This window comes from Pauljensenia sp. C0170B4, from assembly GCF_056590235.1.
Genome location: NZ_JBWPVS010000002.1, coordinates 173,015 through 230,685, shown reverse-complemented (window position 1 = coordinate 230,685; position 57,671 = coordinate 173,015). Strand labels below are relative to the sequence as shown.

At 58.6% G+C, this 57,671-nt stretch carries 49 protein-coding genes and 1 tRNA gene (2 of these 50 running past the window's edge); 31 read left to right on the top strand and 19 right to left on the bottom strand.

Annotated features, from left to right (window positions below; all coding sequences use genetic code 11):
* Positions 1-180, top strand: partial view of an HAD-IC family P-type ATPase gene (locus tag AC1EJ1_RS03520; RefSeq protein ID WP_480295330.1) — the 3' end only. Its footprint begins 2,220 nt before the window's first position; 180 of the gene's 2,400 nt are visible here — the last part of the coding sequence; its start codon lies beyond the left edge, outside the window; the stop codon is at positions 178-180.
* A gap of 32 nt (positions 181-212) precedes the next feature.
* Entirely contained in the window at positions 213-998 is a 786-nt protein-coding gene (locus tag AC1EJ1_RS03515; protein WP_058236658.1) for an alpha/beta fold hydrolase, read from the top strand.
* Between the two features lie 13 nt (positions 999-1,011).
* Here the strand turns inward: AC1EJ1_RS03515 and AC1EJ1_RS03510 are convergent, their stop codons facing one another.
* Positions 1,012-1,329 (bottom strand): YciI family protein, encoded by a 318-nt coding sequence (locus tag AC1EJ1_RS03510; RefSeq protein WP_058236659.1) that lies wholly within the window; start codon positions 1,327-1,329, stop codon positions 1,012-1,014.
* A 116-nt stretch (positions 1,330-1,445) separates the two neighbouring features.
* On the opposite strand from AC1EJ1_RS03510, the gene uvrA reads away from it, so the two are divergent.
* Genes uvrA through AC1EJ1_RS03495 form a run of 3 tightly spaced genes read left to right on the top strand, consistent with a single transcriptional unit; the run spans position 1,446 to position 6,313 of the window.
* Positions 1,446-4,292, top strand: coding sequence for an excinuclease ABC subunit UvrA (gene uvrA / locus AC1EJ1_RS03505; RefSeq protein ID WP_480295329.1), 2,847 nt, complete (start codon positions 1,446-1,448; stop codon positions 4,290-4,292).
* A gap of 4 nt (positions 4,293-4,296) precedes the next feature.
* A complete protein-coding gene (locus tag AC1EJ1_RS03500) occupies positions 4,297-5,283 on the top strand; it encodes a Gfo/Idh/MocA family protein (RefSeq protein ID WP_480295328.1) in 987 nt (328 codons plus the stop codon).
* 1 nt (position 5,284) lies between these two features.
* Positions 5,285-6,313 (top strand): Gfo/Idh/MocA family protein, encoded by a 1,029-nt coding sequence (locus tag AC1EJ1_RS03495; RefSeq protein ID WP_480295327.1) that lies wholly within the window; start codon positions 5,285-5,287, stop codon positions 6,311-6,313.
* Here the strand turns inward: AC1EJ1_RS03495 and AC1EJ1_RS03490 are convergent.
* Both AC1EJ1_RS03490 and glnA read right to left on the bottom strand, forming a co-directional pair.
* Positions 6,310-8,154, bottom strand: a complete 1,845-nt coding sequence (locus AC1EJ1_RS03490; protein ID WP_480295379.1) for an AMP-dependent synthetase/ligase — start codon at positions 8,152-8,154, stop codon at positions 6,310-6,312. The genes AC1EJ1_RS03495 and AC1EJ1_RS03490 overlap by 4 nt on opposite strands.
* Before the next feature lie 151 nt (positions 8,155-8,305).
* A complete protein-coding gene (glnA, locus tag AC1EJ1_RS03485; protein WP_058236663.1) occupies positions 8,306-9,730 on the bottom strand; it encodes a type I glutamate--ammonia ligase in 1,425 nt (474 codons plus the stop codon).
* A gap of 146 nt (positions 9,731-9,876) precedes the next feature.
* Between glnA and uvrC the strand changes: the two genes are divergently transcribed.
* From uvrC to secG, 9 genes are all read left to right on the top strand, one after another.
* Positions 9,877-11,901: an excinuclease ABC subunit UvrC gene (gene uvrC, locus AC1EJ1_RS03480; protein ID WP_058236664.1), complete on the top strand. Its 2,025-nt coding sequence runs from the start codon at positions 9,877-9,879 to the stop codon at positions 11,899-11,901.
* On the top strand, positions 11,894-13,159 hold the full coding sequence (gene purT / locus AC1EJ1_RS03475) for a formate-dependent phosphoribosylglycinamide formyltransferase (RefSeq protein WP_285014107.1): 1,266 nt from the start codon (positions 11,894-11,896) through the stop codon (positions 13,157-13,159). The genes uvrC and purT overlap by 8 nt, the downstream gene beginning before the upstream one ends.
* Positions 13,156-14,121 (top strand): RNase adapter RapZ, encoded by a 966-nt coding sequence (gene rapZ, locus AC1EJ1_RS03470; protein ID WP_058236666.1) that lies wholly within the window; start codon positions 13,156-13,158, stop codon positions 14,119-14,121. Before purT ends, rapZ begins: the two co-directional genes overlap by 4 nt.
* Positions 14,122-14,123: 2 nt before the next feature.
* Positions 14,124-15,131, top strand: coding sequence for a gluconeogenesis factor YvcK family protein (locus AC1EJ1_RS03465; RefSeq protein ID WP_070727155.1), 1,008 nt, complete (start codon positions 14,124-14,126; stop codon positions 15,129-15,131).
* A 43-nt stretch (positions 15,132-15,174) separates the two neighbouring features.
* Positions 15,175-16,155, top strand: a complete 981-nt coding sequence (whiA, locus tag AC1EJ1_RS03460; RefSeq protein WP_058236668.1) for a DNA-binding protein WhiA — start codon at positions 15,175-15,177, stop codon at positions 16,153-16,155.
* 191 nt (positions 16,156-16,346) lie between these two features.
* Positions 16,347-17,354 (top strand): type I glyceraldehyde-3-phosphate dehydrogenase, encoded by a 1,008-nt coding sequence (gene gap, locus AC1EJ1_RS03455; protein ID WP_285014106.1) that lies wholly within the window; start codon positions 16,347-16,349, stop codon positions 17,352-17,354.
* A gap of 134 nt (positions 17,355-17,488) precedes the next feature.
* Positions 17,489-18,679 carry a phosphoglycerate kinase gene (locus AC1EJ1_RS03450; RefSeq protein WP_285014105.1) on the top strand — a complete coding sequence of 397 codons (1,191 nt, stop codon included), beginning with the start codon at positions 17,489-17,491 and terminating at the stop codon, positions 18,677-18,679.
* A gap of 3 nt (positions 18,680-18,682) precedes the next feature.
* Positions 18,683-19,462 (top strand): triose-phosphate isomerase, encoded by a 780-nt coding sequence (tpiA, locus tag AC1EJ1_RS03445; RefSeq protein WP_058236671.1) that lies wholly within the window; start codon positions 18,683-18,685, stop codon positions 19,460-19,462.
* 167 nt (positions 19,463-19,629) lie between these two features.
* Positions 19,630-19,881, top strand: a complete 252-nt coding sequence (gene secG, locus AC1EJ1_RS03440; RefSeq protein WP_058236672.1) for a preprotein translocase subunit SecG — start codon at positions 19,630-19,632, stop codon at positions 19,879-19,881.
* 110 nt (positions 19,882-19,991) lie between these two features.
* Here the strand turns inward: secG and pgl are convergent, their stop codons facing one another.
* The 4 genes from pgl to tkt form a co-directional block, all read right to left on the bottom strand.
* Positions 19,992-20,741 carry a 6-phosphogluconolactonase gene (pgl, locus tag AC1EJ1_RS03435; RefSeq protein ID WP_285014104.1) on the bottom strand — a complete coding sequence of 250 codons (750 nt, stop codon included), beginning with the start codon at positions 20,739-20,741 and terminating at the stop codon, positions 19,992-19,994.
* Positions 20,738-21,688, bottom strand: a complete 951-nt coding sequence (locus AC1EJ1_RS03430) for a glucose-6-phosphate dehydrogenase assembly protein OpcA (RefSeq protein ID WP_285014103.1) — start codon at positions 21,686-21,688, stop codon at positions 20,738-20,740. Before AC1EJ1_RS03430 ends, pgl begins: the two co-directional genes overlap by 4 nt.
* Positions 21,685-23,223: a glucose-6-phosphate dehydrogenase gene (gene zwf, locus AC1EJ1_RS03425; RefSeq protein ID WP_285014102.1), complete on the bottom strand. Its 1,539-nt coding sequence runs from the start codon at positions 23,221-23,223 to the stop codon at positions 21,685-21,687. The genes AC1EJ1_RS03430 and zwf overlap by 4 nt, the downstream gene beginning before the upstream one ends.
* 147 nt (positions 23,224-23,370) lie before the next feature.
* Positions 23,371-25,452, bottom strand: a complete 2,082-nt coding sequence (gene tkt / locus AC1EJ1_RS03420) for a transketolase (protein ID WP_480295326.1) — start codon at positions 25,450-25,452, stop codon at positions 23,371-23,373.
* A 150-nt stretch (positions 25,453-25,602) separates the two neighbouring features.
* On the opposite strand from tkt, the gene xerD reads away from it, so the two are divergent.
* From xerD to cmk, 7 genes are read left to right on the top strand one after another with little or no spacing between them, the layout of a single operon-like run.
* Complete coding sequence (gene xerD / locus AC1EJ1_RS03415) at positions 25,603-26,538, top strand: site-specific tyrosine recombinase XerD (RefSeq protein ID WP_285014100.1); 936 nt, start codon at positions 25,603-25,605, stop codon at positions 26,536-26,538.
* 27 nt (positions 26,539-26,565) lie between these two features.
* Complete coding sequence (locus AC1EJ1_RS03410; protein ID WP_193600039.1) at positions 26,566-27,438, top strand: ParA family protein; 873 nt, start codon at positions 26,566-26,568, stop codon at positions 27,436-27,438.
* Positions 27,422-28,243, top strand: a complete 822-nt coding sequence (locus AC1EJ1_RS03405) for a segregation and condensation protein A (RefSeq protein ID WP_257525459.1) — start codon at positions 27,422-27,424, stop codon at positions 28,241-28,243. Before AC1EJ1_RS03410 ends, AC1EJ1_RS03405 begins: the two co-directional genes overlap by 17 nt.
* Entirely contained in the window at positions 28,240-28,821 is a 582-nt protein-coding gene (scpB, locus tag AC1EJ1_RS03400; RefSeq protein ID WP_058236676.1) for an SMC-Scp complex subunit ScpB, read from the top strand. Before AC1EJ1_RS03405 ends, scpB begins: the two co-directional genes overlap by 4 nt.
* On the top strand, positions 28,818-29,567 hold the full coding sequence (locus tag AC1EJ1_RS03395) for a pseudouridine synthase (RefSeq protein WP_058236677.1): 750 nt from the start codon (positions 28,818-28,820) through the stop codon (positions 29,565-29,567). The genes scpB and AC1EJ1_RS03395 overlap by 4 nt, the downstream gene beginning before the upstream one ends.
* Positions 29,567-30,709 carry a prephenate dehydrogenase gene (locus AC1EJ1_RS03390; RefSeq protein ID WP_285014099.1) on the top strand — a complete coding sequence of 381 codons (1,143 nt, stop codon included), beginning with the start codon at positions 29,567-29,569 and terminating at the stop codon, positions 30,707-30,709. The genes AC1EJ1_RS03395 and AC1EJ1_RS03390 overlap by 1 nt, the downstream gene beginning before the upstream one ends.
* Before the next feature lie 10 nt (positions 30,710-30,719).
* On the top strand, positions 30,720-31,478 hold the full coding sequence (cmk, locus tag AC1EJ1_RS03385; protein ID WP_092648580.1) for a (d)CMP kinase: 759 nt from the start codon (positions 30,720-30,722) through the stop codon (positions 31,476-31,478).
* Here cmk and rarD read toward each other — a convergent pair.
* The gene (gene rarD / locus AC1EJ1_RS03380) at positions 31,430-32,416 is read right to left on the bottom strand and encodes an EamA family transporter RarD (protein WP_285014098.1); all 987 of its coding nucleotides are present in this window, start codon (positions 32,414-32,416) and stop codon (positions 31,430-31,432) included. The genes cmk and rarD overlap by 49 nt on opposite strands.
* A gap of 127 nt (positions 32,417-32,543) precedes the next feature.
* Entirely contained in the window at positions 32,544-33,152 is a 609-nt protein-coding gene (locus tag AC1EJ1_RS03375) for a sugar O-acetyltransferase (protein WP_285014097.1), read from the bottom strand.
* A 128-nt stretch (positions 33,153-33,280) separates the two neighbouring features.
* On the opposite strand from AC1EJ1_RS03375, the gene AC1EJ1_RS03370 reads away from it, so the two are divergent.
* Positions 33,281-33,354, top strand: a tRNA-Pro gene (locus AC1EJ1_RS03370).
* Positions 33,355-33,527: 173 nt separating this feature from the next.
* Here the strand turns inward: AC1EJ1_RS03370 and AC1EJ1_RS03365 are convergent.
* A complete protein-coding gene (locus AC1EJ1_RS03365; protein WP_285014096.1) occupies positions 33,528-34,565 on the bottom strand; it encodes a DUF2804 domain-containing protein in 1,038 nt (345 codons plus the stop codon).
* A 135-nt stretch (positions 34,566-34,700) separates the two neighbouring features.
* Here AC1EJ1_RS03365 and AC1EJ1_RS03360 point away from each other — a divergent pair, with 135 nt between their 5' ends.
* Positions 34,701-35,354, top strand: coding sequence for a TetR/AcrR family transcriptional regulator (locus AC1EJ1_RS03360; protein ID WP_285014095.1), 654 nt, complete (start codon positions 34,701-34,703; stop codon positions 35,352-35,354).
* Positions 35,338-38,634 carry an ABC transporter ATP-binding protein/permease gene (locus AC1EJ1_RS03355; protein WP_285014094.1) on the top strand — a complete coding sequence of 1,099 codons (3,297 nt, stop codon included), beginning with the start codon at positions 35,338-35,340 and terminating at the stop codon, positions 38,632-38,634. The genes AC1EJ1_RS03360 and AC1EJ1_RS03355 overlap by 17 nt, the downstream gene beginning before the upstream one ends.
* Here AC1EJ1_RS03355 and AC1EJ1_RS03350 read toward each other — a convergent pair.
* The 3 genes from AC1EJ1_RS03350 to AC1EJ1_RS03340 form a co-directional block, all read right to left on the bottom strand.
* Positions 38,621-39,478, bottom strand: coding sequence for a hypothetical protein (locus AC1EJ1_RS03350; RefSeq protein WP_480295325.1), 858 nt, complete (start codon positions 39,476-39,478; stop codon positions 38,621-38,623). The genes AC1EJ1_RS03355 and AC1EJ1_RS03350 overlap by 14 nt on opposite strands.
* Before the next feature lie 74 nt (positions 39,479-39,552).
* Positions 39,553-40,605 (bottom strand): D-2-hydroxyacid dehydrogenase, encoded by a 1,053-nt coding sequence (locus tag AC1EJ1_RS03345; protein ID WP_285014092.1) that lies wholly within the window; start codon positions 40,603-40,605, stop codon positions 39,553-39,555.
* Positions 40,606-40,620: 15 nt separating this feature from the next.
* Positions 40,621-41,580, bottom strand: a complete 960-nt coding sequence (locus AC1EJ1_RS03340; RefSeq protein WP_285014091.1) for an acyl-CoA thioesterase — start codon at positions 41,578-41,580, stop codon at positions 40,621-40,623.
* A 74-nt stretch (positions 41,581-41,654) separates the two neighbouring features.
* On the opposite strand from AC1EJ1_RS03340, the gene AC1EJ1_RS03335 reads away from it, so the two are divergent.
* The 3 genes from AC1EJ1_RS03335 to AC1EJ1_RS03325 all read left to right on the top strand — a co-directional run bounded on the left by AC1EJ1_RS03335 (position 41,655) and on the right by AC1EJ1_RS03325 (position 44,733).
* Positions 41,655-41,948: a PTS sugar transporter subunit IIB gene (locus AC1EJ1_RS03335; RefSeq protein ID WP_082628516.1), complete on the top strand. Its 294-nt coding sequence runs from the start codon at positions 41,655-41,657 to the stop codon at positions 41,946-41,948.
* A gap of 52 nt (positions 41,949-42,000) precedes the next feature.
* On the top strand, positions 42,001-44,175 hold the full coding sequence (malQ, locus tag AC1EJ1_RS03330) for a 4-alpha-glucanotransferase (protein WP_285014090.1): 2,175 nt from the start codon (positions 42,001-42,003) through the stop codon (positions 44,173-44,175).
* Between the two features lie 114 nt (positions 44,176-44,289).
* A complete protein-coding gene (locus AC1EJ1_RS03325) occupies positions 44,290-44,733 on the top strand; it encodes a Dps family protein (RefSeq protein WP_285014089.1) in 444 nt (147 codons plus the stop codon).
* A gap of 26 nt (positions 44,734-44,759) precedes the next feature.
* Here AC1EJ1_RS03325 and AC1EJ1_RS03320 read toward each other — a convergent pair whose 3' ends face one another.
* The 4 genes from AC1EJ1_RS03320 to AC1EJ1_RS03305 form a co-directional block, all read right to left on the bottom strand.
* The gene (locus AC1EJ1_RS03320; protein WP_058236690.1) at positions 44,760-45,230 is read right to left on the bottom strand and encodes a PTS sugar transporter subunit IIA; all 471 of its coding nucleotides are present in this window, start codon (positions 45,228-45,230) and stop codon (positions 44,760-44,762) included.
* Positions 45,227-45,457: a PTS sugar transporter subunit IIB gene (locus tag AC1EJ1_RS03315; RefSeq protein ID WP_058236691.1), complete on the bottom strand. Its 231-nt coding sequence runs from the start codon at positions 45,455-45,457 to the stop codon at positions 45,227-45,229. The genes AC1EJ1_RS03320 and AC1EJ1_RS03315 overlap by 4 nt, the downstream gene beginning before the upstream one ends.
* A gap of 163 nt (positions 45,458-45,620) precedes the next feature.
* Positions 45,621-48,203, bottom strand: coding sequence for an aminopeptidase N (gene pepN, locus AC1EJ1_RS03310; protein WP_480295324.1), 2,583 nt, complete (start codon positions 48,201-48,203; stop codon positions 45,621-45,623).
* A 143-nt stretch (positions 48,204-48,346) separates the two neighbouring features.
* A complete protein-coding gene (locus AC1EJ1_RS03305; RefSeq protein ID WP_480295323.1) occupies positions 48,347-50,359 on the bottom strand; it encodes a M13 family metallopeptidase in 2,013 nt (670 codons plus the stop codon).
* 149 nt (positions 50,360-50,508) lie between these two features.
* On the opposite strand from AC1EJ1_RS03305, the gene AC1EJ1_RS03300 reads away from it, so the two are divergent.
* Genes AC1EJ1_RS03300 through AC1EJ1_RS03285 form a run of 4 tightly spaced genes read left to right on the top strand, consistent with a single transcriptional unit; the run spans position 50,509 to position 55,051 of the window.
* Complete coding sequence (locus AC1EJ1_RS03300) at positions 50,509-51,831, top strand: glycoside hydrolase family 125 protein (protein ID WP_285014086.1); 1,323 nt, start codon at positions 50,509-50,511, stop codon at positions 51,829-51,831.
* Entirely contained in the window at positions 51,824-52,789 is a 966-nt protein-coding gene (locus AC1EJ1_RS03295; protein ID WP_285014085.1) for a carbohydrate ABC transporter permease, read from the top strand. The genes AC1EJ1_RS03300 and AC1EJ1_RS03295 overlap by 8 nt, the downstream gene beginning before the upstream one ends.
* Positions 52,776-53,693, top strand: coding sequence for a carbohydrate ABC transporter permease (locus AC1EJ1_RS03290; protein WP_285014084.1), 918 nt, complete (start codon positions 52,776-52,778; stop codon positions 53,691-53,693). Before AC1EJ1_RS03295 ends, AC1EJ1_RS03290 begins: the two co-directional genes overlap by 14 nt.
* Before the next feature lie 35 nt (positions 53,694-53,728).
* Positions 53,729-55,051 (top strand): ABC transporter substrate-binding protein, encoded by a 1,323-nt coding sequence (locus AC1EJ1_RS03285; protein ID WP_285014083.1) that lies wholly within the window; start codon positions 53,729-53,731, stop codon positions 55,049-55,051.
* Between the two features lie 79 nt (positions 55,052-55,130).
* Here the strand turns inward: AC1EJ1_RS03285 and AC1EJ1_RS03280 are convergent, their stop codons facing one another.
* Both AC1EJ1_RS03280 and AC1EJ1_RS03275 read right to left on the bottom strand, forming a co-directional pair.
* Positions 55,131-56,216: a GntR family transcriptional regulator gene (locus AC1EJ1_RS03280; RefSeq protein WP_285014082.1), complete on the bottom strand. Its 1,086-nt coding sequence runs from the start codon at positions 56,214-56,216 to the stop codon at positions 55,131-55,133.
* Between the two features lie 83 nt (positions 56,217-56,299).
* A protein-coding gene (locus AC1EJ1_RS03275; RefSeq protein WP_285014081.1) for a glycoside hydrolase family 76 protein crosses the window boundary here: on the bottom strand, positions 56,300-57,671 show its 3' portion. 167 nt of this gene lie beyond the right edge of the window; 1,372 of the gene's 1,539 nt are visible here — the last part of the coding sequence; the start codon falls outside the window, past its right edge — the gene reads right to left on this strand; its stop codon occupies positions 56,300-56,302.

The following is a 57,671-nucleotide window of genomic DNA, read 5'->3' as shown; positions in this document are numbered from 1 at the left end:
GCGGGAGTATTCATCCCATTCGTCCGCAATTTCTTTGCGCTGGAGTGGCCGGCAGCGCACGACGGATGGGTGATCCTCGCGTGCGGCCTCACCGCCTGTATCCTCATCGAAGCGGCGCATCGCGCATACTCATTGCGCCACCAGCGAAAGGCTGAAACGGACGGTGCGCCACTAGACTGACAGTGCGGAGATACCACGTGAAGGAGTTGAAGATGACTGCATGGAAGCTGCCGCTGACGATCCTGGGAAACGAGGATGCTCCGGCGTTGGTGCTGGGACATTCACTGGGATCAAGCCACGACATGTGGGAGAGCGTCATCCCCTTGATTCGCGACGATTTTTATATTGTCCTCTACGATCTGCCCGGGCACGGGGGAACACCGATTGCTCCGGTCGACCGTGAACTGAAGATGACCGACATTGTGGAAGCATTGCTTGGCGCGTTGGATGATCACGGCGTCGATACGTTTCATTGCGCCGGACTGTCACTGGGTGGCATGGTCGCCATGGCTACTGCAATCACACATCCTCAGCGGGTGCGCAGCCTCACCGTCATGAGTGCCGGGCCGATCAATGGTCAGCCTGATCAGTGGTACGACAAGGCTGGGGCTGTGCGTCGCGACGGCACAGCAAGCCTGGTGGACGCAACGTTCGAGCGCTGGTTCATGCCTGAATTTGCTTCGGGGGAGGGTGCTGACCGCGTTGAGGCGATTCGCAGGATCTTCGAAAACTGTGATGACGAGGGATACGCGCAGTGCTGCGAGGTCCTCGCCAGTACGGACATGCGTGGCGACGTTGCGAGCATCCACACTCCAACCCTCCTGATCAGCGCTGAAGAGGACGGTTCACTGAACTGGGCGGGCGCTGACGAACTGGCCCGCACCATCCGCAGTGGAGGGGCGACTGTGCAGGTGGCACGCATCCCTCAGGCGCGGCATATGAGCGCCGTTGAGAAGCCGGAGCTGGTGGCTCGGGCTCTCAAAGGGCTGGTCGACTAGAGGCAGCCGAAATCTACGAGTACGGGAACTTCGTGTCGAATTCTTCGGCCAGGCTGCCGATGGTCGGTTCCCACTGCATGATGCGCCGATCAATGATGAACCCCTGAACGTAGAACGGATCATCCTCGAGGATCTTCAGCGCCACATTGGCGGACTCTGCCTTCAAGATGATGAGGGCACCCTCATGCATCGCATCGCGGAGCCAACCTGAGGACAGCAGAACATCTTTCGCATACAGATCCCGCAGGAAACGGCGGTGCGCCGGGCGGAAATCCTGCGTCAGAGAATTCAACTTGGTGTCATACGTGTACTCAACGACATAGATACGCATAGGTCAATTATCCCAGCATTGCGATCGCGGCGCGCCTGAATGCATGAACAGATCCTGCGCACCCACCCACATGGAACAGATGTGCGAGAATCGCGCCGGAGCCGTAGGATCGAGGGGTGTCAGACCAGTTGATCGTGCGCGGAGCGCGCCAGCACAACCTCAAAAGCGTCAACCTCGAGTTACCTCGCGACGCGATGATCGTCTTTTCCGGCCTGTCCGGCTCCGGAAAGTCATCTCTCGCATTCGATACCATTTTTGCCGAGGGGCAGCGCCGCTACGTTGAATCCCTGTCGTCATATGCGCGCCAGTTCCTTGGTCAGATGGACAAACCTGACGTTGACTTCATCGAAGGCCTCTCTCCGGCAGTGTCCATCGATCAGAAATCCACCTCACGTAACCCGCGATCAACGGTGGGCACGATCACTGAAATCCACGACTACCTGCGTCTTTTGTTCGCACGGGCGGGCACTGCGCACTGTCCGGCGTGTGGCGCTGAAATCACCGCCCAGACCCCGCAGCAGATCGTGGACAGTGTGCGCTCGATGGAGGAGGGCACCCGCTTCCAGGTCCTCGCACCCGTTGTGCGTGGCCGCAAGGGTGAGTACCGCGAATTACTTGACGATCTGCGCGCTGCCGGCTATTCACGCGCATTGATTGACGGTGAAGTGGTGCGTTTGGAGAACGCGCCGACCCTTGAGAAGAAGCTGAAACACACCATCGAAGTCGTCATCGACCGACTGGTGGTGCGCGACGGTATGAAGCAGCGTCTGACTGACTCGGTAGAAACAGCGCTGGGGCTGTCGGAAGGCCTGGTCGTCATTGACGTCGTGGATCTGGACGCGGACGATCCGAACAGGCGGCGCCGCTACTCTGAAAAGCGCGCCTGCCCGAACGACCATCCACTTGCACTTGAAGAGATCGAGCCTCGCACATTCTCATTCAACGCTCCTTACGGTGCATGTCCTGAATGTATGGGAATCGGCTCGCGGCTGGAAGTCGACCCTGACCTCGTCGTTCCCGACGAAGAACTGTCCCTTGAGGATGGGGCTGTCGCACCGTGGAGCCGGAACGTTAAGTATCACGTACGCTTGCTGAAATCCCTCGGTAAGGAGCTCGGCTTTTCGACCAGGACTGCGTGGAAGGAGCTGCCCAGTGAGGCGCGCCAGGCGATCCTGTACGGCAAAGACTACGAAGTGAAAGTCAAGTTCCGTAACAGGTGGGGGCGCGAGCGTTCCTACACGACTGGCTTCGAAGGCGCTGTCAACTACATCGAACGCAAGCGTGAGGAAACTGAGTCGGATCGAACGTTGGAACGCCTGGAAGCGTACATGCGTGAGGTGCCATGCCCCGTGTGTCAGGGTGCCCGCCTGAAGCCGGAAGTGCTGGCTGTGCGCATCGGTGGCCTGAACATTGCCGAGGTGTCGAACCTGTCGATTGCTGATCTCGAGCGTTTCATGAGTGAGCTCGAGCTCGACCAGCGACAGCAGTTCATTGCGCGCCCCATTTTGCAGGAAATCATCGCCCGCTTGAAGTTTCTCAACGATGTGGGGCTGACGTACCTGACATTGTCGAGGGCGGCCGGAACCCTTTCCGGTGGTGAAGCTCAGCGTATCCGGCTGGCAACCCAGATCGGGTCGGGACTGGTCGGGGTTCTGTACGTCCTGGATGAGCCATCCATCGGCCTGCATCAACGCGACAACCAGCGCCTGATCGCCACTTTGAAGCGCCTTCGCGACCTCGGCAACACGCTGATCGTCGTCGAACATGACGAAGAAACGATTGAAGCGGCCGACTGGGTCGTGGACATCGGACCGGGTGCCGGAGAAAACGGCGGATGGGTCGTGTACTCCGGAAGCGTGGAGGAGTTGAAGAAGAATCGGAACTCGTTGACAGGGGAGTACCTGTCGGGGCGCCGGTCCATTGCCATTCCAACCGAACGCAGGCCGGTGGACCGCTCCCGCGTCATCACAGTGAAAGGCGCGCGTGAAAACAACCTCGATAACCTCACCGTGTCATTCCCTCTCGGAGTGTTCATCGCCGTGACGGGCGTGTCAGGATCGGGCAAATCCACTCTGGTTAACCAGATTCTGTATCGGTCCCTCGCATCCCGCCTCAATGGGGCGCGCATGGTTCCGGGACGCCACCGCGCGATCACCGGTCTGGATCACCTCGACAAGGTGATTCATGTGGACCAGTCACCCATTGGACGCACCCCGCGTTCGAACCCAGCTACCTACACCGGGGTGTGGGACCTGATTCGCCAGCTTTTCGCACAAACGCATGAAGCCAAGGTTCGCGGCTACATGCCGGGACGTTTCTCCTTCAATGTTAAGGGCGGCAGGTGCGAAGCCTGCAAGGGCGACGGCACGATTCGCATTGAAATGAACTTCCTGCCCGACGTGTATGTGCCGTGCGAGGTGTGTCACGGCAAGCGGTACAACAGGGAGACACTGGAAGTCCACTACAAGGGCAAGACAGTGGCAGATGTTCTGGATATGTCCATCTCGGAAGCGGCGGAGTTCTTCCAGTCGCTGCCGCGTATCGCTCGTCATCTCAACACGCTCGTCGAGGTTGGCCTGGGGTACGTGCGGCTGGGACAGGCCGCCACGACACTCTCCGGTGGCGAAGCTCAGCGTGTAAAACTGGCGTCCGAACTGCAGCGACGCTCCTCAGGACGATCAGTGTATGTTCTGGACGAGCCGACGACGGGTCTGCATAGCGAAGACATTCGCAAGCTCTTGATGGTGTTGCAGACACTGGTTGATAAAGGCAATACGGTCATCGTGATTGAGCACAACCTGGATGTCATCAAGTGCGCGGATTGGATCATTGACATGGGCCCTGAAGGGGGATCCGGCGGTGGCCAGGTCGTGGCTGAGGGCACACCTGAAGATGTTGCCGCCGTCGACGAATCATTCACTGGTCAGTATTTAAGAAAAATTCTCGACTTCAGCGTAGAGTAGATCTATGAGTGGTGACCGGCGCATAACAGTAGGTTTGGTCGGAGCTGGCGGCATTGCGCGATCCCACATGTCAGCGTGGCGGTCACTGGGCGTTGACATCCTCGTCTATTCGAAGGAAGACGCCAACGAGCTGTGCGCGGAGTTCTCCACCGGACGCGTCGTTGCCACGCTCGAGAACCTGGTCGCACAATCCCAGGTGATCGATGTCCTGACACCAACATACGCACACGAGGAAGCTGTGCGCGCCGGTCTGGACGCCGGGCGCCAGGTCATCTGTGAAAAACCGCTGGCACTGGACGCGCCGACAGCACAGCAGCTGCTTGAATTGTCACGCGCACGCGACAACGCACTGTACGTCGCGCATGTCGTGCGGTATTTCCCGGAATATGCCACCCTCCACGATGCCGTCTCCAGCGGATATATCGGCCGCCCGGCGGTAGCACGTCTGAACCGGACCGGCACGTTCCCGCAATGGGCCTCGTGGTTCGCTGACGAGGAAAAATCCGGTGGAATTGTCGATGATCTCATGATCCATGACCTTGATATTGCCCGATGGGTGCTGGGAGAGGTACGCAGCGTGTATGCAACACTGCGCCATGCCACTGCTCCCTATGGACGGCGCGTGAGCGTTGCTCAGGCGACATTGCGTCATGAGGACGAAGCGATCTCGAATGTGCGCGCGACGTGGGGGCCGGTGGGCACACCATTTCGCACTTCATTCCATGTTGCGGGAACCGACGGGTGTCTGGAGCACGATTCAACAGCTCACCCACCTCTGCAGGTCCGCAGCGACGCACCAACTGACGCATCAATGCTGCCGACCACATCAGGATCCCCGGCCGACCCCTACTACGCAGAACTGAGCGACTTCATGGAGTCCATGTCCACCGGCTCAACGCCGAGGGTGAGTGCAGAAGACGCGGTCGAAGCGCTGAAGCTGGCAGACGCGGTTCGCCTGTCAGCCCATCGCGATGCGGTAGTGGAGTTGTGAGATGAAAACCATTCGTATCGGACTGTTGTCGTTCGCACACATGCATGCCGAGGGATACGCCACAGCCCTCATGGGCATGGACGGCGTCGAATTGATGTGCACCGACCCGGATTCACACAGGGCAGGACGCCCCAGCCCTGCATGGCGCGGCAGAAAAGGAGCCCGCGCGCTCGGTGTGCCCTACGTCGACACGTGTGAGGAGTTAGAACAATGGGGGCCGGACGCAGTGATCGTCTGCTCCGAAAATACCGAACACAGGCGCATGGTCGAATGGGCGGCTGAGCGTGGATATCACGTCCTGTGTGAAAAACCGATCGCCACCAGTCATGACGATGCTGTCGCCATGTGGGATGCATGCCGTCAGGCAGGAGTCTTCCTGATGACCGCTTATCCGGTGCGTTTTTCAACAGCATGCCGAGAACTCAAGACGCGAGTTGATCACGGCCAGCTGGGCGATCTGGTGGGCTTCGCCGGCTCGAATAACGGGAAAATCCCCAGTGGTGGCCGCACCTGGTTCACTGATCCGGATCAGGCCGGTGGCGGTTCCCTCGTCGACCATGTCGTCCACATCGCTGACATTCTGGACATGCTGCTCGACGGTGAACAGGCATCATCCGTGTGGGCTGCCGATAACCGGATTCTGGGCGCAGATAATCCCGACGTTCACGTGGAGACCAGCGGACTCGTCACGGTGCGCTATCCGTCAGGTCTGGTCGGCACAATTGACTGTTCATGGAGCATGCCGGAAGCTGCGCCAACATGGGGTGGCCTTACCCTCGACATTATCGGCACAAGAGGTACCGCGCGATTCGCCCCCTTTGATGCGCGGGTGTCTGGTGCCGCCTGTGGGCAAGCCGCATGGCTGGGATACGGTGAAGATATGGATGGCGTCATGCTGCGCACGTTCACTGACGCTGTGCGCACTGGTCACACACCTCAGCCGGACGCAGCATCGGCTATCCGGTCACTGGACATCATGCTGGCAGCACAGCAATCGGCACGCAGGGGTGCGGTAGTCCACCTCAACTAGCGCCGCAGCCAGGACCGCAGTTTCCTGCTCACCGTGGACGCAGGTCTCGCGTGCGGCTGACGCGCACGTACAGTCGCATTACGCTCGGCCAGGCCTTCCTCGTACAGGGCATCCACTTCCCGCGCGTAATCCTTCAGCACTTTCGAGCGACGAAGTTTCAACGAGGGGGTCAGGTACCCGTCCTCAACGGTAAACACGGTGTCGACGAGGCGGAAGCGACGAATCGACTCGGCTCGCGAAACAGCGCGGTTGGCTCTGTCGATGGCCCGCTGCAAAGAATGCTGGACTTCCGGCATGCGCATTGCAACCGAGGGATCAACAACTGGCAGATTATGTGCGACCAGCCAGTTGGCGAGCATATCTGAATCGAGGGTGATGAGTGCACCAATGTAGGGCCGATTATCGCCCACTACGATCACATGTCCGATCAGCGGATGTGTCTGAAGCTGTTCTTCGAGTACCTCGGGCGACACGTTCTTGCCACCGGCCGTTACCAGGAGTTCCTTGCGGCGCCCCGTAATCGACAGGTGACCAGTGTGCGGGTCAATCGTTCCTAGATCGCCCGTGTGGAACCACCCATCCTCAAACGATTCAGCAGTCTCATCAGGCAAGTTGTGATAGCCGGTTGAAACAGATACGCCGCGCACCAGAATTTCACCGTGCTCGGAGATCTTGATTTCGTTTCCGGGAACAACACTGCCGACCGTGTTAAACGGCGTGTAATCGGCATGTTGCACGGCGATCGGGCCGGTTGTCTCGGTCAGCCCGTAGCCCTGAACCAACGTGAGATCGAGGCCGGAGAAGAACTCAGCAAGTTCCGGTGCCAGGGGCGCGCCACCGGAAATAATCAGCTCAATATTGGGACCCAATGCCGCCTGGATCTTGCGCAACGCCAAAGCCGTCGCGATCCCATGATTGACTCTCAGCGACAGGGGAGTGCTTGTTTCCGAGCGCTCTGCACGTGCATACAGGCGAGACTGTTTGGCCGACCACTGGAAGATACGCAGCTTTGTGCCCTTCGCCGCCTTTGCTGACGCCGCGCTGTAAACCTTTTCAAGGACGCGAGGCACCGCCAGAAGGATCGATGGTTTAAAGGCCTGAATGTCGGGAAGCAGGTTCTTGATGTTTGGTGAGAAAGCAAGTCGCCCTCGGCCGGCCACGAAGGCATGCATGACCAGGCGCGCCAGGACGTGCGCGACTGGGAGGAACAACAGGAGGCGTGAGTTCTCGTTGTACTGGTACTGCGGCAGGACTTGCCCCAGACCCAGCGTCGTGCCGACGAAGTTGTGATGCGTCAGCTCGACACCTTTCGGGGTGCCGGTCGTGCCCGACGTGTAGACCAGAGTGGCCAGAGAATCACCACGAACATCGCGGAAACGCTCCTCAACCTTGTCCGGCACGATGCGGCCCGCCGCACGCGCCAGGTTACGCATTGCTCCGCGATCGAGGGAATGGATCGACTCGACGCATTCGGGACGAACAGTTTCCACCAGATCCGCCTGCTGCACGGTTGCCGTGATGACGTGTCGGATGTGGGCGTCGGTGAGGATGCGCTCGATCTGTGCGGTTGAATCCGATTCGTAGATGGGCACAACTACGCCGCCCACAGTCATCACTGCCAGGTCAAGGACCAGCCAGTCAAAACTGGTGGGAGACAAAATCGCCACCCGTTCACCGGCCTCCAGACCCCACGCAAGAAAACCTCGTGCGATTACCTCGACGCGATCCAGCAAGTCAGACGCGGTGATGGGAAGCATTGCGCCCACCGAGGAGCGATCTTCAACCACGACATCAAAGGGGAACTCGTCGGCACGCTTGCGCAGCATTGCTGGAATCGTCATCAATGGATCCACCGGCTGGGTGAGGTCAGCTCGATATACGGTCTGATCTCGGTCAGGCATTGTGATTCCCTTTCACGTGGACAGTCATGATGGACGACGGGGCGGCCATCATCTATGTTTCAGACAAGCTTACCGCAGGTGGGCGAGCACCTTACACGTTGAAGTACATGTCGAACTCTGCCGGGTGCGGGTAGGCACGCATCGGCGCGATCTCGTTGGCGGTCTTGTACTCAATCCACGTGTCAATCAAATCCTGCGTAAAGACGTCGTTTTCTGTCAGGAAGTCTGAATCGGCACGCAGGTGATCCAACGCCGCTTCAAGAGAGTGAGGCAGCTTGGCGATATCGGTGTATTCCTGCGGAGGCAAGTCGTACAGATCCTTATCGATGGGGGCGGCAGGCTCCACGCGGTTGCGAATACCGTCCAGGCCGGCCATCAGGCACGCCGAGAAGGACAGGTACGGGTTCGCTGACGGGTCAGGTACGCGGTACTCGACGCGCTTGGCTTTCGGTGAGGTTCCTGACACCGGAATTCGGATACACGCCGACCTGTTGCGCGCCGAATAAACGAGGTTGACCGGCGCTTCGAAGCCCGGCATGAGTCGACGGTAGGAGTTAATCGACGGGTTCGTAAAGGCGAGCAGGGCGGGCGCGTGCTCCAACAGGCCTCCGATGAACCAGCGCGCCAGGTCGGACAGAGAACCATATCCTCGTTCGTCATAGAACAGCGGGTCGCCGTCTTTCCACAGGGACAGGTGGGTGTGCATGCCAGAGCCGTTGTCACCGAAGAGCGGCTTAGGCATGAACGTGGCGGTCTTGCCGCATTCCCACGCGGAGTTGCGCACAATGTACTTGAACTTCATCATGTCGTCGGCGGCCTGGCACAGAGGCGCAAAACGGTAGTTGATCTCATGCTGGCCGCCTGCACCGACCTCGTGGTGCGCGCGCTCAATGACGAGGCCCGCTTCAGCAAGATTGTGTGTCATGTGGTCACGAACATCAGCAAACATATCTATCGGGGAAACCGGCGCGTACCCGCCTTTCAGTGGCGTCTTGTAGCCCAGGTTCATGCCGTCCTCGTTGCGCGCGGTGTTCCAGTAGGCATCATCGCTGTCCAGTCGGAACATGCTGTGGTGAGGCTCGACTTTGTACTGCACGCTGTCAAACATGTAGAACTCGGCTTCAGCGCCGATGAAGCACGTATCGGCAATGCCGGTCGACTTCAGGTAGGCCTCAGCTTTTTGCGCCACCTGCCGCGGATCGCGGGAGAACGGTTCAGAGGTGAACGGATCAACGACCGAAAAGACGACGACCAGTGTCTTGGCAGCGCGGAAAGGGTCGACGTAGGCGGTGGTGATGTCGGGGACGAGCTTCATATCGGACTCGTGAATCGCGGAAAAGCCGCGCACAGATGAACCGTCGAACATCAGGCCGTCTGACAACGCGCCGTCGATGAACTCATTGGGAGGAACAATCATGTGTTGCTGAATGCCGAAAAGATCGCAGTAGCGTACATCGATGAATTCAATCTCTTCACGCGTGATGAAGTCGACTATTTCTTTCTCGCTGGTGAACATTCGTGTGCCCCTTCCGGGTCGATTCATGAGATCACGGCAGTCGCCATGTCTGAGTGTACTCATTTGAACGCCCGCACTCACATCGCGTCCGTCCTGCGTCGTGCCGTTCAATTGGCGCCGTCGCTGCCGGAAGCTAGGCTAAAGGAATGGCGAAGTTGGATCAGTGGCGCCCTCGGACGAGCGACATTCCCACGCAGCCGGGAGTGTACCGATTTCGTGACGACCAGGGCCGCGTCATCTATGTCGGTAAAGCGAAAAACCTTCGCAACCGGCTGACCAACTATTTTCAGGATCCTCAGGTTCTGCACCCGCGCACCCGCCACATGGTTGCAACAGCTGCCAGCGTGCAGTGGACAGTTGTGTCCAACGAGATCGAGGCGCTCTCCCTGGAATTCACGTGGATCAAGGAATTCGACCCGCGATTCAACGTGATGTATCGCGATGACAAGTCCTATCCGTACCTTGCGGTGACGATGTCAGAAAAGTTTCCGCGCGTCCATATCACGCGGCAGTCACGCAGAAAAGGCACACGCTATTTTGGCCCCTACACGCAAGTGTGGGCGATCCGCGAAACCATCGACATGCTGCTGCGAGTTTTCCCTGTCAGAACATGTTCACCTGGTGTCTTCAAACGCTACCAGGCGCAGTGCAGGCCGTGTCTGCTGGGCGATATTGGCAAATGCTCTGCGCCGTGTGCCGGGCGCATCAGTGCCGACGCTCATCGCGAACTTGCGCAGAACCTGTGCGAGTTCATGCAGGGCAAGGCTGCGCCAGTCATTCGCTCCCTTGAGGCGCAGATGAAGCAGGCTGCCGCCGAACTCGACTTTGAGAAAGCCGCCAGGCTGCGTGACGATTTGAAAGCCATAACGACGGTGCTGGAGCGTAACACGATGGTCCTCGAGGACGGAACCGACGCTGACGTATTCGCCCTGGCGTGTGATGAACTGGACGCTGCCGTGTATGTCTTCCACGTGAGGGGAGGTCGCGTACGAGGCACACGCGGGTGGGTAGTGGACCGCGTCGACGATGCGAGCGAGGCAGATCTGATGAGCGCTCTGCTCGAGCAAGTCTACGGAGACGTTCCTCGCGCCGAACAGCCTTTACGAGGGCGGCCGCGCGGCCAGGCTGAAGCTCGATCCGTGGACGATGTGGCACATACTCCGACATCAACGCTTCCCCGGGAAGTTCTGGTGTCAGTGGAGCCTGCGGATCGCGACGCCCTGGAGAAGTGGCTCACCACGTTGCGCGGTGCGCGTGTGCGTGTGCGTGTGCCTCAGCGCGGAACCGCGGCTTCCTTGATGAAAACGGTGCAGGAAAACGCGCAGCAGTCGCTGGTTCTTCACCGCACGAAACGTGCCAGTGACCTCACCCAGCGGTCCCGGGCGCTCGAAGAACTGGCTGAGAACCTCGGCCTGGAAGCAGCACCGCTGCGTATCGAGTGCTACGACATTTCCCACACAGCCGGCCAGCAGCAGGTTGCTTCGATGGTGGTATTTGAAGATGGTGCCCCGCGTAAGTCGGACTACCGCACGTTTAACATCCGACCGCGCTCCGACGGCACACCGCCTGACGATACGGCGGCAATGACGCAGGTATTGCAGCGGCGCTTCACCCGCCTGCTGGCGGAAGAGGCCGGCATCGAAGGTGAAGACGATGATGGTGTGGAGTTCGCTACTGGGCCGATCGATCCGCACACGGGACGCCCTCGTCGATTTTCCTACCGGCCGGATCTTGTGGTGGTTGACGGCGCACTGGCGCAGGTGAACGCGGCCGAAAAGGCTTTAACGGGGGTGGGGGTTGACCTGCCGGTTGTAGGACTGGCCAAACGTCTGGAGGAAGTGTGGGTGCCTGGTGATGAGTTTCCACTGATTTTGCCTCGCACCTCGGCTGCTCTGTATTTGCTGCAGTATTTGCGCGATGAATCTCACCGTTTTGCGATTACGCACCATCGGCGTCGACGCACGAAAGCGCAGACGCGGTCTGTCCTGGACGGAATTGAGGGACTGGGGCCCGTACGTCAAAAAGCGTTGCTGGCTCATTTCGGCTCGGTGAAGCGCCTGCGGGCTGCCAGCGCTGAGCAGATTGAACAAGTCCAGGGTATCGGACCAGCATTGGCCGCTACTATTGTGGAATCGCTTGGCACTGACCGTGAGGAGACTCGCAATGACTGAATCGACGTCGCCCCTTCCTACACCGCTTCCGGCGCGGGTATTGCTGCTGGGATCGGGGGAACTGGGGCGTGAACTGACGATTTCGCTCAAGCGCCTGGGCGCCCATGTGACTGCGGTCGATGCCTATGCGCATGCTCCCGCGATGCAGGTTGCGGATGACTATCGTGTGATCGACATGAGCGATCCGGACTCTTTGCGTGACGTGCTCAGCAGCGTGCACGTTGACCTGATTGTGCCCGAACTGGAAGCAATTGCCACGCACGTGCTGGCCGAATTTGAACAGGCTGGGAGCGCACGCGTCGTTCCGAACGCGTTCGCGGTGCAGGCAACGATGGATCGCGAACGCATACGGAGCGTGGCGAGTGCTGTTCCAGGGGTGCGCACATCGAAGTTTCGCTTCGCATCCAGTGTCGACGAGGTGCGCAGCGCGCTGGAATATACGGGCGTACCGGCCTTCATTAAACCCACGATGTCCTCGTCGGGACATGGACAGTCGCGAGTTGAATCGGTTGACGAGGCTGAATCGGCGTGGACATATGCCCAGGACGATGCGCGGGCCACCACAGGGCGCGTCATCGTTGAGGAGGGCGTGACATTCGACTGTGAAATCACTCTGCTCACCGTGCGGTGGTGGGACGACGAGGCAGGCGAGGTTCGAACCAGCGTGTGTGAACCGATCGGTCACCGGCAGGTCAGCGGTGACTACGTTGAATCGTGGCAAAGCGCCGACATTTCACCGCGTGCACGTGAGCGAGCCGAGGAGATGGCTGTTGCCGTCACCGGCGCTCTGGCAGAGCGCGGGGCGGAGCCATGTCTGGGACTGTTTGGAGTGGAGTTCTTCATTCAGGGCGACGACGTGTGGTTCTCCGAGTTGTCACCGCGCCCACATGACACCGGCATGGTGACCATGATGACGCAGGACCAATCTGAATTCGACATTCATGCTCGCGCGATCCTTGGCCTGCCCGTCGACACGACGATGCGCCGCACTGGAGCATCTGCAGTTGTGAAGGCGCCACGAGCGTTCTCCCTTGCCGGTTACGAGGGTGTCGCCCGCGCGCTACGTGACGGAGGAGATTTGAGAATCTTCTCGAAATCCGCCACGCGTGCCGGCCGCAGGCTGGCGGTGGCGCTGGCATGGGGCGACTCGGTGCCGGAAGCACGTGAACGTGCTCAGGCGATTGCGAGCGAAGTGACGGTAGTCGAACGTGATGACTCAGCACAAAATACCGATGAAGATGGCATCCTAGTTTCATGACGACAACGCACAACAGTGACGACGTGGATCCGCTGACAGTTCCTCAGGGCATTCCACTGCTAGATCGTGACACGCCTCCGCCGGAAGAAGCGGAGGAGGACACGAACGAAGTCCTCATTATCACCGGCCGTTCAGGTGCTGGCCGCTCTCAGGCTGCGCGTGCGTTAGAGGACCTCGACTGGTACGTGGTCGATAATCTGCCTCCCTCGATGCTGCCGGCACTGGTCGGCATGATGTCTCCACGCGGAGGTGCGGGCGTACACCGCCTGGCCGCCGTGGTAGATGTGCGCTCAGGCGCCTTTTTCGCTGACTTGACATCCACACTGGAAAAGATGCGCGACAGCGGAATCATGTACCGCCTCATTTTCCTGGAAGCCAACGAACCGACACTGGTGCGCCGATATGAGTCGAACAGGAGGCCGCACCCTCTTCAAGGGGACGGGACACTACTGGACGGCATCACACGTGAAATGGAGTTGTTGGCACCGCTGCGCGAACACGCGGATGAAGTGATCGATACGTCCGCTATGTCAGTGCATGACCTGTCGCGACACATCCGCGACGTCATTGCAGGGGAAGGAGAGCGTCCCCTGCAGCTCACAGTTGAATCTTTCGGATTCAAGTACGGACTGCCGCTGGATGCCGACCATGTCGTGGACGTCCGCTTCCTGAAGAACCCGTACTGGGTGGGGGAGCTGCGCCACTTGACGGGGCGCGACGAACCGGTCGCACAGTATGTGCTCGATCAGCCCGGAGCTCGCGAATTTGCTGAGAATTATGTTGACCTGCTGCTGCCCATCATGGAGGGCTATGTCAGTGAGCTGAAGCCTTTCGTGACGATTGCCGTCGGGTGCACAGGTGGTCGGCACCGGTCGGTCGCGATCGCAGAACTGATCGCTCAGCGTTTCCGTAGCCACCAATTGACGGTGCGAGTCCTTCACCGCGACATAGGCAGGGACTGATTATGGCGGGATATCTGGATGCAGAAGGATGGGCACAGCGCGGTGAATCCGGCTCACGTGTCGTTGCTTTGGGGGGTGGACACGGGCTGTCCGCAACCCTGCGGGCTCTGCGACACATCACGCATCAGCTCACAGCGATCGTCACAGTAGCCGACGATGGGGGATCTTCAGGACGTCTGCGTTCTGAAACAGATCTTCTACCTCCAGGAGATCTGCGAATGGCTCTGGCCAGTTTGTGCGAGGAAACCGAATGGGGACTGACCTGGCGCGATGTGATGCAGCTGCGTCTGCGTACCAACGGGCCATTGAATGGCCATGCCCTTGGGAACCTGCTTATCTCCGGCCTGTGGCAGCTTCTGGGCGACCCCGTTGAGGGTTTGGAATGGGTCGGCCGGCTCCTGGGCGCTCAGGGCCGGGTCCTGCCGATGGCATCAGTTCCACTGGACATTGAAGCCGATATGGAAAACGAAGGCGAGCTGTACACGGTACGGGGCCAGTCACGCGTCGCCGTCGCGCCCGGACGTGTGCGCCACGTGCGCCTTATCCCTGAGGATCCGCCCGTCCCAGAGGCTGCAATGCACGCCATCCAGGAAGCTGAATGGGTCGTGCTCGGTCCAGGGTCGTGGTACACCTCGTTAATTCCGCACCTGCTGGTTTCACAGTTGCACCGGGCACTGGTCACAACAGATGCCCACAGGGCACTGGTCCTGAATCTGGCCCGCCAGCGTGGTGAAACAGACACGATGAGCGCTGCCGATCACGTGCGCGTCCTACGCGACCATGCACCTGATCTCAAGCTGGACGTTGTCATTGCCGACCCGACTGCCACGGATGATATTGATACGCTCATTCAGGCAGCGCAGGACGTGGGCGCTCGAGTCATGTTGCGCCAGGTGCGAACGGGCGACGGGAAGCCCCATCATGATCCGTTGCGTCTGGCTGCGGCTCTGCGAGATGCATTCGATGGATTCATGGGAGAGGTGGGACGATCGGAACCGTGGTTAGCATGAGCAGTTGTCATCAAGGCGCTCTACACGACACGAGGAGGCGATCATGTCTTTAACGATGGACATGAAAGAGGAGCTTGCTCACCTGGTTCCTGCACGTCAATCGACAATGGCGGCCGAGGCTGCTGTGATGCTCCGATTTGCCGGAGGTCTGCACCTCGTGTCTGGTCGAATTATCATCGAGGCTGAACTGGATTCCCCACTTGTCGCTCGACGCCTGCGAGCCTTCCTCACCTCGCTGTACGGTACGGAATCATCTGTCGTTGTCGTGTCAGGTGGTGCGCTGCGTCGCGGTGACCGATACGTGGTGCGCGTCGTCAAGGAAGCAGACGCCCTGGCACGCGTGACAGGACTGGTCGATCAACTGGGACGCCCGGTCAGAGGCTTGGCGCCGCACCTGGTCAGCGCCGGAAAAGACGAAGCAGCAGCAGGATGGCGAGGAGCCTTTCTGGCACGAGGATCCTTGCTGGAACCGGGTCGATCAACGTCGATGGAAGTGACCTGTCCCGGCCCTGAAGCGGCAATGGCCCTTGTCGGGTGTGCACGACGACTGGGAGCGACGGGGAAGTCGCGCGAAATCCGCGGAGCTGATCGGGTTGTCATCCGGGAGGCGGACTCGATTTCCACGCTCATCAATGCGATGGGTGCCGTCAAGACGTTTGAGGTGTGGAAAGAACGCCGCGAACGTCGCGAAGCGCGAGGCAGCGCCAACCGCCTGGCCAACTTTGATGATGCGAACCTTCGGCGCTCGGCTCGTGCGGCAGTAGCCGCAGGTGCCAGGGTTCGACGTGCCTTTGAGATTCTGGGCGACTCCGTGCCGCCGCATCTGCGTGAGGCGGGCGAACTGCGCATCCAATACCGCCAGGCTTCATTGGAAGAACTGGGTAAGCACATTGATCCACCCTTGACTAAGGACGCCGTGGCGGGGCGCATCCGTAGACTGCTGGCAATGGCCGATAAGGCTGCACACGAGCAGGGGATACCCGACACTGAGTCTGCACTCACGCTCGAAATGTTCGATGATTAGAAGTGTCACGAACAGCCTGTTCGCTTGACGCAAACTTCTTGTAGGCCATTCGACCCTGACTAAATGGCCTATGGGGTGTACATTGAAGAGTGCTTGAACCGCAGAAGTCTGCGGGCTGGATTGTGGTACCGAGCCCTATCCGGTTGCACGAAATACGTGCCCCTATATGGGGTACAAGCAGGAGGACTATAGTGACCATCCGCGTTGGAATCAACGGCTTCGGCCGCATCGGCCGCAACTTCTTCCGTGCCGCTCGTCAGCAGGGTGCGGATTTTGAAATCGTGGCAGTAAACGATCTGACCGATAACAAGACCCTCGCTCACTTGCTCAAGTTTGACTCCATCACGGGTCGTCTTGACGCAGAGGTGACCTACGACGAGGAGTCAATCTCCGTCGATGGAAAGAAGATTGTTGCTCTTGAAGAGCGCGATCCGGCCAACCTGCCGTGGAAGGACCTCGGCGTAGATGTCGTCGTCGAGTCCACCGGATTCTTTACAGACGGTGAGAAGGCAAAGGCCCACATCGAAGCCGGTGCCAAGAAGGTAATCATCTCCGCGCCTGGCAAGAACGTTGACGCCACATTCGTCATGGGCGTGAACAGCGACGACTACGACAACGAGAAGCACAACATCGTGTCGAACGCCTCGTGCACCACCAACTGCCTTGCTCCTCTGGCCAAGGTTCTCGATGAGGCTTTCGGAATCGATAGCGGCCTCATGGTGACCGTGCACGCCTACACCGGCGATCAGCGCATCCACGACGCACCGCACAAGGATCTGCGTCGCGCCCGCGCAGCAGCTCTGAACATCGTCCCGACCTCGACCGGTGCAGCCCGCGCCGTGTCCCTGGTTCTTCCTCAGCTGAAGGGCCGTCTGGACGGCTACGCAATGCGCGTCCCGGTTCCGACCGGCTCCGTCGTCGACCTCACCTTCATCCCGAAGAAGGATGGCGTCACCGCCGAAGACGTGAACGCAGCATGCAAGGCAGCCTCGACCGGCGAATTTGCCGAAGCGTTCAAGTACTCCGAGGATGAACTGGTTTCGACCGACATCACCGGCGATCCCCACACCTCCATCTTCGACTCGAAGCTGACCAAGGTCATTGACAACCAGATCAAGGTTGTCTCCTGGTACGACAACGAATGGGGCTACTCCAACAGCCTCGTTCGCCTGACCTCGAAGGTCGCGGCCGCGCTCTGAGCACGACGTTAGAATGAGGAGAGGCGCCCGCATGCATATCTCTGCGTGCGGGCGCCTTTTCCATGGTGGCTTAACGAGCCGCCCCCATCGACGAATTTGACATACGCTGCACTGCACAATCTAAGGGAGGTTCAATGAGGACCATAGAAACATTGGGTGACCTGCGCGGCAAGCGCGTCCTCGTCCGCTCGGACTTCAATGTCCCGATCAAGGACGGCGAAATCACCGACGACGGACGTATCCGGGCAGCTCTACCGACACTGAACAAGCTTGTTGACGAAGGAGCACGCATCCTCGTCATGGCACACATGGGTCGTCCAAAAGGCGAAGTGAAGCCTGAATTCTCACTCAAGCCTGTTGCCGCACGTCTGGCAGAGCTGATCGATGCCCCCGTGAGCCTCGCAGAGGACACAACGGGCCCCTCGGCACACGAAGCGGCGGACAAGATCCAGGACGGCGAAATCGTCCTGCTGGAGAATGTTCGATTCGACCCCCGCGAAACCTCCAAGGACGACGCAGAGCGCGAAGCCTTCGCCAAGGAAATGGCTGAACTGGCCGACGCATTCGTCTCCGACGGATTCGGCGTAGTCCACCGCAAGCAGGCATCCGTGTACGACATCGCCAAACTCCTGCCCTCCGCAGCTGGCCTCCTGGTCGTCAAGGAAATTGAATCCCTGTCACGCGTGACTGGCGATCCTGAGCGTCCCTACGCCGTTGTGCTGGGAGGCTCGAAAGTCTCCGACAAGCTCGGCGTCATCGAGAATCTGCTGACCAAGGCCGATATGCTGCTCATCGGCGGTGGCATGTCGTTCACCTTCCTGGCCGCGAAAGGCTACGAGGTGGGCAAGTCCCTGCTCGAGGAAGATCAGATCGATACAGTCAAGGAATACATCGACGAGGCCGACAAGCGCGGCGTCAAGCTGGTTCTCCCAGTCGACGTCGTTGCGGCGCCCGAATTCAAGGCTGACGCGCCGGCAACGGTTGTTGACGCCGACAAGATGCCCGCCGACCAGATGGGTCTGGACATCGGACCGAAGTCCGGCGAATTGTTCGCACAGACACTGGCCGAGGCCAAGACTGTGGCGTGGAACGGCCCGATGGGCGTATTCGAGTTCGAGGCATTCGCAGGGGGCACCCGCGCCGTGGCGCAGGCACTGTCATCAGGCTCAATGTTCTCGGTGGTCGGTGGCGGCGACTCGGCAGCAGCCGTTCGTCAACTCGGATTCGACGAATCCACTTTCTCTCACATTTCCACAGGCGGTGGAGCGTCCCTCGAACTCCTCGAAGGCAAGACTCTGCCCGGTATCGCAGTTCTGGAGGACTGAAACATGGCACGTACACCTTTGATGGCCGGAAACTGGAAGATGAACCTCAACCACCTTGAGGCTGTTCATTTGGTCCAGGGCCTCGCAATGGCGTTGGATGACGCGAATTTCACCTATGACGACGTTGAAGTTGTGGTCATCCCACCGTTTACCGATATCCGCTCCGTTCAGACTGTCGTTGAGGGTGACAACCTCAAGATCAAGTACGGCGCGCAGGACATCTCAACGCACGAATCCGGCGCATACACCGGTGAAGTGTCAGCTGAAATGCTCGCCAAGCTGGGTGTCAGCTATGTTGTCGTCGGCCACTCCGAACGTCGCGAATACCACGGCGAAAGCGATGCATTGGTGGGCGAGAAGGCCCGCGTTGCACTGGCAGCCGGGATGACCCCGATCATCTGCTGCGGTGAGGGCCTCGAGGTCCGCAAGGAAGGCCGTCACGTCGAGCACGTCCTGGCTCAGATCGACGGTGCACTCGATGGGATGGACGCCGAGCAGGCTGCCAAGATCGTCATTGCCTACGAGCCCATCTGGGCGATCGGCACCGGCGAGGTTGCGACACCTGAAGATGCCCAGGAGGTGTGCGGTGCGATCCGCGCACGTCTGGCAGAGCTGTACACACCGGAACTGGCTGACAGCGTCCGCGTTCTGTACGGCGGCTCCGTGAAGTCGACGAACGTTGCTGACATTATGGCTCAGCCTGATGTTGACGGCGGACTGGTCGGCGGCGCCTCTCTGAAGGCGGAGGAGTTCTCGAAGATCGCTCTGTACAAGAATGCCTGATCGGCTCGCGCCGGTCTTCTGACAGTTCGCCTGGCGCGCCCTACTCAGGACGGCCAGGCGAACTGCGGCAGAGATGTGAGGTAACGCGCCGCGCGCCCAACTGGTGTTGGACGGCCTTATACCACTACACTGCTTACTGTTGTCCCCAGCATGTGAATGGAAAACCAGTGACTGCTCTGAAAATAATCCTTGTCGTACTGACCGTTTTGGCCAGCATCCTGCTTGTATTGACAGTGCTGATGCACAAAGGGCGCGGCGGCGGCCTGTCAGATATGTTCGGCGGCGGCATTTCCACCACTGCGGGATCATCAGGCGTGGCAGAACGTAACCTGAATCGCATTACCTTGGCAATTCTGATCGTGTGGGTGGTGTGCATCGTAGCCTACGCGCTCCTGACCAAGATCACGGTCGCCAGCTAAGATACGACCTTACGCTCAAACTTTCAGTAATCGCACGTGAGACGTGAACGTCCCACGTGCGATTACTCTATTGACTGGGTGCGCGGGGACTGAGGCCACGACCCGGTGATTCAGCGAATTTCCAGGCCGCGCGCCGAATCCGTATCAAGCCAGAACGTGCTTCGATCGCGTGGAAGACCGGCAATCGGTCGATCCTGCTCATGCGCGCCCAACACCAGTGCCTCCGCCAGGGCGTCAGCCTTCGAATCACCGGGCGCGACAACCCAGATATCACGGGCACTGGCAATAGTCGACATCGGCAGCGACAGCCTCAGCGGCGGCATTTTCGGTGAATCGCGCACGACCAGAACAGGCGCGCCATCAGCTTCGTGCGTGCGGCCCGGGAAGAGGGAGGCAATGTGCCCATCCGGTCCCATCCCGATCAGCGCAAAGTCAAGCACCCCGTCACCGATATCTGAGCGCCACAGTTCTGCATAGTCCTCAGCCGCCTGATCGAGTCCCTGACCGCGGTCGGAGGGCATGGGACGCAGCTGAATACCGGGCAGTTGCGCGAACAGCGCGGATACGGCCTGCTGGTCATTACGCTCGGAGTGGGTGGCCTGAACGAAGCGTTCATCGACCCACCACACTCGAATATGCGACCAGTCGGCATCGAGGTCCTCCTCGTCAGCGATGATCGAGGCGAGATCGGCGAGAACGTCGTGCACGACGCCGCCTGCGATAGCCCACTCGAAGGGACGGTCAGCGCTGTGTTCACGCGCGTCCTGCACGAGGATTGGCAACAATTCGCGCGCAACAGCGCTGGCCAGATTCTTACGGTCAGAAGCGGTGACGATACGGGGCAGGGGAGAAGAAGTCATGACTGGTCCTTGCAATCGCGACGAACGTCGTGCAGGAAATTGCCGATCACGTGCTGATACATGAGGTCAGGATCCAAGCGTCTGAGTTCTTCCATCACGCAGTCCTGAATACTGCGCCGCGGAAGATTAACCGCAACAGGATCAAGACCCGAACGCTTGACATGCGCGACAGACGAGCCGGCAGGGCGCGTTAACGAGGCTTCCTCGGCATCATCAAACGTGAAGTGCACACCCGTAATGGTTTGAGCTGTCGGATCGGTGTCGACGCGTGCAGGAATACCCATCACATCGGCAAGCCACGCTGCCACTAGATACGACGACGGATGAGTGTGGTGGCCGCGAACGGTCACAGCGGTGGGTACCGACTTGAACCCCTCGACCATTGTGGCGATCAGTGCGCGCCACAACGTGACGCCGGACCACGCCAAGTCAGTGTCCCCAGGGGTGTACACCTCGGACAGGCGCAACAGTGTATCGATGGGCGTATCGGTCTCCCGTGAATCCGAAATGCGACGCACGGCCAGTCGCCCCAGCGGATGCTCGGCAGGATTTTCAGGCGGTATGCTGGGCCAGAACGTCACCACCGGCGTATCGGCCAGTAACAGCGGCATAACCAGGGTATCCAGATCCTGACCAGCGTCGCCGCGAGGCTCCAGGACGATGACTTCAGACGGCCCCTCGTCCTTGCCCATGCGAATCTGTGCATTGACCCGCGGGGAGCTGGAGCGTTCTGCCTGCACCGGCTCCACCACCACGATGACGCGGCAGGGATGCTCGTGAGAAGCAGCCTGCGAAATTTCAATCGCATGGTCAACGTCGATCCGGTCGTCAACCACGACGATCAGCGTCAACACGCGGCCCAGCGCCGAAGCCCCCTGTTCCTGACGAATCTGCAGAAGCTGCGAGGCGATATCGAGGGCTGATGTGTCGTTGAGGGTGATAATCACGGCAACCTCCAAGCGCGGCTGGAGCGGGCCAGCATCTGGTGAGCTGATTCAGGTCCCCATGTTCCGGGACGATACTGGTCGGGAGGGCCCTGCTGTGCCCAGAAATCCAGCACCGGATCGAGGATTTTCCACGAGGCCTCAACCTCATCCTGATCGGGGAACAGTGGCGCGGAGCCGACCAGCGCATCAAGGATGAGGCGCTCGTAGGCTTCCGGGGAATCCTCAGTGAACGCATGGCCGTAGCCAAAATCCATCGTCACGTCGCGCACTTGCATCTCTGTTGCGGGAACCTTCGCACCGAAACGAATCGTCATTCCCTCATCGGGCTGGATACGGATGACGAGGACGTTGTGCCCGGTTTCTCCCATCTCAAAGTGCTGGAACGGGACGTGCGAGGCACGTTTGAAGACAACTGCAATCTCCGTGACACGTTTGCCCAGGCGCTTGCCCGTACGCAGATAGAACGGAACACCAGCCCACCGGCGTGTATCGACGTGCAATGTCAATGCGGCATATGTTTCGGTGTGCGAATCGGCGGGAATATTGTCCTCGTCGAGATACCCCTTGACAAATTGACCGGCTTGCCAACCTGACTGGTATTGACCGCGTGCTGTTGAGGTCGCCAGATCCTCGGGCAGACGAATAGCGGACAGGACCTTCAGCTTTTCGGCCCTGAGCACCTCAGGCGACAAGTTGATGGGCTCCTCCATCGCGGTGAGCGCCACGAGCTGAAGCAGATGGTTCTGGATGACGTCCCTGGCCGCGCCAATACCGTCGTAATAGCCGGCGCGAGTACCGATGCCGATATCCTCCGCCATCGTGATCTGCACGTGATCCACATAATGCGCATTCCACAGTGGTTCGAACATCGTGTTGGCGAAACGCATCGCCAGAATGTTCTGAACGGTTTCCTTGCCCAAATAGTGGTCGATACGGAACACGTCCTGCTCATCGAAGACGCGCGAGACTGCGTCCGACAGTTCGCGGGCAGATTCGAGGTCGTGACCGAATGGCTTTTCGATGATCACCCGGCGCCACTCACTATCCTGACGCTCGTTCAGACCAGTGTTCGCTAGGTGCTGACAGACAACCGGGAACCACTTGGGGGGAATGGACAAGTAGAAGGCGTGATTACCGCCGGTGCCGCGGGATTCATCAAGTTCACGCACCGTCCGCGCCAGTTCCTCGTATGCGTCAGTGTCGTCGAATGAGCCGGACACGAAGCGCAAGCCGGATGCAAAATGCTTCCATGTTCCCTCGTCGAGCCTTGTTCGAGAGTGCTGCTCAATAGAGGTGCGCGCGAAGTCTTCAAAATCCTCACGATCCCACTCACGTCTGCCGAATCCGGTCAGCGCGAACGCAGGGTTGAGGAGGCCGCGGTGTGCCAGGTCGTAGATAGCGGGCAGCAACTTCGTGCGCGCCAGATCACCGGTAATGCCGAAAACGACTAGGCCGCAAGGAGGCGCAATTCGGGGCAGCCTCCGATCCATGGAGCTTCGTATCTGCATCGTCGCGTCATCCGATGAAGGGTCCATGCACACTCCTCAATCGATCATGTGTCAGGTCACCATCGTATCGAGATCGCCGTGATTCAGCTTGTCATGCCCACGACATGATCGACGCGGGGCTTCGGCCATGTGCCGTCACCCCGCGCCGATACCTCATGTCAGCAGAAAGCAGTGTTACTTCGCTGCAGCATCCAGTGATTCGTGAGCAGCGCTCACCACTGCCTCAGCAGTGAAGCCGAACTCCTCGAACAGGCGGGCGCCATCAGCGGACTCACCGAAGTGCTCGATGCACACGGCTCGGCCTGCGTCACCGATCCAGCGGTGCCACGGCATCGCAATGCCAGCCTCGACGGAGACGCGGGCACGCACACTGCTGGGTAGGACCGATTCCTTGTAATCCTCGTCCTGCTCGTCGAACCATTCCATACAGGGAACCGACACGACGCGCACGCTGCGACCTTCTTCGCGCAACGTGGCAGCAGCGTCAAGGGCGATTGACACCTCAGAACCCGATGCCAGGAGGATGACATCCGGATCGCCGTCACAGCTCAGCACATAGGCGCCGCGATCCAGGCCCTCCGCAGCGGCCAGGCCGGCCTCGTCGCCGCGGGCAGGGTTTGGCAGACCCTGACGCGACAAGATCAGCGCGGCGGGGTGCTGACGTTCCAGGATCGACTTCCATGCCTGAGCCGTTTCTGCAGCATCCGCCGGACGCACAACCGCGAGGTTCGGGATCGCGCGGCAGGCTGCCAGATGCTCGATGGGCTGGTGCGTCGGGCCGTCTTCGCCCACACCGATCGAATCGTGGGTCCACACGTAGGTCACGGGCAGATCCATGATGGACGCCAGGCGCACCGCACCGCGCATGAAATCCGAAAAGACGAAGAATGTCGCACCGTACACGCGGGTGAGGTGATCGGCGGCAATACCGTTCATCACGGCACCCATGCCGAACTCGCGTACACCGAAGTGCAGGTTACGGCCAAACGGGTTGCCCGGGAACTTCTCAGAGGAGCGATCCTCGGGAAGGAATGACGGGTAGCCGTCCATGTAGGTGTTGTTCGATCCTGCCAGATCAGCGGAACCGCCCCACAGTTCAGGCAAAACGTCCTTGATGGCGTTGAGTACCTGACCGGAGGCTGCACGAGTGGCCAGTGCTTTGCCTTCTTCGAACACGGGCAGGACTGATTCCCACCCATCCGGAAGGGCGCCCGCCAGGACACGGTCCAGCATCGCTGCGCGTTCAGGCTGGGCCTCACGCCACGCGTTGAAACGTTCATCCCACTGCTCACGTGCCTCACGTGCGCGCTTCGCGGTGGCTTCCCGCACTGCCTTGACGGCTTCTTCATCGGCGGCAAACATCGCCTCTGGATCAAAGCCGAGCGCTTCCTTCAGGCCGCGCAGCGCTTCATCCCCCAGCTTGGATCCGTGGATCCCGCCGGTGTTCTGCTTCTTCGGAGTCGGCCAGCCGATGATGGTGCGCAGCGCAATGATGGAGGGACGGTCGGTGACCTTCTCAGCTTCATTCAGTGCATGATCCAGGGCCTGGATGTCTTCGACGTAGGAGCCATCATCCTTGAGCCAGTCAACGCGCTGGACATGCCAGCCGTAGGATTCGTAGCGCGCCAGAACGTCCTCGTTGAACGCGATATTCGTGTCGTCTTCAATTGAGATGTGGTTGTCGTCGTAAATAACCGTCAGGTTGCCCAGACGCTGCGTTCCGGCCAATGAGGCGGCCTCAGACTGGACGCCTTCCTGCATGCAACCGTCACCTGCAATGACGTACACGTTGTGATCGAAGACGGATTCACCCATCGGTGTTTCCGGATCATACAGGCCGTGGCTGCGGCGAGCCGACATGGCGAAACCGACGGCCGCACCGATGCCGGTGCCCAGCGGTCCAGTGGTCACTTCCACGCCCTTGGTGTGCTTGAATTCGGGGTGACCGGGCGTCTTCGATTTAAACGTGCGCAGTGACTTCAGATCCTCCAGTTCCAAGTCCATGCCAGCCAGATACAGCTGCACGTACTGTGTCAGCGACGAATGGCCTGCTGACAGGACGAAACGGTCGCGGCCCAGCCAATGCTCATCAGTTGGGTCAAACTTCATATGGCGCTGGTAGAGCAGATACGCGGCAGGTGCCAGCGAAATAGCGGTGCCTGGGTGGCCATTGCCCACTTTCTCCACGGCATCGGCTGCTAGCACGCGGGCAGTCGCAATTGCTCGATCATCGATTGAGTCCCACTTCAATGTCACAACATCCTCCAGAATTTCTGCGCCCCAACGTTGAGCGACGCAGGTCAGAACAACACTGATATTGGCTGCAGGATTAGTCTACGTGAATACTGCGATCCCTGACGAGGACTTTCAGCCGCGCACCTGGGCCTGATCGTCTAGCATTCACACGTGGACGCTTTGGACAGTATTGCCGAGGAGTGGCTGAGCTACCTGCAGGTGGAAAAAGGCGCATCGGTGCACACGGTGACGAATTATCGCCGGGACATCGAGGGCTATATTCAGGCCTTGCATCAACGTGGGGTCACGGATCTGAAGGCGGTCACCCCCGACAACGTCGCAGATTATCTGTCCACCCTGTCCCATCCTCACGGTAAAACGGCACCGAAGGCTCCCTCGTCAATTGCGCGCGCACTGGCAGCGATTCGAGGGTTTCATCGTTTCGCGATCCGTGAAAAATACGGTACGGTCGACCCGACGCAGGATGTGCACTCACCGAAAATGGGGGAGCGCCTGCCCAAAGCCCTCAGTATTGACGAGGTGACACGCCTGCTGGATATGGCGGCGCGCGACGACTCGGCGCGCGGCATTCGAGACCATGCGCTGCTCGAAGTCCTCTACGCCACCGGGGCACGCGTGTCAGAGGCTTTGGCAATGGCTGTCGATGACATCGACCTGGATGAGGAACTACCGATCGTGCGTCTGTTCGGCAAGGGACGCAAGGAACGCCTGGTACCGGTGGGACACGCTGCACGTCAGGCAGTGGGCAATTATCTGGTGCGTGCTCGCCCGGAGCTTGCCTCCCGAGGACGAGGCGATTCGCATTTGTTCCTGAATTTACGAGGGCGACCCATGTCGCGCCAATCGGCGTGGGAATCGATTCAACGGGTCGCTCGTGAGGCCGGCCTGGAATCGAAAGTATCGCCCCACACTCTGCGTCATTCCTTTGCCACGCATCTGCTGGAGGGCGGAGCGAGCGTGCGTGACGTGCAGGAACTGCTCGGACATGCCAGCGTTCAGACCACGCAGATCTATACCCGGTTGACGGCGACGACGCTGCGTGAAGTGTACCGATCCGCTCATCCACGTGCCCAGCTGCGCAACTGACGCGGCACAATGAACTAGGCTAAGAGCGTGACTCATGATGATCAACCTGCATTGGTAACGGATTTGGGTGGCACCACCAACGAGGAAGAAGATTTCCCTGTTCCTGAGCCGCTCAAAGGGCACGGCCCTGCACGCATTATTGCCATGTGCAACCAGAAGGGTGGCGTCGGCAAGACCACGACGACCATCAACCTGGGTGCCGCGCTTGCTGAATACGGCAGGCGTGTGCTGATCGTCGACTTTGATCCGCAAGGTGCCGCATCGGTGGGTCTGGGCATCAATGCCCTGGAACTGGACCAGACGATTTACACGCTGCTGATGGCGTCCAAACCGGATGCGCATACGGCGATCGTGCCCACGGCGGTGGACAATCTTGACGTCCTGCCGGCGAATATCGACCTGTCTGCTGCGGAAGTCCAACTGGTCAACGAAGTGGCGCGCGAATCCGCTCTTGCACGTGTGCTGCGTTCGGTGGCTGATGAATACGACGTCATCCTCATTGACTGCCAGCCGTCACTGGGCCTGCTGACCGTGAACGCGTTGAGCGCTTCCCACGGCGTGATCGTGCCGGTAGAGGCTGAGTTTTTTGCCCTGCGAGGTGTGGCGCTACTGGTCGAGACCATTGAGACGGTGCGTGACCGGATCAACCCGCGGCTGAACATTGACGGAATCGTGGCCACGATGGTCGATACTCGCACGCTGCACACGCGTGAGGTTCTGGAGCGGCTCAGTGAAGCATTCGGTGACCTGGTGTTTTCGACCAGGATCCGTCGCACGGTGAAATTCCCTGACGCGTCGGTGGCGACTGAACCGATCACCACGTATGCACCAACGCATCCTGGAGCGCAAGCGTACCGCCGCCTGGCTCGAGAAGTGGTTGCTCGTGGTGGCGTCGCCTGAGATCATTGACGAAGGGACCATCGATCAATTTCGAGTCACACTGGACGTATTCGAAGGTCCCTTTGATCTGCTGCTGCAGCTGATTTCACGCAAGCGCCTCGACATTACCGAGGTCGCCTTGGCAGAAGTGACCGACGAGTTCATCGCTCACATGAGCGCATTCCCGGACCTGTCACGCACCACGGAATTCCTCGTCGTGGCGGCCACGCTGCTTAACATGAAGGCGGCACACCTTCTCCCGCGTGACGTCGATGAAACAGATGTCGACCTGGAAGATCTGGAAGCACGCGACCTGCTGTTTTCGCGCCTGCTGCAATACCGGGCATTCAAAATGGCCGCCGGTAGCATCGCTTCACGACTGGGAAATTTCGACGGGTCATATGCCCGGGACGTCGCACTGGAACCGCATTTCGCTGCACTGCTGCCTGAACTGGTGTGGACCATTAGTGCCGAAGATCTTGCGCGCCTAGCGGCCGATGCGCTCAGCAACCGCCCACCTGCTGTGCAGATCGCCCACCTGCACGACCCGGTGATCCCGGTCGCCACGCAGGTTCCGATCCTCATGAATAAACTGCGCGCCCAGCCGGTGATGACGTTCCACGCGCTCATCGCAGATGCTGAGAGCACAGCTGTCGTGGTGTCGCGGTTTCTGGCGGTCCTGGAACTTTTCCGCCGCACTATTATTGAGTTTGATCAGGCCGAAGCACTGGGCGAACTGACGGTGAAATGGAACGGAACCACATTGGACGAGGTGCCGATCGATGACTACGAGGGGGAGACGCCCTCGTCAATGGAGGAACAATGAGTGAGCCGTCCGACGCGCTGTACTGCGCACTGGAAGCGATCTTGATGGTCGCCGACGCACCCGTCAGTGCCGCTCAACTCGCTGATGCGTTAGACACTGATGAAGATGATGTGACCACCGCGCTGGAACACCTCGCCCACGAGTATGCGGGCCGAATCCCCGGCACGAGGGCGCGTGGATTCGAACTGCGCCACGCCGCTGGAGGGTGGCGCATCTATTCCTCATCTCAGTGGGCATCCATGGTGGGCCGCTTCATCGTCGGCTCCGAATCATCCAAACTCAGTCAGGCCGCATTGGAAACACTGGCGGTGGTGGCATACCGCCAGCCGGTGACGCGGGCGCGAATCTCACACATTCGAGGCGTGAATGTTGACTCGGTTGTGCGTACGCTGGTGGCACGCGGGTTGATTGAAGAAGTGGGACTGGCGCCGTCAGGTGCCCGAATGTACGGGACAACTGACATGTTCCTGGAGCGCATGGGGATGAACTCTCTGGACGAGCTGGTGCCCTTGGCACCCTACCTGCCCGAAAGCGACGAGCTTGACGAATTGGCTCATGACATGGAGGAGACACTGTGAGAAACGATCCACACGTACAAGGTGGAATTCGGCTGCAAAAGGTCTTGTCTCAAGCAGGAATCGCCTCGCGGCGCGCTGCCGAAGAGCTGATCCGCGAGGGACGCGTGAGCGTGGACGGCCATGTAGTAACTGCGATGGGCACGCGTGTCGACCCCGGCCATCAGGTTATCCACGTAGACGGCGATCTGGTGATCACAGACGAGTCGAAACACATCGTCATGGCGCTGAACAAGCCGGTCGGCATGGTCTCAACGATGGATGACCCTGAGGGGCGTCCCTGTCTGACCGACATCATTGGAGACTACCCGGAGCGCCTCTATCACGTCGGACGCCTGGACATTGATACGTCAGGACTGTTGCTGTTGACCAATGACGGTGAGTTGGCCAACCGTTTGACACATCCGAGCTATGAGGTGCCCAAGACATACGTGGCGCGCGTCCACGGTGAGGTCAAGCCTCAAGTGCGCAAGCAGCTGCTCAAGGGAATTGAACTCGAAGACGGTCCGATTGCCGTTGACGGTTTCAGGGTTGTTGAAACCTTCGGCGACATCACGGCTGTTGAGATCCGCGTGCACGAGGGGCGCAACCGTCTGGTGCGTCGACTCATGGATGCGGTCGGCTTCCCAGTGCGCGAACTGGTACGCACCGAGTTCGGCCCTATTCGCCTCGAGCGCCTGCAACCAGGCACGACGCGCCGCGTGAAGGGGAACATGCTCGTCGGCCTGTACTCCTGCGTAGGCCTGTAATGGCAGGCGCAGTCGGGACGCATGGCCCAGTTCTGATTATTGGATCTGGTCTGTTGGGCGCCTCCCTCGGCCTGGCGTTGAGCAGGGGAGGGATCGACGTATTTCTCAGCGATGCATCTCCCACCGCTGAGCAGCTTGCCGTTGACATGGGAGCGGGCCGAGCCCTGCAGACGGTGAGGACCGCCGAGCCGCGCCTTGTCGTCGTTGCCACCCCACCTGACGTGGCAGGGGAGTGCGTGGTGCGCGCTTTGCAGGACTACCCTGAAGCCGTTGTCACGGACGTGGCGTCCGTTAAGAGCGCCGTGCAGCAGGAGGTCCTGGAGCTGGCCACATCCACAGGTGATGCCACGTTGGCAGCGCGATACGTTGGTTCGCACCCGATGGCAGGTCGTGAACGCTCCGGCGCGGGGGCGGCAGATCCCGACCTGTTTATCGGCAGGCCCTGGGTGGTGGTCGCGCACGAGGCCTCATCGAACAAGGCGATCGTCGCGGTCCGCACGTTGGCGACAGATGTTGGGGCGGTTGTTGTGCAGCTGGATGCTTCCACCCATGATCATGCAGTTGCTCTGGTGTCTCATGTGCCGCAATTGGTGTCCTCGCTGCTTGCCGCGCGCTTGGCGGACGCACCCAGTGAAGCATTGTCCCTGGCTGGCCAGGGATTGCGTGATACGACCAGGATTGCAGCGTCGGACCCTCGGTTGTGGACCGTCATCCTGGCTGGCAACGCTGGTCCAATCACGCAGGTTTTGGATGCACTCAGTGGCGATTTAAACGCCCTTCGCGAGCATCTGCATCGCGCCGCCCAAGACGGTCCGTTGACGGGTGGATCGGTCGGTGCGGTAAACCGCGTCATGGAAGCAGGCAACCGTGGAGTCGAACGTATTCCGGGCAAGCACGGTGGCGTTCCTGTCCATTTCGCCGAGGTTGAGGTTCTGGTGCCAGATGAGCCTGGCGAGCTTGGGCACCTGTTTACGGAACTGGGGTCGATCGGCGTGAACATTGAAGACTTCACGGTTGACCATGCTGCCCGCCAGCGGGTTGGTGTGGCTCGCATCATGGTGGATCCGACGCGTGCGCGTGAGGCGGAGGTCGAGTTGGTTAAACGCGGATGGCGCATTATTGCGCATGCGAGTACAGAGTAGGAGCAGTGTGATGGGCGACCAGGACGCACCAGTTGTTACAGATTTCGATGCAGCGTTGCGTGAGGGAATTGAACGTGTCGGCGTCACGGTTGCCATCGACGGCAGCGCAGGGTCTGGAAAATCAACTGTCTCCAGACGCGTGGCGTCGCGCGTGGGCATCGGATACCTCGACACGGGTGCGATGTATCGTGCGCTCACGTGGTTCGCCCTGGAATCTGGGGTGGACCTGGCTGACCATCACGCAGTCACGGCTGCAGCAGACCAAATGCCGCTTCGTATGGACTCTGATCCACAGGATCCCCACTTCTTCATGGGGGAACGGGAGATTACCCTCGATATCCGCACGCCCCGGATCTCTGGCGTGGTGTCCCAGGTGGCAACCAATATGGAAGTGCGTCACTGGATGGCGCGTGAGCAGCGCCGCCGCATGATGGAAGCACGCGCAAACGGTCACGGTATGGTCGCTGAAGGCCGTGACATCACAACGGTGGTGTGCCCGGATGCCGATGTCAGGGTGCTGCTGAGTGCCGACCCCGAAGCACGGCTGCGCAGGCGGACACTGGAACTGTATGGTCGTGTGGATGCGGAGGCTTTGGAAGCAACGCGTGCACAGGTCCAGGGGCGCGACGCCGCGGATTCAACAGTGTCGGAGTTCATGACACCGGCGGCCGGTGTGACGCCGATCGACACCTCTGATCTGACAATTGATCAAGTGGTCGATCAGTTGGTGGAGTTGATCGACCGGGATGTGCGATCGCGCCTGAAGTGACGGGAACGCGGCGACTTTCTGCGGCGACGTTTGATCCATGGACGAGCTGGGAAGGCACGCCAGCGTTCACGGTGCACAATTGCCAACAGGCCGTCCACACCCAACAGGCCAACAGCGGTGTAGATTCCGATATACAAGATGATTTCGCCAGGACTGATGCGCTCTCCAGCTGCCATAGCGAGCAGGGAGACCAGGACGGGTTCGACGTAGGTCATCAACCCGAACACACTGTACGGCAGCATCCGCGCAGACAATGCGTACACGATCATGGCGACCACTGAGACAGCGCCGATCAGCAGAATGATCCAGATCAGTCGGGGATTTTCTCGTGGGACATTGACGCCACCGCGTGCCAGTGCGAACCATAGTGCCAGTGGAGAGGCGAGGATCATTTCCCACGTGAGCGCGGAGACACCCTCGGTATGGAAATACTTATGAACCATGAAGTACAGGGGGTATCCCAGAGCGACGATGAGAGCGACCCACCCGAGCTGCCCTGTCGAGACGACCTGATAGATGACGGCGCATCCGGCCAGTACAGCCGCAAGAGCCGAGAGGGGACTCATGCGTTCCTTGTACACGAAACGCCCCGCCAACACCATAACGACCGGCATGAGGAAGTACCCCAGTGCCAGTTCAAGCGTCCTGCCCATTTGTGGTGCCCACCCAAAAAGCAGCATTTGCACTGCCAGCATGGGCGCGCAAAAGGCGTAGCTGAGCAGTCGAGATGGGTTCTCCCGTACGATCTGTATTTCACGCACGAGGGAGCGTCCGCGACCGGTCACGATGAAAGTGAGGATGATTCCGGGTACCGTCAGCATGATGCGCCAGCCCCACAACTGTGTGCCGCTCAATGGCGGCGTAAATTTGGCAATATACGTGAAAGCGGCGAACGTGACGGATGCCAATAAGGACACACCGATGCCAACCTTGTTCATGCCAGTGGACTCCTCAAGCCAAGACGCGCGACCATTCCCGCTATGGAGTCTAGGGGCAACAGCGGCGAATTGGCAGGGCGCGCGTCGACATGTGATGTACAGATCGTTTGTGCTGGAAATATGGGGTCTATTCCAGGCGGGTATCCTCCGGATCGAGCTCTTTCACTACGCGTGCAGGTGTCCCCACTGCGACGACATTCGCCGGCAGATCTCGCGTCACGACCGAACCGGCACCAACAACTGTGTTATCGCCAATTGTCACTCCTGGACACACGATGACACCGCCTCCGAGCCAGACATTGTTGCCCAGTCGGATGGAGCGCGCGGCCTCTAGTTTGTCGCGCCGAGGAATGGGTGCCAGTGGGTGAATGGGCGTCAGGAGTTGGACGTTCGGGCCAATCTGACAGTCATCACCGATGTAGATGGCGGCAACGTCGAGGGCAACCAGATTCATATTGATGAATGTGCGGTCACCGACATGCAGGTTTTCGCCATAGTCGACGCTCAGAGGTGGCTTAATGTAGGAATCTGCACCAAACGAGCCGAGTAATTCGCACAAAATCTCACGTGCCTGCGCGTTGCCCGCAATGATCGCGAGGCGATACTGCTCAGATAGCTCAATGGCTTTCTGGGCGATTCGAGCGTTCTCCGGATCGTCGCCAATATAGAAGTCTTCATCAAGCATACGTTGGCGGTTCGTACGCGAATCGTTGGCAAAGTAATCTGGCGATGACATGAGTGGAGCCTATCGAACGGTGCGGGGCTGAACAAGACACCGCGCGATGTGATCGGCATCAAGTCGGTCAACTTGGAAAGGACTGCTTTCGTGAGCTAGAGTAGTCAGGTCGCCGTGACGGCGAACTTCGGGCTGTGGCGCAGCTTGGTAGCGCACTTGACTGGGGGTCAAGGGGTCGTGGGTTCAAATCCCGCCAGCCCGACGATTTTTCCCGGAAATTGCAGGTTTCCGGGTTTTTTCTTGTCGTGGATTGTGCTCATACGTGCGTCAATGGGCTCCGAGCCACTAACGTGGAATAAGAGCCGCTTGGTGCGCGAATGCTTTTGATCAGTAAGGATCGGTGAACTGACCGACTGGCCTAGATCGCCGAACGTGTCAGTAGCGGTTGTGGACGTCCTCGGCAAAACACACGATATCGCGCAGTTCGAGGTCTGTGCCATCGTCGAGTACGACGTGTCCGCTCATGCGCCCGAAAACCTGGTGCTGCTCGGTGGCGACAGGGCCAACCGACATGCTCGCGCTGCGATCGATGATCGGCTCAAAGACTGTTTCGAAGCGGTGGTCGCTAGACGTGAATTGCCACGGATCGGTGTAGGAATGAGGTATCTGGAATAACACGTCATCAAGTTTGTGCGCGACGCCATCATAAAACATGACGTTTTCGCTGGCGGCCGAGGTATCGCCGAAACCATAACCGATGTTGAATCCGAAGGGAACGCCGTCGATGCGTGCATTCCCTGAACCCCAGTACCAGCGATTGTCGTAGGTCCACACCCCGCGCCCCCAGTCAAGGGTGCAAAAATCCGTTGCCGCATCGAAGTCGACGCGGCGCGAACCCCATGTTGCGCTTCCACGAACCGGCATACAGTTGACCTTCTGGTTGTAGTAGAAGGCACGGGGATCTTCAGCCCAGGGCGTGGCAATCACCAGTGAATCCATGCCCGGTTGCTCCATGGTCAGCACGCACTTGAAGTCCTCACTCTCGCTGAAGTTCTTCATGTGGCAGCGAATCTTTCGACCTGTAGAAGTCGTCTCGAAGCGTATCCGGACGCGAGAATTGACAAACTGGCTTACCCCTGCAGTGGAGGAGCGGGGAAGTTTGAGCCGTCCCATGGGCAGAGGTATCAGAACGGTTTCAGTGTGTTCACTTGGAGCAGTCAGATCCACCCACGACACCGACACCATGCCGAAGTAGCCGCCGTCGCACACAGTGAAGGCAAGGGCGGTGGTATCTGTGAGCGCAATGTAGTAGTCCCATTCCTTGATGCGCCACCGTGGAGCAGCGATTGCCTGCCGGTCGTAGTCCAGCAGAGGGGAGCGTGCCCAGCCAGGTTCTCGCACCGTACCGTCAGACGTAAGCAGCGGTCCTGAAGCGGTGATTTCATGATTGCGCGTATCGACAGGGGGAGTCATTCGTTCAGTCTATGCAGTGCGCGTCGCGCGTGCGGATAAACGAGCCTGCAAGGAGAGGCTGCCCACATTCGGAACGCTCACTATGCGTGGAGCGCACTGCACTCATAACATGAACCTAGATTCACCTTCACCGACATGATCACGACATGGAAGAGAAACGACATCATGCACACGGAAGCGTCAACTATTGACGAGGGCGGCCCGACCCGTTCGGACGCGCGCCTGAATCTGCAGCGCATCTTGTCAACGGCCGGTGAACAGATCAAGAAACACGGTCCAGGTGTTTCCATGAAACAGATCGCGAGGGAAGCCGGAGTGGCAGTTGGAACGCTTTACCGGCATTTCCCGACAAAAGAGGCGCTTGTCCGCGCCGTTGCAGTGCAGGCTCTGACCCATCTATGTGATCTCTTCACTGAGACTGCCAAGCGTGTCGCAGATGGCCAGGTCCGTGGGGGAGACGCCCTGTCCCATCTGCTCTCTGTGATTGTGACTGAGGCGGCCGGCAACGGCGCCAACCGGCAGGCAGTTGCCGAATATCTCGAATCTTTTTCAGATCTACGCGATCGGGAAATCGCCCACACACGTGAAAGAATTGTTCACAACCTCACTGAAATCATTGACGCCGGGCGCCGCGACCACTCGCTGCGTACCGACTTCATGGTCAAGGATTTCGGCATCCTGCTGTGCAGCGCCCCCATCGCTTTCGACCACTCCACCCGCTCGCGCTGGCTCGAATTGGTCAGCACCGGCCTGATGCCCCAGGAGGCAGACAATGCTTCAGCTCAATAACGTCACCAAGTCCTACACGACAGGCGACTTGACGCAACAGGCGCTCGACGATGTCTCAATTGAGTTCCGCGACAACGAATTCGTCGCTATCCTAGGTCCGTCGGGTTCAGGCAAGACGACGCTACTCAACATTGTCGGCGGCCTGGATCATTACGACAGTGGCTCCATCATCGTTGACGATGTTGACACATCCACCTATTCCGACCACGACTGGGACACGTACCGCAATAACCGGATCGGCTTCGTTTTTCAAAGCTACAACCTCATCACACACCAGAGCGTGCTCGCTAACGTGGAGTTGGCGTTGACCCTGTCCGGTGTCTCCCGTTCCGAGCGGCATCAACGCGCTTTGACAGCACTTCGCGATGTCGGCCTCGAGGAACACGCACACAAGCGCCCCAACCAGCTGTCAGGCGGGCAGATGCAGCGCGTGGCCATTGCCCGTGCATTGGTCAACGACCCGGAGATCGTTCTGGCTGACGAGCCGACAGGCGCCCTGGACTCGGTGACGAGCGAACAAATCATGCATCTGCTCACCGGCATTGCACAAGACCGCCTGGTGATTATGGTGACGCACAATCCCGACCTTGCTGACCGATACGCAACCCGCATCGTGACACTCAAGGACGGCACAGTATCGGACGACTCCAACCCGATTGAGGAGCATACTCACAGTCAGATCACTCAAAGTAGCGAGAATGCGAAGACCTCGATGGGGTTCCTCACCGCTCTGGGACTGTCCTTCAACAACTTGATGACCAAGAAGGGCCGTACCCTGATGACATCCTTCGCCGGCAGTATCGGCATCATTGGGATTGCATTGATTTTGGCTCTTGCCAACGGCGTGAACAGTTATATCAAGAACGTCGAGGAAGACACGCTCTCCGTCTATCCTCTCCAAATCTTCAACCAGGGACTGAACATGTCGTCCATGCTCGAGGTGTCCGCGGAAATGCCGGAGAAATCAGACAGCGCGGACAGTGTGCAGAGTGGACACGTGGGCGAAATGCCGATGGTGACCAACATGTTCAAAACGGTTGACTCAAATGATCTGACCGCGCTCAAGAGATACCTGGATTCCGATCCAGACAACCTCGATCAGTACGCACGCTCCATCGAGTATCGCTACAACGTCAGGCCTCAGATTTTTGCGGACGATATGGAATCGGGGCCACGCCAGGTCAACCCGGACACAACTTTCGCTTCCCTCGGCATCGGCGCAGGCACCACCTCGAATGCCTTCATGAACCAGGCGATGAACACTGACGTATTCAACGAACTGGGCGACGACCTCTCCCTCATCCAGCAACAGTACGACATGGTTGCCGGTCACTGGCCAACGGAATCGAACGAGGCGCTGGCCGTCCTCACACCCTCAGGAAAGATCAGCGACTTCGCGCTGTACGCGCTCGGACTGCGCGATCCGGAAGAACTCAAGACAATGGTGGCACAATTCGCCAACCAAGAAGACATTGATGCCCCTGATGACCCAATCGACGTCAGCTACGACGACATCATGGGTGTCGCGTTCAAGGTTGTGAATGCTGCCGACTACTACGTCTATGACGAGACGCACAAGGTGTGGACCGATAAGCGCAAGGATCAGGATTTTGTGTCCGGTCTGGTCGACAAGGGGAAGGATCTGCGAGTTGTCGGCATCGTGCAGCCCGCTGAATCAGTCACGGCCACAGCCCTGCAACCCGGCATCTACTACACGTCGAGCCTGGTCAGGGACCTGATGGACGAGGCGGCCGACTCCGACGTGGTCGCCGCACAACTGGACCAGCAGTCAGTCAATATTCTCACGGGGCGTACCTTTGCCGATGAACAGAACAATCCGCGCAACAGCGGGGTGGATTTCAAGTCATTGATCAGCGTGGACCAGGACGCCCTGGCCGAGGCGTTCACATTTGACGAATCGCAGCTGGCAATCGATCCGTCGGCACTGAACGTGAACCTGAATATGCCCGGACTGACTATTGACCCGTCTATGCTGCCGACTCTCAGTATCGAGGACATGCTTGGATCCGTGGACATGAGCTCGCTGATGGACGGTATTGACATTGAGCGCGCGATGGCCAGCGTGGACTGGCAGAGCCTGGGCATGGATGCGGCTAGTGCGATCGATCCTGAACGCTTGAACTCACTGGTCGAGCAGATGATGACAGGCTACTTCCAGTACTGCATGGTGCATGGGCTCGACGCCAGCGACGTGGCAACGAACTTCGCCGTCTTCCTCGACTCGGAGGAGGGAAAGGCATTGCTCGCCCAGAACGAGGACAACCTGAACGGAACACAGGCTGATCTGAGCGGCGTGGCGGACTCGGCCATTAGGCAGATCAGCGAATCGATCGGGCAACAGATGGACGAACAGATGGCAGCTCAAGGCCCCGCCCTCGCTGAGCAGATGAATGCCGCCATGAGTGCCTACATGAACGACGCCATGACGGCTGTGTCGGACCAGATTTCAGCGCAGGTGGGCTCCATCCTCGAAAATTCAATTGGCACTGCCCTCTCCAACCAGATGAGCCAGCTCAGTCAGAACATGTCGGCAGCGATGGGAATTGACGAGGACGCTCTGGCTCGCGCCTTTAACTTCACCATGGATGAGAAGGAACTGAGCGAGCTGATCGCTCAAATGATGATGACCGAGCCAACCTCATACGACGCGAATCTGTCGAAGATGGGGTATGCCGATCCGGCCAGTCCCTCACGTATCGACATTTTCCCGGCGGATTTTGAATCCAAGGGTGAAATCATCACCATTCTGGATAGCTACAACGAGCAGCAACGAGCCGACGGGCATGAGGAAAAGGTCATCCACTACAGTGACCTAGTTGGCACGCTCATGTCATCGGTGACCACCATCATCAACGTGGTGAGTTACGTGCTGATCGCATTTGTGGCGATTTCACTGATTGTCTCGTCTATCATGATCGGCGTGATCACCTATATTTCGGTGCTCGAACGCGAGAAAGAGATCGGCATTCTGCGCGCCATCGGCGCATCCAAGCGGGATATTCGTCGCGTGTTCAATGCGGAAACCCTGATCGTGGGTCTGGTTGCGGGCCTGCTGGGTATCGGCATCTCCGCGCTGCTGACCATACCGGCCAACCTCATTGTGGCAGCGAACTTCGGGATCTATAATGTGGCGATCCTGCCGGTGGGTGCGGCAGCGATACTGGTGGCGATCTCCATGTTCCTGACCTTCATTGCAGGCTTGATCCCGTCCTCAGCAGCCTCACGTAAGGACCCGGTGGAAGCACTCAGGAGTGAATAGCGGTCAGGACTTCGATGCACTGATCGCACTGGTCAGGCGTCATCACCAGCGGTAGGCACAGCAGATCGCTCGGCCACTCGAGCCGGCTGCTGGCGGGGCGATCCCAATGAATTGGTCCGACAATGCCGCGCGAATACAGTGCGTCGGCCGCCTTGCCGGCGTGATTGGTGCGCACAACGAGGGGAGCGCACACGCCCTCGTTGACTACTGTGCACCCCGGTGGCAGACCCACTTCCACTCGTGTGCGCGTGCGGCGCACATCTGCACGGAGCCCGGCCATATCAATCGCTTCCAGCGCCGTCATAGCGTCCTGAGACGGCGACACCGGCGTCCACAGCTCATCTGCCAGATCCTCAACGGCTTCAAACGTTGCAACCGACGGAGTGGAAAGAAACTGTTGGCGAGCTCGCGTCAGCGCATTGTCAGCCTCGCTTCGTCGAGAGGGCTGGTCGACCTTGCCATCGACCCACGCGATCTCCGGAATCGACAGGAGCTTGCGGGCAGAAACAAGTTCCATGTCAGCGGCGCACACCGAATCGCACAGCATACTGTGGGTTCTGTCTGCAACAACTCGGACACCGCGCCCGCGTGTTTCACCGAGTACATCGCTGAGCGCGCGCGAGGGCTGACAGCCGAAAGTCTCGCAGTAGAACACCACTGTTTCGTCAGCTGAGCACCTGGCAAGGGCTCGTTCAAGATCTGCGGGATCCATCATCACCGGATCGCACGCCACCTGTTCGATGCGCATGCCTTCCAATTGCCACGGCACGATCATCGTCAGGCAGGCATAGGTCGGAACAATGACAGTACGGCGCCCCTCGCGCACCATCTGGCGTGCTATCAAAGCGATGGCCTGACGGCCCAGAGCTGTGAAAGTCCGGGGCCTACGTGGTGGAGGGGCGTGCATGGGTCGGGGTGCTAGTAAAACTCGATGGTGTTGACAACATTGCGGAGCGGACGACCATTCAGGAAGCGCGCCGCAATGTCCATGAAGAGTTCAACGATACGCTCTCCTTCATGCGTTGAGAGCGCAGCCGTGTGAGGACTGATCAGGACACGGGGATGATCCCACAGGGCAGAGTCATCCTGAAGAGGTTCGGTCTCCGTTACGTCAAGTGCAGCAAAAGCTACGCGCTGCCCATTCAGGGCATCGACGAGGGCGTCCTCGTCAATCACCGTTCCTCGACCCACATTGACCAGGATCATCCCCGGTTTCATTGACGCGAACGCGGCGGCGTCAATCATATGGCGGGTGGCTGATGTGCCAGGCAGAGTGATCACCAGGCCATCGCACTGACCCAGAGCATCGTGCAGGTCATCCATCGCGATGAGCCGTTCCACGCCCTCGACCGGTGTGCCCGAACGCGAGGTTGCCCATACGGTCGCACCGAGAGCGTGAAGGCGGTGCGCGACAACGCGGCCGATGCCACCTGTGCCCATGATCAGAACGGTCATTTCAGATAAGTGGCGCATCGGGTAGCGGTCAGGCCAGTGGTGCGCGCGTTGATCAGAGTGCAGCCGGGGCAGATCTTTCGCGCCGGCGAGAAGGCCAAACAGTGCGAACTCAGCGAGCGTCGTGCCGTGGACACCCGCGCTGGTGGTGAAGGTGACGCGCTGGAGGTCATCTTCCGACAGGCCGGCAGACTTGACTTGTGCGCCGCCTCCGGCAGCCATTGTGTGCACCCAGCGAAGTCTCGGGTTGTGTTCGACGACCTCGCGCAGCAGGCGAGCGGAGGAATCAGGAATACCCAGAAGAATGTCAGCGTGGGTGAGCATCTGGACGTACTCGGCGTGCTCTTGGTCGGTGCGGGTGACGCTCGTGTCGCCACCCCAGTCACCGACCCAGCGCTGAGGCAGCAGCAAATGGGGGCGGTAATCCACCAGCAGGCGCGGATCGCACTGCATGAGTGGTTCAACCAGGTCAGAGGGCAGCGGCGTGGCGACCGCAATGGTCAGGGCAGAGATGCTCATATTGGACTCCATTTCTTAAGCAGGTGCGACCGTGGCCGTGTCGCCATCCATGAACTCCCATCGGCCTGAGCCATGCACACCGCCGCGTGGCACACGCATCATGCCCTGCTGGTTGGCATCGGCAACGAGCCTGCCGTTGGAGGAGAAAATCTGCATATGGGTCAGGACTCTACCGTTATTGACACTGGTGCACGTGCCGTCAAAAAGCAGCCAGTCGTTGATATCAACATCGTGATGGAACCACATGGCGTGGTCCAGGGAAGCGGCCGACAAACCTGGAGTCATCCAGCACAATGAGGTGGCGCGCATGGCTGGTTCCAACATGACTTGGTCGACGACGTATGCCAGAAGCGCGCGGTGAATGAGCTGACTGACCTGGGAGGGGATCGGAGAGCGCGGACGCATCCAAAGCTGCTGGCGATTCGTGGGGTGAGGGTCGGGTTTGACATACAAACTGTCCTGGACATGACGAACATCGAATGCAGCAGTCTTGCCGAGGAATCGGCCCACTGGGTGATTCATCATGCGGAAGAGTTCCAATGCTGAGTCGCAGGAATCGGGGCCGGGCACATCCGGCGCTTCAATCTCGTATGTCAGACTGGATTCAGGGCTTTGGAAGGATGCGGCGAGTGTGAGAATTTCGCGTTCAGACTGCCTGCATGTCACGGAACGCGACGAAAAGGAACGGCCATTGCGCAAACGGTTGACGTGCAGTGTAAATGGAGCTTGCGGGTCGCCGCCGCGCAGAAAGTAGGCATGGAAGGAGTGGGGAAGCCGATCGTCCTGGTCAATGGTGGCCATTGACGCCAGCAACGACTGTGCGATGACCTGTCCTCCGTATACGCGCCTCACCTGCGGCAGGGAGTGAGCAGTGAAGGTGTCCTCGTGCTCGGCATCTTCGGTCAATCGCAGAATACGCAGGACAGATGCTACGGGCTCATCGGTGGTCAACGGTACGTCGATCGGTGTCGTCATAATTCTATTGTCCGTTCATGCGGCATTTTGTGCACAGCAGGTGCGCATCGTGGGCAATCTTCTACGATGGACACATGGTGCACAAAAATCGTCAGGCAGGCGTGGATCGCGAATGGACAGCTGAGCCATCCTTGCCGCAACGATGCCGGGAAATACTTCAGGGGCTGGGCGGATGCGACAACGTTGTCGATCTTGAACCGTGTGCATTGAGAATCCGCGTGCAGGTCCGCGACCAAGATAGCATCGATGAACACCTACTGAGACAACCGCCGGTTATCGCGGTGGTGCGCTCAGGCGATGTCGTGCAGCTGGTCACTGGAATAGATGCGGAACGTGTGATGGGCGAACTGCGTCAACTGTGTTCATGACGTGTACGATCGGTAGCAGTACCGCTGTGGATGAGATGAGTCGGAGACCTTCATGGATCTAGCTGCACCAGCACACACCGAGATTGACCTGCTGCGCTCGGTGGCCGAAGCCAATGGAGTGGCGACGCACTTTTGGGATTGGTATGGAAACCTTGTTGACGTCGAAGCCACATCTTTGCTGAAGGTTCTACACGCACTGGGATTGCCTCTCGATGAGGATTCCACCGTCCAGGACCTTCAACGCGCTGTTGAATTCACTGAGGATCAACACTGGTCCACGATCCTGCCTGACTGCACCGTTGTGCGCGAGCATTGCACCCGGGACGTACCCGTTCACGTGCCGCACGGCCGCAGGGTGACAGTCAGCTACGAACTCGAAAGTGGCGAGGGGGGACAGTGCCCCCAGCTCGACCGATGGGTGCCGCCACGTCAGATTGGCGATCAGCTGGTGGGACGTGCAACGTTCGAAATCCCAGCCTCACTGCCATTGGGATGGCACCGCCTTGTCGCAACCGTTGAGGGCGGAACAGTGTATTCCGCGCCGCTGATCGTCGTTCCCGACCGAATCGATCCACCTGCGCTGATGCAGTCCGATCAGCAGTGGGGCACCTCCGCGCAGTTTTATTCGGTACGTTCTGCCTCCTCGTGGGGTATCGGCGACACCGCGGATCTGCAGGACATCGTGTCGGTCAGTGCTGCGCACGGTGCGCAGTTTGTGCTGATTAACCCCGTTCACGCGTGTGCGCCCATCTCGCCATTGGAGAACTCGCCCTACCTGCCGGTGACACGCAGGTGGGTGAACCCGCTGTACATTCATCCTGAATCGCTGCCGGAATATGCGCAGTTGTCTGAACGGGACCGCAGCCGAGTTGATGCTCTGCGCGAGGAATCTTGGGGCGCATCACGCACGGATCTGATTGACCGTGACACTTCCTGGCGGGCGAAGGTTCAGGCACTCGCAATCATCCATGCGCAACCCATGCGCCCATCGCGCCGCGCACAGTTCCTCCGTTTCACGAACGAAGGAGGCGATGCGCTGGCGGACTTTTCCTTGTGGTGCGCGCTCATCGAAGCGTCCGGGTCGTTTGTGGCAGGCGATCTGGAGCGCGACGATAAGCCCTTGATTCCCGAGATGCTCACTGATACTGATCAGATTGAGCGCGCACGCTTTGAACTGGCTGACCGCATCGACTTTTATTCATGGTGTCAGTGGGTCGCCCTCGAACAGTTGCGAGATTCGCAGACCTTGGCCACCGAACTGGGCATGAGCATTGGCATTATGGCTGACCTGGCCGTTGGCGTTCACCCGAAAGGCTCCGACGTGTGGGCCACGCCGACGTTGTTTGCACCGGGAATGACGGTGGGAGCACCGCCGGATATGTATTCTCAGCAAGGCCAAAACTGGTCGCAGCCTCCGTGGTCTCCACGTGAGCTGGCGCGGTGCGGGTACCAACCGCTGCGCGACATGATTCGAACCGTGCTGTCCCATGCCGGAGCGGTGCGCATTGACCACATCATGGGATTGTTCAGACTGTGGTGGATTCCCGAGGGAGAGCCAGCTTCGCATGGAACATACGTGTCCTGCGACCACGAAGCGATGGTTGGCGTGCTGCTGCTTGAAGCCCAGCGCGCCGGAGCAGTGCTGATCGGTGAGGACCTTGGCACGGTTGAACCGTGGGTGCGCGGCTACCTCAATGATCGAGGAATCCTGGGAACATCGGTGCTGTGGTTCGAAAAGGAGGACTCTGGCTGGCCGCTGCATGCGGATCAATACCGGCGCGACGTTCTTGCGACAGTGAACACTCATGATCTGCCACCCACTTCGGGATACCTTGACGGCGTGCAGACCACGCTGCGTGACCAGTTGGGCTTACTGGTCGATCCTGTTGATGTGGTGCGCGCGGGGGAGGAAATCGAGCGCGAACGCATGCTGGTGCGTCTGCGCGAATACGGATTGTTGGACTCGCCAGAGCCCAGCAAGGAAGAAATCGTGACAGCTTTGCATCGCTTCATTACGATGACACCTTCGCGTCTGGTGGGTGTGGCATTGGTGGACGCTGTGGGAGATATCCGCCCTCAGAATCTACCGGGTACCAATACGGAATACCCGAACTGGTGTGTCCCGCTGTGCGATGGTTCGGGCAGGGAAGTCAGTACTGAGCGCCTGGCATCCGACCATCACATGACTGAACTGTTCGATGTGGTCAACGAGGCGTTGCCCAAGTAGGAGCGTTCGCGTTCGTACCGTCTTTGTCTGGCAGCGAACGTGGCAGCGGAAGTCTTTCAAATGAGGGTGCGCCCTTGTATGTTAGAAGAGTCACTGAGCAGAAAGGACTCCAAAATGGCTGAACAACTCGTGATCGATGCGCTCCAGCGCGCACTGGTGGACCTGACCGACCTGTCATTGCAGGCAAAGCAGTACCACTGGAATATTCGAGGCGATCGTTTCCGCGCTCTTCACCTGGCGCTCGATGAGATCGTCGATCAGGTACGTGAAGACCTCGACGAGGTTGCCGAACGTATTTCGACCCTGGGTGGTACTCCCGATGGCCGCGCCGCCACGGTTGCCAGGGACTCCGGAATCGGTGACGTGGCTGAAGGCACCATTTCGGTTGCCGACGCCTACAAGCAGATGGAAAGCAAGCTGATGGCTGCATCCGAGCGCATCAAGTCGGATCTTGAAAAGGTCGATGATGCCGATTCACTCAGTGGTGACATCCTGGTCGGTGCTGCACGCGGACTCGAAAAGCAGGCGTGGTTCCTGCGCGCCGCAATCGAGAAGTAAGGTAACAGGCGCTCATCACCGCACGTTCAGGCGGGGAGAATTTCAAACAGGAAATCTCCCGCTTGGACGTGCGTTCCATATTCAGCGTGTGACCCGATCATCGCGTCCGAGCTGTCCATGACAATGACGGGGGTGGTCAGGTCGAAACCACCGTCGACAAGATGCGCGGGCCTCCATGAAACAACTGGCTGAGCGGTCTCTACAGTGCTGTGGTCACCCTCGACGACCATGAATGACGAGGTGTCGGCCTTGACGGTATCGAGCCCCACGTGAACCAGAACAGCGGGGCCGTCGGCTGACCGGACGACAAATGCGTGGGGGAGAGCCTTAATGATTGTTCCCGCGATCGGACTGACCACGTCTGAGTGCCCATGCGCGGTCAAGGTATCGGGAATAATTGCCAGACCTGAGCCGACGATTTTCTCTGCGAAGACGGGGTCATTCACGTCAGATAAGGGAATCACTTGCCCAGCAAGTGGAGCAAGTACACGGGTCACTTGAGTTTCTCAATCTCCTCAACGATGCTGTCAGCCTGCGGCCCCATGACAACCTGGATGGACGTTCCCACCGACACGACACCAAAGGCGCCCGCATTCTTCAGGGCATCCTCATCCACGAGTTCTTCGTCACCAACCGAAACACGGATGCGGGTGATGCAGGCTTCGAGATCCTTGATATTGTCCCAACCGCCTAATGCTCCCAGTATTTGTTCTGCCTGGCCCATGGGGAACTCCTCTGAACGTCCTGTGTACTGATGCACTTACTCGAAGATTAACACGCACCAGCTGTTTACGGCCGGGCAACTGGCCGCTATGCAGACAAAATGTCGGTAGGGCTCATGATGGAGCCCTACCGACACTCGGTCGTTCAATTCGGAAGAGGAAGGGTTAGATGTCCGCTTTCTGTGCCGCCGTCATGCGCTCAACAACCGCGACGCGTTCACGAATAATACGCGTGAGTGCGGCAGAGACATCAGGATGATCGTTCATCCACTGGCGACCGCGTTCAGCCAAGTCGAGCCCATCAACGTAGCCTGCCAAGGCGGTCGGGAACATCAATGTGACGATGTCTTCGGCCATGTGGAAGGTGAACTCTGACCAGACCTTTTCGATCGAGGCGAAATAGTCGTCGACAAAAGCGGTGTAAGTATCCGGTGCAGTGTGTGCCTGAGCCCAGAAACCGGAGACCATTGCCCAGCGCGTATCGTTCGCGATTGACACGTTGTGCATGACTTCGTCCCACACGCGAGCCTTCACTTGCGGGTCTGCAACCGCTGCGCGAGCCTGAGCTGCGTGCTGCCGGCCTGTCATCGTGTCATCCGCCTGCTCACGTTCGGCAATATCTGCCTCTGAGGCGTGTCCGGTTCGGACCTGAGCGGTGAGCAAATCCCACATCACATCGACATCGAGATCAAGGCCGGACAAGGTCTGCTCGCCTGTGTACAGAGCCTTGATAGCACCCACCTGATCGTCGGTCACTGCGTGGCGGGCTGCCGCCTGGATCAGGATCTGCTGCTGGTCACTGCCGGACGCTGCCGAACGGGCCTGCAGGAGCAGGCGGCTGCCGACCATCGCTTGCGCGTCGGCACGATCAGCAGGAGCAACATAGCTCGACACTGCGGTGGCAATGTGTGCCAACGTCAGACGCAGCATCGACATATTGTCCTCGACGGGCAGCGCAGCAAGCGCCAGGTCGATGAAAGCGCGCGCAGGCATCTTGGCATCGCGCGTCATATCCCATGCAGAAGCCAGGATCACATTGCGCAGCAGAGAATCGGTGCACTGCGTGATATTTTCAGTGGCGAACGCAAGGGAGCGATCATCGAGGCGGATCTTCGCATAAGCCAGATCGCCATCATTAATAACAATGAGGTCGGGGCGAGGCTGGCCGACGACACTGCTGACCTCGGTCAGCTCACCGTCGACATTGAGCTCCTCGTGGAAAACCTGCTCAACAGGTGTCGTTCGGTTCGAGCCGGAATCATCCTGTGCGGCAGAACGCGAATAGCCTGCCACTGCTAGGCGGTGAGGACGCAGCGAGGAACCCGGCGTGAACGGCTCTTGGCGGATTGCCAGTCGAGTCATGCGGTCTTCGTCATCTGTTTCGACGACCGTGCTCAACGTGGTGATGCCCGCTTCTTCGAGCCATACGCGGGACCAATGGTCAAGGTCGCGTCCGGATGCTGCTTCGAGTTCGCCCAAAAGGTCATCCAGCGTTGCATTGTCGTAGGAGTGCTTGGTCAAATACTCGTGCAGCCCGGCGAAGAACTCGTCACGGCCGACGTAGGAGACTAGCTGACGAAGAACGGATGCACCCTTGGCGTAAGTGATGCCATCGAAGTTCACTTCCACGTCAGCAAGGTCGCGAATCTCAGCCTTGATCGGGTGGGTCGTGGGCATCTGGTCTTGACGCATACCCCAGTCTTTACGGGACATAAAGCCGGTCCAGGCGTCGGTGTATTCGGTTCCTTCTGCCAGGCAGTAGTGAGACATGAACTCAGCGAAAGACTCGTTGAGCCACAGGTCATTCCACCACTTCATGGTGACCAGATCACCGAACCACATATGAGCCAGTTCGTGCAGGATCGTATTGGCACGCTTCTCCAGGTCATCGTGGGTGGGGCGTGCACGGAAGATGTACTGATCGCGGAAGGTAATGCATCCGGCATTTTCCATCGCGCCTGCATTGTATTCGGGAACGAAAATCTGGTCGTACTTGGTGAAGGGGTAGGGGATACCGTAGTTGGCTTCATAGAATGCAAAGCCCTTGCGGGTGACGTCGATGACGCGGTCGGCGTCCAGGAATTCGCGCAACGAGGCGCGGCACCACACACCGAGCGGAATTTCGCGCCCATCACTGCTGGTCAGAGAATCAGTGACACCCTCGTACGGTCCGGCAATGATCGCCGTGATGTAGGTGGAAATACGCTGAGTTTCCTCAAAGTGATAGGTCCATTTTCCATCGCGTTCTTCCGGTGAGGGTGTGACGGAGTTGGAGAACACTTTCCACCCTTGCGGAACTGTCACGGTGAAGGTAAATGTTGCCTTGAGATCGGGCTGCTCGAAGGTTGCGAAGACTCGTCGGGCATCGGGAACTTCAAACTGCGAGTAGCAGTACGCCTTGTTATCAGCGGGGTCAACAAAGCGGTGCAGTCCCTCGCCGGTGTGCATGTACTGGCAGTCCGCGTCGACGATGAGCGTATTGGACTGAGCCAGTTCCTGCAGGTCGATGCGGTTGTCCTGATGTGCTCCGACTGACACGTCGCGTCCATTCAGCGTGATGGAATGGACATTGTTGGAGACCAGATCAACGAACGTTGAGGCGCCTTCAGTGGCATCAAAGCTCAAGGTGGTGCGGGAGCGGAAGTCAGTGTCACCGCACGTCAAATCCAGTTCAACGTCATAGTGGTGAACTGAGATTATGCGTGCCCGCTCAGCCGCTTCATCACGCGTGAGGTTAAGACCCGGCATTGAGTAGCCTTTCTCATGTAACTCAGGGATAGCGCAACAAGCGCATATGACAGTTCTTAGTCTTTCACTAATTGGACCCAAACGCCTAAGTGAGAGGCCACAAATGGCGTCGAATGCGTAAGAGGTTACATTTCAGGGGGCTGCTACGACCAGATTTCCACCCTCTGACTCGGATCTAACCACATGCCGTCCGACTCCGTGACATCGAATGTTGTCGCAAATTCCGGAAAATTGCGAAGCACCTGGTTGCATCGAAATTCTGCCGGCGAATGAGGGTCAATAACGAGCATCTGCTGGGCGAACTCGTCGCGCGACTTGGATCGCCAGATTCGAGCCCATGAGTAGAAGAATCGCTGCGGCCCGGTCAGGCCGTCGATAACGGGCGCATCTTCAGGGCGATCAATGCCCTGATCGCGAAGCGAAGCACACCACGCCCTCCACGCGATTGCCAGACCACCCAGATCTCCGATATTTTCACCGATGGTTAAGGCGCCGTTGACGTGTACCTCGGCGGGAGCTGCTTCTAGCTGGCGGGGGACAAGAGCCTCGTATTGTTCGATGAGGTGGTGCGTGCGCGATTCAAATTCGTTGCGATCTTCATCAGTCCACCAGTTACGCAGTGCGCCGTCTGCGTCGTAGCGCGATCCCTGGTCATCGAAACCATGTCCGATTTCGTGGCCAATGACGGCACCGATTGCACCGAAGTTCACTGCGGCATCAGCATCTGGATCAAAGAAGGGAGGCTGCAGGATAGCGGCGGGGAATACGATCTCGTTGAGTGACGGGTTGTAGTAGGCGTTCACCGTTTGAGGCGTCATAAACCATTCGTCGCGGTCCACCGGCCGTGACAGCTTGGCCCATTCATAGTCCAGTTCATATGCGTCTGCCTTGCGCACGTTGTCCACCAGTGACGCATTCTCATCAAGATCGAGACCTGAATAGTCACGCCATGTGTCGGGGTAGGCAATCTTGGGATTGAAGGTATCGAGCTTTGCCAGCGCCTTGGTGCGCGTCTCCTCGCTCATCCAGCTCAGTGTGGAAATAGACGTACGGTAGGCCTCCAACAGGCGTTGGACGAGTGCTTCCATCTGTTCCTTATAGTCAGCGGGGAAGTGTCGCTGAATATACAGGCGTCCCAGGGCGTCACCCAGTGTGCCCTCCACCAGGCCCAAACCGCGCTTCCATCGCTGTCGGAGTTCTTCGGTGCCGGCAAGCGTGCGTGAGTAGAAATCGAAATTGGCTTCAACGAACTCGTGTGACAGCAGTGAAGCGTGGGCGCTGATGATCTTGCGGCTCTGCCACAGTTTGAGCGTGCGCAGGTCCTCCGATGCCCACATCGACGCCGCGGTGGCCAGGTAATCAGGCTGATTGACGTTGACATTCGCGATTGATTCGAGTTGAAGGCCAACCTGTTGCGCCCAGTTACGCCAGTCGAAACCGGAATTGTCGTCAATGAGTTCCGAGACGGTGCGAGGGTTGGTTGTCTTGTGAGGATCTCGGTTTGTGACAGAATCCCAGTGGTGTGCGGCTAAGCGGGTCTCCCAGTCCATGACGCGCTGAGCGCATGAAGCAGCGTCGCCCTCGTCGTCGCCAATGTGGGCGAGGGTGAACAGGCGCTCAATGTGAGAGCAGTAGGCTTGGCGGATTGGCTCGTACTGGTCTTCGCGATAGAAGGATTCGTCCGGAAGACCCAAACCGGCCTGCTGGAAGTAGAGCATGTAGCGTGAGGTGTCATCGGTGTCGGTGTTGACGTAAGGCACAAAGAACGTGGAGATGCCTCCGCGCATGAGCTGGCCGGAGAGTGTGGCGAGCTCGTCGTGGGATGTCGTGGCGGCTACCGCCTCGAGCAGTGGAATGATGGGGGAGGCGCCCTGTTCCTCAATGCTGTCCTCATCCATGAATTGGCGGTACATGATGGCGATCTTGTGAGCATCCGGATCGTCGATGCGTCCGGCTAGCGCATCCTCAACAATGGCACGTCCACGCTCTTCAGACAGATCGCGCAGCGTGTAGAAGGCTCCATCGATGGGTCGATCAGCTGAAATGTTATGGGTCGCGAGCCAGGTTCCATTCACATGGCCGTAAAAGTCATCCTGTGGGCGAACGCTGGGATCGGTCAGGGACTGGTCGAGGACGTGTGCGAGAAGTTCAGTCATGTCTGACACTGTACGTGCCGACAAGGTGATCATCCAGTGAAAGGAGCTGAGACGCGCACACAATATGTATATGCAATACATACCTTGTGTTCATAATGCTATTAGGTCTATGCTGATTGATGTCATCACCACAAGTGAGGGAGAGCATAGTGGCTCGAGCAGATTCGACTTGGATGGAGCACATCATTGCCGCCGTGAAGGAGCGCGTTGATGCGCGCGTCGGCGAGGTTTTCGAGAACTGCTTCGTCAACACGCTCAGTTCGACAATTGAGCGTTACGACGACGGCAGCGCATTCGTTCTGACCGGTGACATTCCGGCGATGTGGTTGCGCGATTCCACATGGCAGATGATTCCGTACGTGCATTTCTCCAATGACTATCCCGAAATTGCCGAGCTGATCGGTGGGGTGCTTCAACGTCAGTTGATGTATATCGATATGGATCCGTACGCGAACGCCTTCAATGCCGAGCCCAATGGCGCCGGACATCACGACGATCTCACCGAGATGAGCCCGTGGATCTGGGAACGCAAGTACGAGGTTGACTCTCTGAGCGCTCCCTTGTTCCTAGCTGGACAGCTGTGGGACCGAACCCACGACGGCACGCATCTGGGTGGTCTGGAGAAGGCTCTGGAAACAATCGTCGATGTCTTTGTGCGCGAACAACGTCACGAAACATCTGACTACCGTTTTGAACGCCCCGGCGCTCAGGTAGCGACCGAGACTCTCTCCCACGGTGGAAAAGGTGCTCCGGTGGGGTACACCGGAATGACGTGGAGTGGATTCCGCCCCAGTGATGATGCGAACACCTACGGATACAACGTTCCAGGCAATGCATTTGCTGTGGTTGCTCTGCGAACGGCGGCCAGGGTTCTTGACGAGATGAATGCTGCAACTGGCGCCACCTCAAGTCCGGTTCTTTGTCGGGCTCGTGACCTGGCAGACCAGATCAGTGCAGGTATCTACGAGCATGGCGTCATTGAACATCCACAGTGGGGGAAGGTATTTGCCTATGAGGTCGATGGTCTGGGTCAGACTCTGGTCATGGATGACGCCAACATGCCCAGCTTGTTGTCGCTTCCATATGTTGGCTTCCTCGAAGTGGATGATCAGATTTACCTCAATACCCGAGCCATGGTGCTCTCCGATACCAACCCGTTCTACTTCAACGGGTCACGTGCGCAGGGAATTGGCAGCCCTCATACGCCGCACGAGTACATCTGGCCAATCGCATTGGCGGTGCAGGGACTGACAAGTATGTCAGGTCGTGAAGTTGACCAGATAATCGACACTCTGATTCACACAACGGGCGGAACTGGCCTGATGCATGAATCTTTCCATAAGGATGACGACGCCCTGTTTACCCGTGAGTGGTTCTCGTGGGCTAACGCCATGTTCTGCGAGTTGGTTCTGGCCTACTGCTCGCTTACCCAGTCGAACGATATTTCGAGAAAGGAGGCAAGCAATGGATGAGGCTCAGACAACGCAGGCAACCGCTTCTGCCAAAGAAGACGCGCCGGAGCGCAAGAAGAAAGACAGAGGAGCCAATCGCGATCTCAAAGCTGCTTTGGCGTTCATGGCTCCCGCAATCTGCGGTTTCAGCATTTTTGTTGTCTACCCGCTCATCAGTGCAGCCTATTTGTCACTGACACGGTACAACGGAATCACCCCGCCGGAATTTGTGGGTCTGCGGAACTTTGTCCGTATGTTCACCGCTGATCCGTCGTTCCTGAAGACGCTGTCGGCAACGGGATATCTGGTTCTTCTTTACGTACCCGCATCGATGGCACTCGGACTTGCTCTGGCAGTCTTTGTCAACGTCAGGCTTCCAGCCGTATCCGTGATCCGAACAATCTTGTACTTGCCGGCAGTTCTTCCTATCGTCGCCACGGTGACGCTGTGGAAATTCATTTTTGACCCGCAAGTCGGTCTGGCTAACCAGGTGCTGGGATTCTTTGGAATTCCACCAATTGCATGGCTGAGCAATGAGCACACAGCGATGCCGTCGATTGTGATCGTCATGCTGTGGGGCGTGGGGTCAACAATGATCATCCTGCTGGCAGCGTTGCAGGCAGTGCCCAACGAAATCTACGAGGCAGCCAAAGTTGATGGTGCGGGACCATTCCGCATCTTCTTTTCGATCACTCTGCCGTCGATTGTCCCGATCCTGATTCTCCAGTTCGTCATGCAGATGAACGGTGCTATGCAGACCTTCGTTCAGCCGCAGATCCTCACTGGTGGTGGTCCCAGCTGGGCGACGAATACACTCATGCTGTCGATCTACAACCACGGTTTCCCGCCGCTGGGACGAGTTCCGGAACTGGGATACGCGACCGCTCAGGTGTGGATTCTGTTCTTCCTGATCATTATCTGCCTGGTTTTCGCAGCTCGATTCACCAAAGCCTGGAGGTACGACGATGTCCAAGTATGAGCTGGTTGAAGCACCTGAACTCGTGACAAGTGTTGCGAAGAAGCCTCGGCGCACACATTTGAAGAAGCGTCCAGGGCGTGCGGTGATGTGGTATGCATGCGCAATTGTCGCGTGCTCCACGATGCTGCTTCCGTTGCTGTGGATGATCACGATCTCGTTGAAGTCGAATTCCACCGTCTTCGAAGTTCCGCCCTCATTCCTCCCGGATGAATGGGTCTGGTCCAACTTCATCGAAGGCCCACGAATCATCAAGTTCCCACGCCTGTTCGTCAATACGCTGATCATCTCCCTGCTCAGCACCTTCGGCGGCGTTCTGACCTCGATGATGGCTGGCTACGCGCTGGCACGCCTGCGCTTCAAGGGCCGCAGAGTGTTCTTCTACATCTTTGTTGGTTCCATGCTGCTGCCCGGAATTGTTGGCATCATCCCCCTGTTCCAGCTGTTCAGGGATATCGGATGGTATGACACGTGGTTCCCGCTGATCGTACCTGCATTCCTAGGTGGTAACCCACTCTTCATCTTCCTGGCTCGCCAGTACTTCCTAGCGATTCCCATGCAGATTGATGAATCTGCAAAGGTCGATGGAGCAGGACACATTCGAATCTTCTTTTCGATCATGTTGCCCATGACAAAGCCTGCTTGGATCGCAATGGTCATCATGGCCTTCCAGGGAGCATGGAACGATTATCTCAATCCACTCATCTACCTGAACTCCACTGACAAGTGGACACTGGCGCTGGGCATGTCATCATTCGTGTCCGGTTTCGCAAGTGAAGCTCCGGACTGGTCGAAGTACATGGCAACCAACCTGTTGTACATGCTTCCACCTCTTCTGATCTTCCTCTTCGCTCAGCGTTACTTCATTGAAGGCTTGAGCGCCCTCGGAAACACATCTCAAAAGTAGAAGTCCATTAACAGGAAATATGAAAGGAGTCGACGATGACAATCCGACGCACAGGACGGGGGATGGCCGCTATCGGCACAGCCATCGCCCTTCCGCTCACCATGGTTGCCTGCAGCTCAGGAGGCAGTGAATCCGGCGAAAGCGGTGAACCGCCCGCATCAGCTGAAGGCACCGTCAACTACATGACGTGGGAATCCATCGAAACCAACAACTTGTTCGACAAGATCGTGGCAGAAAAGTGGGACAACCCGGACATCACAATCAACCGTGTTGACGCACCTTCCGGCGACTACTCGCAGAAACTTGGTTCACTGGCTCAGGCCCAGAAACTGCCCGATATCTTCTGGTGCGGTAACGATACTGAGCAGCAGTACACCAAGATGGGAATCCTGACAGACTGGACCGACAAGATTGCGTCCGACTTTAAGGAAGGCGAGCTGGGCTTCCTCGATACGTGGAAGACTCCCGAGAACGGTATTGGCGGCCTGCCCTCACTGATTAACGTCACAGGTATCTGGTACAACCAGACGCTGTTTGAAGAAAACAACGTTCCTCTGCCCACGCAGGACTGGACGTGGGATGACCTCTACTCAGCTGCCGCCGCTTTGAAGGGTGCCGGCGGGTCAACCTACCCGCTGCTCCTTGATGGCCTGACCAGCACGAGTGGCCCGGTCGCGATGGGACAGTACGCGATGTCAGCAGGTGGCCAACCGTTTGTTGACGATGTCAACAATCCGACGAAAGCCGTGGCCGATGACAAATTCATGGAGGGCCTCGACAAGCTGGTGAAGGCCATTGGAGACGGCCTGGTGAATCCTCCGGACTTCAACCTGGACAACTCCACCTCACTGTTTGCTGCAGGCTCGCAGCCGATGATGTCGAGCGGCCAGTGGTTGGCTCAGTCATTCGGTAACGATGCGAAGGGCTTTGAGTGGGGATGGGCGCCGCTACCCAGCCAGTCCACTCCTGCCACGTTCTACGATGCAATCGGCATGTGCACACCTCAGAGCACGGCCAACGCTGATGATACCTGGGAAGTTGCCAAGTTCCTCGAAACTGAAGTGATTCCGGAAGTTATGGCACAAACACCCGTTGCACCTCCGGCATACGAGCCCGGGCGTCAGGGCTATCTGGATTCGATCAAGGATCTTGCCGGCTCGACGATCTCAGACACCCTGGAATACTCACTGGGCGTTGAGAACACCACAGGCGTTCGCCTGACAACCACGTGGGCATCGCAGGCTGGTGACCTGGCAGTACAGGTGTGGACACCGATCCTCAAGGGTGAAAAGCCAATCGAGGAAGTGTCCGAATACGTTGACGGCGTCAACCAGTTGATCGAAACTGGCGGTCAGTAAACGTCACAAGATAAGAGCCTCCGGAGTTCGCTCCGGAGGCTCTTTCTTTTTCTTTGTTTTGTGCGTGGCGCCGGTTCAATTAGATCGGACGAACAGAGTTGCCCGGTACGAGAGTGGTAGGGAGCACAATCTTGTCAGCAGTTGCCCCGCCATCGATTTGCTGCAAGGTCACGTCCAGGGCGCGCGCCCCGATCTCTTCTTGCTGCTGAGCAATGTGTGTCAGCTGTGGCGTGGAGCCCAGAGTTTCGAAAGGCTGCTCGTCAAAGCACACGAGCGACAGGTCGCGGGGAATGGACTTGCCGAGGTTGGCTAACGCTTCTTCAAGGAGCACCGCGATAGCAAATTCACATGCAACCGCAGATGTGACTTCAGGGTGGTTGCGAAGGAACGACCCGATACGCTTGATATCGTCCTTCCGTGTTCCTGCGTTGCCTGGCGTCGTGGACGTGATCTGATCGCATGCGAGCGATTCATCCAAAGCGACATCGTTGACGGCATGGGCAGCCACCCACCCGCGGTGACGGTCGGCATTCGAGGTCAGTGACCTGCTGGCACCAAAGAGAGCTATGTGGCGGTGCCCGGCTTCAATCAGACATGTGGTGGCCTGGATGCCAGCATTCATGTGATCTGATGTGACTGCGGCTACAGGGATCGAGTCGTAGCGTCGGTCGATGATGGTCAGCGGATATTCGGCGCTGACAAGTTTGAGTACCGATGAATCAATCATCTGCGAGCTGGATGGCAGCAGGATCAGGCCACGGGCTCCTATGCCCAGCGCGCGTTTAATCGCCTCGCGCTCTTTCTTGGTGTCGCCGCCGGTCCGCATCAACATGATGTGCGCACGGTCCTGAGCGCGGTCGAGGACACCCTCGACAATGCGGGTGCCGAACGCATCGTTGAAGCTGGTCATAATGAGAGCCACGACGGGATCTTTGGAGGCGGGTGAGACCTGCTGGGGTGACTGTGCGATGACCGTCGTGCCGACGCGTGGGCGTCGACGAACAAAGCCATCATCTCGAAGCATGCTCAGAGCGCGCCGAATCGTAATGGAGGAAACTTCGTACTTGTCGCGCAGCACCGATTCTCGTGGAAGCGTGGAACCTATGGGAATCTCTCCGCTCTCAATTGCGGCCCGTAGATCGTCATAGACGCGTTGATACAGCACTGCTGCGCGCTCCCTTCACGAAAGGTGACAGGCCAGTGACGTGCGAAGAGCGCCGTCACCAGCCTGTCACAATTTTGCGTTGACTAGCCCTTCTCGATTGTGATCGAGTCGATGTTGGCATAGTTCGTTGCAACGAGCCGATCAAACTTCAGCTCGACAGTATTTGTCCCGGGTACCAGCAGTACGGGGATTGACACGGTCTGCCAGTCCTGCCATCCGTCGGTGGCAGGCATCTGTGCACTGACAGCGGGGAAACCGTTGACCAGAACGGCTCGCGCAGCATCGCCATTTCCTGCTGCATAGCGAATATTCAGGCGGTGCAGTCCGCCCCACTTCGACTGGAAGGCAACTGTGGCTGATGTGTCGACCGAGTTCCACCCGGCCAGGTAGCCGCGGCCTGTGTACTCGCCATTGGCCTCGGTGTCGATGCCATCATGAGCTCCGTTTTCAATTTCGATTGTTCCGACTTCAGGGAATGGAACATGGGTGAAACCAGGTTGCGCTTGATGGACGATGGACACTGCAGATGCGGCGCTCACTGACGCGCGTGCTTCCGTGATGAGCAGGGGAGCCTTGAAGGCCCAGTCTGTCCATCCGATCGAGTTCAGGCCAGTGTTTTGAGCCGCGGCCCTGGCGTTGACACTGAGGAAGTTCTCATAGGAGTCATCGCCGGTGACGTTGATGTAGTCCCGCAGGTGGCGGGTGAAAATCGCCTTGAACGCCTGGCCGTCGCCGCCCCGCTCTCCAGTGAAGATGCCACCTATGGTCAGATTATCGATCGCCCAGTCAAATGCTGCGCGAGCCTCGTTGAGGTATTTTTCATCGTTGGTGATCTGGTACAGGCGGGTAGCCGCAGCGGCAAATGCGCCGTTGTTGTAGGTGAAGTCCCAGGAGTTAACGACGCCGTCCTCCTTGATGTTGTCTTTCAGATGTCCGCCGTTGAAGAAGACTTCTTCAAGGAAAGCGATCAGACGCTGCGCGATGTCCTTGTACGTGCTGTCAGCGGTAGCCATGTACAGTTCAGCTGCAATCCAGGCAGCCGTTCCATTGGTGGCAACGTTCTTTTCATTGCGGTAGGGGTTGCCGACATTGGTGTTCTTCCACCAGATGCCGCCTCCGAAATGGTCATCTTCGAACTGCGAGATAAAGTCGAAGATCGATACGGCTTCTGTCAGGTATTTGTCGTCACCGGTGAGTTTCCATGCGCGGATGGCGCCCTGCGCCCACCAGCCCATGTCGTCGTTGTATTCGTTGCGTGAAAAGTCAGGGTAGAAGGCCCGCCAGCCGTCGAAGACCTGATCGATCATCTGTCGCGACTGGTCATCGCCCACTCGCTCGTAACGATCCATCACGGTGTTCCACAGCTGAGCTTCCCACCAGTAATCGGTGTACAGACCGTTCCTGGGGCCGGCATGGTGTCCGGCGTGAACGTGGCGGTCTGAATAGGTATAGAAG

Excerpts from the sequence above, each read along its gene's own strand:
- tpiA (WP_058236671.1), top strand. The coding sequence starts at position 18,683 with ATGGCACGTACACCTTTGATGGCCGGAAACTGGAAGATGAACCTCAAC.
- AC1EJ1_RS03365 (WP_285014096.1), bottom strand. The coding sequence starts at position 34,565 with ATGACTCCCCCTGTCGATACGCGCAATCATGAAATCACCGCTTCAGGA.
- AC1EJ1_RS03390 (WP_285014099.1), top strand. The coding sequence starts at position 29,567 with ATGGCAGGCGCAGTCGGGACGCATGGCCCAGTTCTGATTATTGGATCT.
- AC1EJ1_RS03345 (WP_285014092.1), bottom strand. The coding sequence starts at position 40,605 with ATGAGCATCTCTGCCCTGACCATTGCGGTCGCCACGCCGCTGCCCTCT.
- AC1EJ1_RS03360 (WP_285014095.1), top strand. The coding sequence starts at position 34,701 with ATGATCACGACATGGAAGAGAAACGACATCATGCACACGGAAGCGTCA.
- AC1EJ1_RS03450 (WP_285014105.1), top strand. The coding sequence starts at position 17,489 with ATGAGGACCATAGAAACATTGGGTGACCTGCGCGGCAAGCGCGTCCTC.
- AC1EJ1_RS03465 (WP_070727155.1), top strand. The coding sequence starts at position 14,124 with ATGGCGGGATATCTGGATGCAGAAGGATGGGCACAGCGCGGTGAATCC.
- whiA (WP_058236668.1), top strand. The coding sequence starts at position 15,175 with ATGTCTTTAACGATGGACATGAAAGAGGAGCTTGCTCACCTGGTTCCT.
- AC1EJ1_RS03335 (WP_082628516.1), top strand. The coding sequence starts at position 41,655 with ATGGTGCACAAAAATCGTCAGGCAGGCGTGGATCGCGAATGGACAGCT.
- AC1EJ1_RS03285 (WP_285014083.1), top strand. The coding sequence starts at position 53,729 with ATGACAATCCGACGCACAGGACGGGGGATGGCCGCTATCGGCACAGCC.
- purT (WP_285014107.1), top strand. The coding sequence starts at position 11,894 with ATGACTGAATCGACGTCGCCCCTTCCTACACCGCTTCCGGCGCGGGTA.
- AC1EJ1_RS03340 (WP_285014091.1), bottom strand. The coding sequence starts at position 41,580 with ATGACGACACCGATCGACGTACCGTTGACCACCGATGAGCCCGTAGCA.
- zwf (WP_285014102.1), bottom strand. The coding sequence starts at position 23,223 with ATGGACCCTTCATCGGATGACGCGACGATGCAGATACGAAGCTCCATG.
- rarD (WP_285014098.1), bottom strand. The coding sequence starts at position 32,416 with ATGAACAAGGTTGGCATCGGTGTGTCCTTATTGGCATCCGTCACGTTC.
- malQ (WP_285014090.1), top strand. The coding sequence starts at position 42,001 with ATGGATCTAGCTGCACCAGCACACACCGAGATTGACCTGCTGCGCTCG.
- rapZ (WP_058236666.1), top strand. The coding sequence starts at position 13,156 with ATGACGACAACGCACAACAGTGACGACGTGGATCCGCTGACAGTTCCT.
- pepN (WP_480295324.1), bottom strand. The coding sequence starts at position 48,203 with ATGCCGGGTCTTAACCTCACGCGTGATGAAGCGGCTGAGCGGGCACGC.
- AC1EJ1_RS03305 (WP_480295323.1), bottom strand. The coding sequence starts at position 50,359 with ATGACTGAACTTCTCGCACACGTCCTCGACCAGTCCCTGACCGATCCC.
- AC1EJ1_RS03500 (WP_480295328.1), top strand. The coding sequence starts at position 4,297 with ATGAGTGGTGACCGGCGCATAACAGTAGGTTTGGTCGGAGCTGGCGGC.
- pgl (WP_285014104.1), bottom strand. The coding sequence starts at position 20,741 with ATGACTTCTTCTCCCCTGCCCCGTATCGTCACCGCTTCTGACCGTAAG.
- AC1EJ1_RS03495 (WP_480295327.1), top strand. The coding sequence starts at position 5,285 with ATGAAAACCATTCGTATCGGACTGTTGTCGTTCGCACACATGCATGCC.
- AC1EJ1_RS03355 (WP_285014094.1), top strand. The coding sequence starts at position 35,338 with ATGCTTCAGCTCAATAACGTCACCAAGTCCTACACGACAGGCGACTTG.
- AC1EJ1_RS03490 (WP_480295379.1), bottom strand. The coding sequence starts at position 8,154 with ATGACGATTCCAGCAATGCTGCGCAAGCGTGCCGACGAGTTCCCCTTT.
- cmk (WP_092648580.1), top strand. The coding sequence starts at position 30,720 with ATGGGCGACCAGGACGCACCAGTTGTTACAGATTTCGATGCAGCGTTG.
- AC1EJ1_RS03295 (WP_285014085.1), top strand. The coding sequence starts at position 51,824 with ATGGATGAGGCTCAGACAACGCAGGCAACCGCTTCTGCCAAAGAAGAC.
- AC1EJ1_RS03325 (WP_285014089.1), top strand. The coding sequence starts at position 44,290 with ATGGCTGAACAACTCGTGATCGATGCGCTCCAGCGCGCACTGGTGGAC.
- AC1EJ1_RS03290 (WP_285014084.1), top strand. The coding sequence starts at position 52,776 with ATGTCCAAGTATGAGCTGGTTGAAGCACCTGAACTCGTGACAAGTGTT.
- AC1EJ1_RS03375 (WP_285014097.1), bottom strand. The coding sequence starts at position 33,152 with ATGTCATCGCCAGATTACTTTGCCAACGATTCGCGTACGAACCGCCAA.
- glnA (WP_058236663.1), bottom strand. The coding sequence starts at position 9,730 with ATGTTCACCAGCGAGAAAGAAATAGTCGACTTCATCACGCGTGAAGAG.
- AC1EJ1_RS03510 (WP_058236659.1), bottom strand. The coding sequence starts at position 1,329 with ATGCGTATCTATGTCGTTGAGTACACGTATGACACCAAGTTGAATTCT.
- AC1EJ1_RS03315 (WP_058236691.1), bottom strand. The coding sequence starts at position 45,457 with ATGGGCCAGGCAGAACAAATACTGGGAGCATTAGGCGGTTGGGACAAT.
- scpB (WP_058236676.1), top strand. The coding sequence starts at position 28,240 with ATGAGTGAGCCGTCCGACGCGCTGTACTGCGCACTGGAAGCGATCTTG.
- uvrC (WP_058236664.1), top strand. The coding sequence starts at position 9,877 with ATGGCGAAGTTGGATCAGTGGCGCCCTCGGACGAGCGACATTCCCACG.
- AC1EJ1_RS03515 (WP_058236658.1), top strand. The coding sequence starts at position 213 with ATGACTGCATGGAAGCTGCCGCTGACGATCCTGGGAAACGAGGATGCT.